Here is a 57,671-nt window from a genome sequence, read left to right on the forward strand (position 1 = left end):
CCTCCACTAAAATCATAACTGATACTTACGATTTAGAGAGGTGTTTTTTATCGTCTCATTCTCAGGGTTCACTCCATAGGGAAGGATAACGTTTTTTATAATTCATCCAATAAGAGATATCGATTTATTAAAAAAGTAGCATCCTATAAAACTTGAGGGGTATGTTGCGAATTATCTTTTTGGACATTTCCCTTTATTTTTTTACGTTCTAAATTTTGAACAAAAAGTGCCTGAACAATACCTCCAACTATTAAGAAACAAGCACAAATATAAAATAGCATATTACCGTTTAGTTTACTTAATAATACTGCACCAATAACAGGACCGCACGTTCGAGATATATCCCAGTGTATACCATAAATCGAAAAATACAATCCACGTTTATCTGTAGGAGCGATCTCTGAAACGAATCGCAATAAATGGTTTAAAGCCATACTTTCTCCAATGACTAAGAAGAGTAATGTGAAAAATAGTGACGAGATTGTTGCTGAAAGCCCGTAGCCAATTGCGGCTATCGTATAGCAGGCGTAAGAAATAAGGATGATTTTCGTCATGGAAAATCGTTTAGACCATTTTACAAGGAAAATTTGTAGAATGATTTCCAAAATGGCTTTGCAAGTTGAAATAAATGCGAGTATGAATACGAAATTTGGAAATACATGTTCTGCGAAAATACGATAATTTGTTTCCGTTTGTGCATAGAAAAAGCTAATAGGAAGTGTAGAAGCCATAAGTCCAAATACAGCGTAATGTTTGTGTACAAATTGTTTTGGAGATGATGCTACTTCAAGTGTTTGTTTTGGCGTTGTAATTGCTGGAGCAGTTTCTGGGAGCTGCGTCCAAACAACTATTGCATATATCATAAGTGTAATACTTTGCATCATAAATAAATATTCAGGGTGAGTAGTATAAAAGATAGCACCAATTAAAGGACCGATTACGGATCCAATTGCTCCCATCGTTTGCAGGAGAGCAAAAATTTCTGCTTGCTGCTTTTGTTTTGTTAAATCGGCAATTTGCGCACGTTGAGCTGGAATGTATAAAGAACGACCAATACCATTAATGACGTATAACAGTGCAAATATAAAAATGGATTGAGCAAAAATAAAACTACCGATTGCAACACCTTGCAGCAATAGGCCGAGTAACATAATTTTTCTTCTCCCATATTTATCAGTAACGCCTCCAGCAATAAGTGTAAAGACAATGTCTGAAAGTGGTTGTAGTCCGAAAATAAGCATAGTCATCATTATATTGCCGTTTAACATCTTATTAACGTATATAATCATAATGAGGGCTAACATTGATTCCGTTGTTCGGGTTAATAATTCACCACACAGTCTAATGATAATCGGTTTATTGTAACGTAGTAAGAGATGGTTCAAAATGATTTCCTCCTTTCTATATTGAAATGATAAGATGAAAGGAGAAATGGAAAAAGGGTAGAAATAAAAGGGAGTATTTTTCACCTTTTAGGGGGATTATGATGTTTATATTAGATCAATACATTGAACTATGGATTGCCTATGGGAAAGGGAAACGAGAAGGAGAACAATTTGAAATAACAGTGCAAAATATATCTGAAACTTTATTTTGTACAGAGCGTAATAGTAAATTAATTATAAAAAAATTAGAAGAGTTATATTGGATCGCTTGGTTTCCAGGTCGCGGGAGAGGAAATCGTTCTAAGTTAATATTTAAAAAGCATCCGGCACCATTGATTTTAGATAGAGGAAAAGAAATAACGAAAAAAGGGGATGTGAAAAGCGGGATCTCATTTGTGGAACGCTATAGCGCACATTTTCCATCAGTAAAGGGAGAATATCAGTCTTGGGTTGATTCTATATTTGGTCATAAAATTGAAATGACATCTGAAGGGAGAAAAGATGTACTCCGTTTACAAGTACAAATGAATCTGGACATCGTTTTAGATCCAGTTTACGCTACAATGCGCTCGGAATGTCATATGGTTAAACATATTTTTGATACAATCGTATATATCAATGAAGAAAGAACTGCTATAGAGCCGAGACTTGCTTTTCACTGGGAATATAATGATGCAGAAAAAATATGGACATTTTATTTACGAAAAGGAGTTCACTTTCATAACGGAAAACAACTTACTGCAAATGATGTTATATATTCATTGAATCGATTTATGACAGCTGTAGACAACCCGCACGCATGGATGTTACAGCATGTGGAAAGTTTTCATGCAGTAGGTGAATATGTTTTAGAAATTAAATTACATACGGAAAATATGATGTTTTTACATATGCTAAGTTTAGAACAGTGTTCTATCGTAAGTGAAGATGAAGCAGGAAAATTAATGGGGACAGGACCTTTTCAGTTATACAAAAGTAATGAAGATCTGTTTATACTAGAAGCGCATCATTTATATTTTCGTGAGAGACCTTTTCTAGATCGCGTTGAGTTATGGAATGTAGAACAAAGTGTAGATACGTATGATGTTTTAGTAAAGGCGCAGTATAAAGATAAAGAGAAACATAATAAAGAACTGTCTCGACTTGAGTCGAACGTGACTTATATAACATGCAATCTTACGAAAGAAGGACCAATGCAAGATAAGTTATTTCGGAAAGCGTTATATAAAATCATTCATGGCGATATAATCGTTCAAGAACTCGGTGGAGAACGTGGAGAAGTGGCAAAGGAACTAATATCAGCAAAGGCCAGCATAGTAGAGATAGAGGAAGATATAGAAAGTTTAATGAAAAGAAGTATTTATCATAATGAAGTGCTACAAATGTATACATTTAAAGGACGAGATCACGTTGAAGATGCACAATGGATACAAAAAGAGTGTGCGAAATATGGAATTTGTGTAGAAATAAATTTTCTTGAAATAGAAGAACTATTGCAAATAAGTACGATACAAAAAGCTGATATCATGCATGATAGCGCAACAATTAGCGAACGAATAGAAGATAGTTTGCTATATATGTTTCTGACAAAAAACAGTTTTATTCATGGGCATAGCAGCATGAACTTTCACGAAATGTTGTCCCCTTATTTTAAACAAGAACAAGTAGAGAAAAGAGTTACACTGTTACGCGATCTCGAGGACACATTGTTACGTCAAATTCATATTATTCCTTTATATCGTAACAAACAAGAGGTAAGTACACATGAAAAAGTACAAAATATAATGATTAATTCGCAAGGTTGGATTGATTTTTATGAAATATGGTTTAAGTCTTGATATATATAGGTTCTTACGCATTTTTCAGAAGATGTGTCAGAGCCTTTTTTCTATGTAAAACAAGTTTGTTTTACACATTGTTATGCTACTTGTAGTCTAATTCCATTTACAGCGTAACAGTGTTATGTTACATTATTATTAGGAAGGAGTGTTACACAGTTGAGTACAGATTTAATTTCAAAAAAAGATTTATTAGAGCTTACAGGTATTTCATACGGACAGTTATATAGGTGGAAGAGAAAAAATTTAATTCCGGAAGATTGGTTTGTACGAAAGTCAACATTCACTGGTCAAGAGACATTTTTTCCGAAAGAAAAGATTTTAGAGCGTATTGATAAAATCCAAACGATGAAAGAAGATTTATCACTAGATGAATTAGCAAATATGTTTTCACCGAGTGTGACAGAAATCCTTTTAACGAAAGAAGATCTCATCCGTAAAGGGATTACATCAGAACCTGTTTTACAATTTTTTATTGAGCAAACGAACAAAACGGCAGACTTTCGATTTGTAGATATTCTTTATGTATATATGTTAGAAGAGTTACTACAATCAGGAGAAGTTAGTTTAGAAGAAGGTAAAATGGTTCTGCAAGTTTTACGAGAAAATTATGAAGCAATCAAACATAAAAATTGTGATTTAGTTATGATTCGAAAAATAGGAATTTCTACATGTTTCTTAGTATCAAATATTGAGGATTTAATTTTTGAAAAGGGAACGAAGATTGTTTTACGAGAAGCGATTATGAAGTATACCGAAGCATTAAAAACTAAACTGTTGTAGTGGAGGAGAAATAATGCGTACAGAAAATTTAATTATAAATGGTTACGGTTCATCCAATGGCGGTGAATTTCATAAAGTACAACTAAATGGAAAAGGCACTGTAAACGGAAATGTTGAATGTGATGAATTTCAATGTAATGGTTATGGTGCAGTAACTGGTGATTTGAACAGTAGCAATGCAAGAATTAGTGGATCAGGTAAAGTCGATGGTACAGTTAATGCAGAAACGATACGAATTGATGGGAAAGCAACAATTACACAAGATGTAAAGGCGAATAGTTTAAAAATTGCAGGAAAAGGTACGATAGGTGGAAATGTTAAGGGTGAAGAATTTAAAATCAACGGTCAAGCGACGATTGATGGGAATTGTGAAGTTGATATTTTTTCTTCAGAAGGACAATTTACAATCGGTGGTTTATTAAGCGCAGATGAGATTAATATAAATATTCACGGTACATGTAGAGCGAAAGAAATTGGCGGCCAAACGATTAAAGTAAGACATAGATTGAGTACATTTAGTAGACTGTTTAAATCAGTATTTGGCTTGCAGTTAGAAGCTGAATTGTTAGAAGGTGACAATATCGATATTGATTATGCTCACATAAAAACAGTAAGAGGAAACAATGTAACAGTAGGACCGAACTGTGAGATTGAACTGATCGAATATAGCGGTGTTATTACTGTTGATAAAAGCGCAAATGTAAAAGAAATTAAGCAAGTTTAACGGAGGGGAGTAATCAGTATGGAACATCAACATAGTCTCACAGTAAATGGTTCCGGTAATTCAGCGGGCGGAGATTATAACAAAGTGAAGATTCGCGGTGAAGGAACAATTACGAATGATATGAGTTGTAATGAGTTTAAAACATACGGTACAAGTGATGTGCGTGGCAATATGAAAGTTAAAAACTATGTCGTGTATGGAGATAGTGAAGTACAAGGAAATGTAGATGCAGCATACGTAAAAGTATATGGTAATACACAAATGCATGGTGATGCTCATATTGAAAAAACAAAAGTTAGAGGTATGATAGATGTTACAGGGAAGTTTTCAGGTGATTTCGTAGATGTGAAAGGTGCTTTAAATGTGAAGGGAGATATTGAAGTAGAAGAATTATCACTAACTGGTGGTCTTGAAAGTGATGGTTTGCTTAATGCTGAACATATTGAAATCTCACTTCGTTATGAAGGAAGTAAAGTAAGAGAAATCGGTGGCAAAAAGATTACAGTGCGTAAGAAATCAAGATTTATTCCTTTTACTAGTCATGCTGGAAACCTCCAAACTTCAATTGTAGAAGGGGATGATATTTATTTAGAACATACAATTGCTGAAGTAGTAAGAGGAAACAATGTTACAATTGGTCCTGGCTGTGAAATTAGTGTTGTGGAATATCATACTAGTTTTAACCAAAAAGGTAATGCAGTCGTAAAAGAACATAAACAAATATAAGTAATGCGAGGGAGAGCAAGAGATATGGTTGAGAAGAATAATAAGCTTGGCTTTATTGTGGCGGGCTTATTGCTAGGTATTTTAATGGCATCAATGGATAATACCATTGTCGTAACAGCGATGGGAACGATCGTTGGTGACTTAGGAGGTCTTGAAAACTTTGTATGGGTCGTTTCTGCCTATATGGTCGCAGAAATGGCAGGTATGCCGATTTTCGGTAAACTATCAGATATGTATGGAAGAAAGAGATTCTTTATTTTCGGTTTAATCGTCTTTATGATTGGTTCGGCACTTTGTGGGACTGCTGAAAATATTACACAATTAGGCATTTATCGTGCCATTCAAGGTATTGGCGGCGGGGCATTAGTGCCGATCGCGTTTACTATCGTGTTTGATATTTTTCCACCTGAAAAGCGCGGGAAAATGGGTGGATTATTCGGAGCAGTATTTGGATTATCAAGTATTTTCGGGCCATTACTTGGCGCATATATTACAGATTATATTAGTTGGCACTGGGTATTTTATATTAACTTACCGCTTGGCATTTTAGCACTTATTTTTATTACATTCTTTTATAAAGAATCACGAGTTCATAGAAAACAAAAAATTGATTGGTTCGGCGCAATTACTTTAGTTGGTGCAGTAGTTTCTTTAATGTTTGCACTTGAACTTGGCGGACAAAAATATGATTGGGATTCTAGCTTTATTTTAAGTTTATTTGCTGGATTCGCTATTTTAATAATCGCATTTATTTATATCGAACGAAAAGTAGAAGAGCCAATCATTTCATTTGAGATGTTTAAACAACGTCTGTTTGGAATGAGTACAATTATTGCATTATGTTACGGAGCTGCATTTATGTCAGCAACTGTGTACATTCCGTTATTTATTCAAGGTGTATATGGTGGGACTGCAACAAACTCAGGATTGTTACTTTTACCGATGATGTTAGGGTCAGTCGTAACAGCACAGTTAGGCGGATTTTTAACGACAAAGCTTAGCTACCGAAACATTATGATTATTTCTGCTGTTATTATGCTAATCGGATTATTCTTATTAAGCACGTTAACGCCAGAAACAAGTCGGGCATTATTAACTGTTTACATGATTATTATCGGATTCGGAGTTGGTTTCTCATTCTCTGTACTAAGCATGGCTTCAATTCACAACTTCGGTATGGAACAGCGCGGATCTGCGACCTCAACGAGTAACTTTATTCGTTCATTAGGTATGACACTTGGTATTACCATCTTCGGAATGATTCAAAGAACAGGTTTCCAAGATCAATTAGAAGAAGCATTTAAAGGTATGAGCGGGGGAATGAATTCAAATGCTGTAGGAGATTCAAGAGCCATTTTATCAGAATCGGCTAGATCTCAAATTCCGCCACAAATATTAGATAAAATTATTGACGCTCTTTCTAGTTCAATTGTTCAAACATTCATGTGGGCATTGGTACCAGCTGGTTTAGCATTCGTATTCATTTTCTTTATGGGAAATGAACGCATGGTATTTCAGAAAGAACAAAAGAATATAAAGAGTAAAGCATCAAAATCTTAATGAAAAAGCTCCTTTCAAATTTGAAAGGAGCTTTTGTCGTATGTACGGTGTTAAATTAGCCTTCGATGATTTCGTATTCTTCGTCTGCTAATAATAAAATTTGTGTTTTTTTACCTTTGTTTTGAACTTCGATTACATCATATGTACCTAAGTCTCTTAGTTTGCTTTGAGAAGCATTAACCATAACTTCCATAGAATCAATTAAGATATCTTCTTCAATGTATGATTCAGGCAATGCCATATCTTCAGTTTCTAATACACATGCGTATAGATTTTGTAAGTTTTCAGCAGTTGGGTTTTGTTCCTCAACATCAATGATGTTTTTTACTGCGTCCATATTTTCTTCTTTTGCTTGATATACTTTAATTTTAGCCATTGTTTTAATCTCCTTTATAACGTAATCGTAGAGGCTACACCTTATTATAACGTTTTTTTCATGAAAGATGAAATTGTTATATGTATTTATAGTAAAAAATATGTGTTATTACTTATTATTGGTGTAATTCCCTTATTAATCTAATGAGTAGTTAACTATCTCCTTATGTTAATATTATATTGTCCAAGCTTTTGTTATCTTCCGCTCATATTATATGTATTAGATAAAAACATATAGGGAAGGGATTGAATGTAAGTGGATTGCGAGCCGAAACGAAATTGTGGGTGTTGCCAAAATAGTATATGTGAATTTTTACAAAGTCTAGAACCTTTTACTCAAGTTGAAAGTATCGTAATAGCTGGAAACGAAATCGATGTATCTTATTTTCTTTCATTTAACAAGAGGAAGGGCATTGTATCATTTGTACAACAAGACAATGAGGTAATATTTGTAGACTGTTCAAAGATTGATGCAATTCGAATAGGAAAAGTGTGTAGTTGTAAATCGAAAGTTAAATATATTGAAGAGGACTTTAGCTTGCTAGGAAATGTTTGCCCGCAATGTTTAACGGAGGGTAGTACAATCTTTTTTGATTTTAACAATCCTGAATTAAATGTGTCTTTCCAAGCAACCACAATTAATCCACCTAGATGTACTGAATTTACAGATGAACTCGGGAATGTAGTAAAGCAAATTACTATAGTAGGTGAGGCAATTGTTTCTAAAGATTTCGTTCAAGTGCCTGAACTGGTAGGTTTTCGACTGCTTTTATCGCATCCAGCTGGAGATCCTTTAAACTACGGATTGTTATTTATTAATTTTCCTGATGCGATTTTTATTTTTATATTGGCATCAAGCGGATACCTTTCCATTTCGAATTGCTTAAAAATAGAGAGTGGAACTGGTAATGCTGAAATAGAAGAGCTGAAAAAAATGATAAAGGATGACGATAACACGTACAAATCAGTTGTTAAATTGACTAAAGTATATAAAAATGGTGAGACGGAATCCTTTATTTCTAAGAAGGAGTTATAACGTATCTATTGATTAACCCTCTTAAAATACAGGAGGGTTTTTACATATAATAGGAGTATTATAATGGCGGGAAAATCACTTTTGTCGTATGTACGGTGTTAGAAGTAAATAGAGTGGTTAGTTGCACTATGATTTGTTATGGATAATCTCCTATAATGCGGTCTTTTGCAGCAAAATATGAAAGAAGCCATTACAGAAAAGCTAGGGGAATAGTATGTAATTGATTTAAATAAAGTGACGGAAGAGCATACAATATTGATAAAGCAATTAAGAAAAGGGCTATTGAAGCAGCCCTTTTCTTAATTATGTACATAGCTGTTGCTATTTTTATTGTGTTTACATAGTTATCCAAACTTGATAGCATGTTTAATCAAAAGTTGAGTAGTTTATTTACTAAATTCCTTTTGAGCTCCCATATAGCTTCCTATGATATTTTGATAACTTGGAAGGTGTTTAGCAAGTAAAGCTCCAAAGCCTTCAACATCATTTCGCCAGTCACGCTGTAATTCTGCTGCAACGCTAAACCAGTTCATTAGTTGAACCCCGCCATGAGCCATACGCATAAGAGCGGCATCAGCAACTTGTTTACTAAAAGTTCCAGATGCATCAGTTACAACAAACACCTCATACCCTGCATTGATAGCAGATAGAGCTGGGAACGCAACACAAACATCAGTAACCACGCCTGCAATTATTAACTGCTTTTTACCTGTTGCCTCAATCGCTTTTACGAATTCTTCATTGTCCCACGCATTAATTTGTCCAGGACGCGCTATTTTAGGAGCATTTGGAAATAGTTCAATTAATTCCTGCATGAGTGGACCGTTAGGACCGTCTTCAAAGCTAGTTGTTAAAATAACCGGTAAATCAAAAAAATTAGCGGTATTAGCAAGAGCTAAAACATTGTTTTTGAATTCATCAACACCATAATCACGCACTAGGCTGGAAATCAGACCAGTTTGATGATCCACTAGAAGAACAGCGGCATCACTTTTTGAAAGACGAGAATAGAAATCAGTCGTTTTATAATCCCCCTTAAAAAGCTTATTTATAAATCAATCTTACAGTGATTCGACTGGATTGGGTATATGTTAAAATTTTATCAAAAAATATGTTTTATTTGGATAATAAGATATATATTTTAAAATTGAAAAAGTGAATTTTTATTTTTTGATTTGATGTTATAATGATTTTGTATTTGTGAATAATTTATAATTATATGAAAGTTAAGTCTAAGGGGTGTTTGCTTATATGCCGAATAAATGGATGTGTAAAAAGGGTATAAGTTACCTCATGAAAATGTAGAGTTATATTGATTTGTAGAAAGCAGGAATGTAAATGATATATGAAGCGAATATACATACTAGAAGAAAATTAGTTTCCATGTTCGAAGATTTTAATAATGTTATATTACTTTCTTATTTACAAGGACATATGGGAAGAGCCTGGGTAAACGATCTTGAAAATCCAACAGTAGCACAAGTTACAGTAGGGATTTTCACATTTTATACTGGAGATCCAAATGTGAAAGAAACAGAAGAGTTATTACGTAATATTCCTGAAAAAATGTTAGTAATCGTAAATAGTGAAGAATGGAAAAAGCGTTTAGAAACATTTTATGAAAGAAAAATAGATAAGTTTTTACGCTATAAATTCAAACGTAATTCGGAAGTTTTTGACCGTTCAAAATTACAATCTTTTATATCAACACTTCCAAAAGGATACGAGTTAAGAAGAATAGATGAGCATATTGCAAATAATTCTACACTACATAAGCTTTCTGAAGACTTTACAAGTCAATTTCAATCGGTAGAAGATTATTTAAATCGAGGTATAGGTTATAGTATTTTGTATAATGGAGAAGTTATATGCGGTGCATCCTCGTATAGTATTTACGATAAGGGGATAGAAATTGAAGTTGCGACGGATCTGAACCATAGAAGAAAAGGTTTGGCGACCGTAGTGAGTGCAGCGTTAATATTGGATTGTTTAGAAAAGGGAAAATACCCAAACTGGGATGCAGCGAATACGACATCTGCCAAACTAGCAGAAAAGCTAGGATATGTTTTTGATAAGGCGTATGATACTTATTTTGTGGATAATAGATGAATGAGCAGAGATTGTAAGAGTTGTACAAAATAAAGAATTTAAAAAGGGAAAGATAAATGACTGGAATGTTTCGATAGCATTGTTAAAAACTCCTATGGAAATATTAGGGGATAAAATGATTATTTCAATAATAAGGAGATTTTATAATCTATTGAGTACAAAAACCGGCTTTTTTAGCCGGTTTTTATTTTTTATAAAGGGGACAATAGTCGTGATGTTCTGTTTTGTGGATAGTATTAAGTTGGCAGATGGTTCTTATTAAATGTATTCTTTGTTAGATAGAATAAAAGACTCTTGAAAAATTAATTTTGGAACACCTATTAGCTCTATCATAAAAAAGTCGAGAAATTCTATTTTATATAGGTAGATATCAGTATAGGCTCCATATATTAATTTATGTATTTTTAACTATCAAGAGGAATTGAAGCTTTTACTATGCAATTGATAAAAGTGACTATGATACAAACCCACGCATTAATAGAAAAAGTACATATACAGTAAAGAGAGTTAAAAAACTCTAAATTTTATTATAAAGGAGATTATAAAATATGAGTGAACAATGTCCAATTAATGTACCATGTCAGGTAGTAGGACAAACCCAAACACCATTAAGTGATGCACCTGCAACGCCAATTACTACTCCGGGAGCGCCAATTGTAAAAATACCGGTTGTATTAGCAGAAAGAACAATTCAAATTGTTGTAGAATCTGATATTTCATTAGATCCTCCAGCGGTTGAAATTAAACGTATCTTAAAAAATGCATTTTTAACACAATGTAAGTTAGTTCCTGTAGCATTTGAACCAGTACCAGGTACACCTTACCGTCGAGTTACAAGAGCAAAGTTATTTGTACAAGGATATATTCGTAAAAATATTGAATATGCAAATGACGAGTGTAATGGAGTGCTATATGACCGCATTGCTAATGTTCCATTTTCTGGTTTTGCTGATTTAACAGCTGGTGATTTTCTATCACTAGCTATAGTGGCTGCTTCCTCAGATACTACTTCTCACTTTATTAATCCTAAAAATGGTGATCTACCACGTTTAGACAAATACTTCTTCGAAAATACAGTTTTTTATAATGAACAACCGTATTGCGAATTAGTCAGCGCTCAATTTTTTGAATTAGACTTTTCACCTTGTCCAACAGACCTAAACGAACCATTTGATACTCTTCGTGAAAAAATTGTACTAGATCTTACTTTAAAAGTTTTACAAGTACAACAAGTACAAGTATAAAACTAAAAAAGCATTGTCTTTGATAAAAAGACAATGTCTTTTTTATTATTATAAAACATATATAATGATGAAATGGTCGCGTACAAAAAACATATTTTTATGAATTTCATTAGACGGGGGGATGGTGATGAAAAATCCATGGGTTGGTCAGGAAATATGGAACAAAGTTTATAAAGGGAAAAAGCTGAATGTTCAAGATGATGCACGCGAAATAAGAAAAAAGGAAAAAATTGAAGAAACAGAATCAGAGAAAGAAGATAAAGCAATTGAATTAAAGAAAGAAAGTAAAAAAACAGAATCAAAAAAGGGAGATAAAGCGATTGAATTAGAGAAAGAAAATAAAGAAACAGAATCAAAAAAGGGAGATAAAGCGATTGAATTAGAGAAAAAAAGTAAAGAAACTGAGTCTAAAAAAGAAGAAGAAACAATTGAATTAGAGAAAGAAAGTAAAGAAACTGAGTCGGAAAAAGAAGAAGAAACAATTGAATCCGAGAAAGAAAGTAAAAAAACAAAGTCAAAAAAAGAAGAAGCAGTTAAATCCGAGAAAAAGAGTAAAGAAACAGAGTCACAGAAAAAACGTCAAGATTCAGAATCAAAAATAGAGACCTTAGTACGTTCAAAAATAGTAAAAACCCCATTTTCTATTATTTCAGATGTGACTAGTTTTATAAAATTCCCTAATATGAATGTGAAAAATCAAGAAGTATTTGTATTTCGGAATCAAAAAGATGAAAGGGGTCGTGAATTGGATACTAAGTTATTAACTACAGTGCAACATTATCAAGGAGAAGTTAATTGTAATTTAGTTTCTTCAAACCTTTATGAAAAGAGAGTGCTTTTAGAACTTTCTAATCAAAAAATAAAAAGTAATATGGAAGAGAATTGGGTAGGAACATCTTCGTGGATTCCTATACACGGAATAATTTTAGATAAGGAAGATGAAGGAGGAGTAAATAATTATATACCTGCGAAATTACCAATAGAAATAGGGAAGTATAAAGGTGAAATTAATTTACGAGAAAAAGTGGTATTTAAAGAAAAAGTTATAGAAATAAAAGAGGTGTCACAGGAAATTATTTTAACAAAAAAAGAGTTTTTATTACCAAAAATAATAAGGGAAGGAAATAATCCATCTAAAATTGAAAAAGGGAGCTTACTCGTAGAAGGTTATATTTTTCAATGTATTGAATTTATATCGGAACGAAGTACACCGCATGATAACGCGTATCAGTTAATACAAAACCTTGTATTGGAATTAACAGTGCAATTGTTACAAGAACAGGAAGTTTGGGTGCGGATTAGATAATTAATCATCTCTACATCAATTAGTTAAAAATTTCTTCAGGAAAATGTATTAGAGAAACTTAAAAATAATGCTAGCAAGTTTGTAAATGAGCTTGCTAATAAGCGTTTGGGAAAGATATGAAATACAATTGATGGATCGCTTTAAAAAACTAATTCTTTTAATAGATGAAATGGATAAATCTTTGTTAAAACATGAGGTGTAACACAAAGTGTATCCACCCCCATTATAGAAAACTTACAATTTAAACAGTAATACATGTTTATCATAATGTTTTAAACACCAATTATATTTTTTTAGAATAATTGGATGGACAACTTCTTTCGTAGTATCGACCTCAGTATAGCCATATTTCTTATAAAAGTTTTCTAGTTCCTCAAAAGGAAGACAATACACATTTTGTACTTGTAATTTTTTCGCAGTTTCTACTAAAAATGAAACAAGTTCCCCAGCTAATTGTAGACCTCTAAATTTTGGGAGAATAAAAATCCCACCCATTTCTATAGTATTATCATCTATTTTGACTAGTCGTCCAACACCTGCATACTCATTATTGTATGTAATGATTGCAACTTTATCTCGCTTTAAATCGCTCCGTACAAATCCTATTGATTCGTATTGATTATTAATCCATTCTAGATCATTATATGTAGCCAGTTGAATACTCATATGCATCCTCCTTCAGAAAACTTTTACTATTTCCATTATACATAATATATTTTCAGGAAAAAGTGGTTAAAATGGCATGATTTTTATTAACAGTTCAAGTTTTGGAGAATAGTGCATACAATATAAAGTGTTTTCCTTTCTTCATTTAAGTTTTACGTATATAATTTAAAAGTACTATTTTTATTTTATTATTTTATATTTATAACAGAATAGAGGTTTAAAAATGGGTGTTAAAATCATTACGGATAGTGCGGCGGATTTACCGGTAGAATTGCTGCAAGCATATGATATTGATTTAATTCCACTCCGTGTATATGATGAAGCAGAAACAGAGTATTTAGATGGAGTTACATTAGAGTCAGTTACATTATTGCAAAAAATGAGAGAAGGCGCTGTTTATAGAACATCATTGCCTTCACTTGAAACTTTCCAAGAAAAATTTGTTTCTTATGCAAAAGAAGGTAACCCTTGTATATATTTAGCTTTTTCATCTGAACTGTCTGGTACATATCAATCTTCAATTGTCATTAAAGAGGAAGTAAAAGAAACATATGCAGATTTAGATTTGGAGATTATTGATACGAAATGTGCTTCGCTTGGTCAAGGGCTTGTCGTTTTAGAAGCTGCTAAAATGGCGAAAGACGGCGCATCAAAAGAAGATATTTTAAAACGTGTCGCTTTTTTAATGAACCATATGGAACATATCTTCACTGTGGCTGACTTACAGTACCTTGTTAGAGGTGGACGTTTAAGTAAAGTAGCAGGTTTTATCGGCGGTTTATTAAACATTAAGCCGATCTTAAATGTGGAAGAAGGAAAACTTGTCCCCCTTGAAAAGGTAAGAGGGAAAAAGAAAGTACTTGGCCGAATTGTAGATATTATGGAAGAGCGCGGGAAAGAACTTAAAGGTCAAACAATCGCAATGACTCATGGCGACGACTTAGAAACAGCTGAAGCGTTAAAAGCATTAATTACGGAAAGATTCGGCTGTGAAGTATTTATCGTAAATACAATTGGAGCAGCAATCGGTGCACATACAGGACCTGGCGTTATAACATTATTTTTCTTAAATGAAGTAGAGTAAAGGACTGATCTTTTGATCAATCCTTTTTTATTTTTAATCTGTGATAATTGGTCGATATGGTATTGGTGAAGTGATACTTATATCAGTAATCGTGTACAGAGATAATAAAGTTGTTTAATTTACAATAAAGTCGTTTAAAACACAATAAAGTTGTTTAAAAACGCCAGTCATGTTATTCAACAATCGAACTATATAACGAAACGATTTCTTGTCAAAATTAAAAATATTTGAAATAATTGTTATTAAGTTAAAGGAGGGCGATTACAGAAAAGGTGATACGACTTTCTCTTACTTAAGAATTGTGGAATAGTTAAAGAATCCGATTAATTATATTCCGAAAGGGTGTGTGTAATATATTATCAACTAATGTTTTTACTTATAAATCTAAGGATGGACAAACAGTAATAATTAGAGAAGCTAAAGAACAGGACGCAGAAAGAATGCTAAATGCTGCTTCAAAAGCTTTAATAAATGCTCCATACATGCTAAGTACGGTTGAGGGTGTAAAAAAGATGAGTGTTGATGCTATTCAAAAAACGTTAAAAGCTTATCATGAAAATCCAAATTATGTACAGTTTATTGCTGAAGTTGATGGTAAGTTAGTCGGTGCAATCGATTTTAAGAACGGAAACAAAGAAAAAATTAGTCATCAAGGGGCTTTTGCGATGACCATGCTACCTGAATATCGAAATTATGGTATTGGAAGAGCTCTTCTAGAAACGTTAATCAATTGGGCTAAAAATAACAGTAAGATTGAAAAAGTTTGTCTTGAGGTAATGGAAGATAATCTAGGTGCAATCCAGTTATATAAGAATCTAGGATTTTTTGAAGAGGGTAGAAAAGCAAAGGGTGTAAAATTGGATGACGGCTATCAAAATTTAATATTAATGGCTTTATTCGTTTAAAATTGAACATTATTCAACAATAGGCGCTATTGTTGAATAAAAATTAGATTTTCAAACGACTTTATTGTTATATTTTTAAGTACAGTGAAGTATCTTATATCGAAAATTATACATCTATATTTTAACCCCGTCCTAAATTTAGAACGGGGTTATGCTTATTTTAGGTTTAAAAGTAAATAACTTTATTGTCTTTTTTACACATCGTATCATTCATGTGTTTATGCTATTTGTGATTGAGTGGTGAAAGAAACGAATATAAATCTAGTCCTGCTCATCAAAAAACGAAATATTTAAAGATATTAAAAAATTGTAGTTTCATATATAATTGGGTAGGGAGAAATATCTGTAACTATTTGTAAAAATAGGAGGCGGCTATAAAAATGCATGAAATTGCTAGGTGGGATTTAGATCGATTATATTCGTGTGAAGATATTACATTTCCGATATTAGAGTTGAAAGAACAATATATAGTGACAAAGGATGTGGAAATCCTTTCAAAACTTATACAGGCTATTGAAAAGGCAGAATACTATTTGTATTGCCGATCGGCTGAAGAAAGTGTTTCATCTGACAATACTATATTGACTGTGAAAGTAAAGGAACTAAAAAGTGAAGTACAGCAAGTAATACAACAAAGTGAGGTGGCAATTTCTGATAATATTAATACTAGGTTCATAAAAGATGAACTAAATGCGTGGGAAAATATGTACATACAATTAAGAAATAAGATAGAAATAGAGCACAATAATAAACAATTATCATTTGGTCAAGCAAATCATATTGCAATGAATAGTGATAATGAAAAGGAAAGGTTAGAAGTATTCGAGTTACTTACAAGTGCTTTGCATAAGGAAAAAGAAATCTTTGCTACTGTATTAAATCAAATAGGGCGATTACGTAATACAAAAAGTAACGAAATAGGGGATAGAGAGATTTTAACACAATCTCTCCAAGCGAATGAAATCTCTGAAACTGTATTATTACAAATGTGGGATGCGACAGAAGAAAATCTAGATAAATTAGCCAGCGTTTTAAAAGTGTATAAGAACGGAAAAGCTTTCATTACATGGCATGAACTTATGACAGTAAAGGAAAATAATGAGGCTATTATTCCTTTTTCAGAAGCAGTACAAAACATATATGATGCATTAAAAGATATTAATGAAGAATTAGCAGAATTTGCACGTAATGCGATAGAAAGTGGATGGGTAGATGCTGAACCGAGAGAGAATAAACCACCAGGTGGTTTTTGTGCTCCATTTTTCATTGAGAAAGAATCACGAATCTCCATGCGTTATGATGGGAGTATAGATAGTGTAAGAGTACTTGCTCATGAGCTAGGACATGCTTGGCATTTTTATAATATGAGTTTTGAACACTCTACTTCTTTTTTAGATGATTATTTGCCAATGAGTACAGCTGAATCAGCGTCTATTTTCTTTGAAACAGTACTCATAAACTATTTAATCGAAACAACAAAGTATATAGGTATGAAAAGGTCATTACTTAGCTGGAAAATAAGAAATACTTTTAATTATGTTATGGCCATTCGAGCATCATTTCAATTTGAGAAGAATTTTTATGAAAAATGTAAAGAAGGTCCCATAAGTGCTGACGAAATTGAGAAGTTATCTATATTGGCACAAGAAGAAGCATATGGACATGCTTTAAGTGAATATCAGCCGTTCGTGTGGATTAAATATATTCAATTTTATATTGCGGATGTTCCTTTTTACAATTATCCGTACACATTTGGATATTTAGCAAGTTTTAGTTTATTAGAAATAGCGAAGCAAAACTCAAGTACATTCCATTTAAAGTATAAAGAATTTCTACGAGAAACAGGGAAAGCTCCAGTAGAAGAGCTCATGAAAAAACATTTTCAAATAGATATAACAAGCTATGAATTTTGGGATAAAGCTTTTATACAAATTTCTAAAGATATTGATGAATATTTGCAGCTTATGTAAGGAGAGGATGACATGTTTCAAGCACTAATTTTCGATATGGACGGAACGTTATTTCAAACAGATAAAATTTTAGAAGTATCGCTAGATGATACTTTTAATCATTTGCGGTCACTACAATTATGGGATGCAGTAACGCCAATTGATAAGTATCGTGAAATTATGGGTGTGCCGTTACCGAAAGTTTGGGAGACGTTATTACCAGACCATTCTATTGAAGTGAGAGAACAAACAGACGCATATTTTTTGGAAAGATTAATTGAAAACATAAAGAGCGGAAAAGGTGCTTTATATCCGAATGTAAAAGAAGTATTTATGCACATAAAAGAAAATAATTGTTCAATATACATTGCTAGTAACGGTTTAAAAGAATACTTACAAGCAATCGTATCTTATTATGCTTTGGATCAGTGGGTTACTGAAACATGTAGTATTGAACAAATACAATCGCTAAATAAAAGTGACTTAGTCAAAAACATTTTGAACAAATATGATATAAAAGAGGCAGCGGTAGTTGGAGACCGACTATCTGATATAAATGCAGCAAAAGATAACGGTTTAATTGCGATTGGATGCAATTTTGATTTTGCACAAGAAGATGAACTGGCTCGTGCGGATATAGTAATTGATGATTTAATGGAGTTGAAGGGGATATTGTCTGAAGTGCAGAATACGCATGCTACGAATTGAATAAGGTAACAACCATAAAAATGCTCAGAATAAATGATTCTTGAGCATTTTTATATATTTTTATATTAAGGGAGGGAATTTACTTGAAAGATATACATATTCAACAAATAGAAAATTTAATGAAATATGAAATTAGTCATCTCGTTCAGGACAGTAAGGAAGGAGGTTTTAACTTCCTAATAAAATTAATAAATGAATATGAAAACAAAATAAATGTATTTAATAAAACTGGAGAATATTTATATGGTATTTTTCAAGGGGAAAAGTTAATTGGAATTGGAGGGCTAAATGAGGATCCATATACAAAAAATAATAAGATTGGTAGGGTAAGGAGATTTTATATTGCAAAAGAATACCGAAGGAAAGGATTAGGGAGGTTACTGTTAGTGCGAATTTTAAGTGATGCTAAAAAATATTTTAATATCGTTGTCTTAAATACAGATACGGAATAGGGTGACAAATTTTATACTTCGGGTGGATTTGTGAAGGGGAAAAAATATGTAGGAGCGAGCCATTATTTGAACTTAAATAAAAGGATGTAGTGAATTATTATTTATCTACCCTGACAGAACTTTTGTTCTGTTTTTATGTGGGTTGATGATATAATTTATTTGAATCTATTATTAGAATGGGGAATTGGATGATGGGAGAAAATAAAATTATTCATGATTTCAATGAATATTCAATTTGGTTAAATACATTGAAAGGTATGAAAGAAGAATTGTGGGTGGCACCAATATCAGAGGGGAAATGGACTATTGGTGAGATTGTATCTCATATTATGAATTGGGATGAATGTCTTTTAAGTAAGGTCTTACCATCAGTGAGAGAAGGACAGGGAGTGGAGTTCCCTGACTTTAATACATATAATAAAATAGCCTCTAGTTATGCCAAATCGGGTATATCTAAGATGAAACTTCTTGAAGAAGCAAAAACAAAAAGAGAGTTACTCGTAAAAGAACTTAGTTTATTGCCTGCTGGAAATCTAAAGAAACCTGTAACTGCCAATGGAGTATCACATTGTCCTCATACTGGAACGCCGTATTCTCTTATATATATTATTAAAGAATTTGTAGATCATGATAAACATCATAAAAGACAGGTTATGCATTTTTTTAATGAAAATCAAGTTGTTAACCGATAAAGAAAGATCCTGCAAATGATATTTGTGGGATCTTTCTTAAATTATAATGTAACATTCATTTGTTTCAATAATCTATTTGGATTACCTTTTACATAATAAAAATGCGGATTATTCTCATCATCATATAGCATAATATAAGGTTTTTCATTTTGTGGGAGCAGTATAAGTACTTCGTCTATTGTAGTATGTAACCATTGATTCGTAATAGAAATAGGTTTAGATAAAGGGATTTTTATCATATGTCCATCTTTCGGAACGACGTTTAAGTTTTTAAATGGTCCAGTTATTGCTTTAGCGTATTGAACTGCTTCTTTTTGGATTGCTGGATCTAAAGATTGTTTTTGAATGACCATTTCTTTTTTGCAATCAAACACTTCAATTTGTTGATTTGTATTTGCGAGCACATTTGTTGATAATAGGAAGAAAAGAAGAGAAATGACCCCGATTTTTTTTTTCATAATACAACACCTCATCTTTACTATACCCTCAAAAGGTTTAAATATTTTTCTGTCACATACATGTAACAAAGAAGTTGTATGATACAATTGGTTTTTGTTTAAAAGCAATGGAGGATAAATTATGAAAGTATTGATTGCAGATGATGAACAAGATATGTTGAAAATTTTAAAAGCTTATTTTGAAAAAGAAGGCTTCGAAGTTTTATTAGCAAAAGATGGAGAGGAAGCACTTCAAATTTTTTATGATGAGAAAATAGATTTAGCTATTTTAGATTGGATGATGCCGAAACATAGTGGTATTACAGTCTGTCAGGAAATAAAAAAGAATTCAAGTGTAAGAGTGTTAATGCTTACGGCGAAAAGTGAAAGTGAAGATGAATTAGCAGCGCTTCAAAGCGGGGCAGATGAATATGTGAAAAAACCATTTCATCCAGGAGTACTAATTACCCGAGCGAAAAAGCTTGTACAACAGGATGATGTAATTCAAGTGCAAGATGTAAAGATAAATTTCGCCAAAAATAAAGTATATAAAAATGATATAGAATTAGATATTACAAAAACAGAACTAGAATTAATAAAGTGCTTTTTAAATCATAAAGGAATGATTTTAACGCGTAAAAAATTGTTAGATATCGTATGGGGATTTGACTATTTTGGAGAAGAGAGAACGGTTGATACACATGTGAGGAGATTGCGTAAAAAAATCGGAGAGAATATTATAAAGACGCATCGTGGTTTAGGTTATAGTCTGGAGGAACAAAGTGAATAAACTTGGAAAAAAACTATTTTTCAGCATTTCTTTAACGGTTATTCTTATTTTTATGATCTCTTTATTATTAATTAATTATCTTTTACCGAAATATAATATTTATAAAACACGTGAAAACTTAAATAAATTTACAATGCAAATACAAAATACATCAGTAAAAGATTTAGAAGATGTTATCCATACAATTGAAAATGAAAGTAATGTTTCAATTGTGTATACGCCAATCAACCAGTCAATAGTTGATATGAACGAAGCACTACACACAAAACTTATGAGAAAGAAGGTAACATTAAATAAACTGTGGATTACGAAAGACGAAGTCATAAAAGTGAAAACGGAAGGGCAATCGAATAAACTATATGATCAAGGAAAGGTAAAAGCAAGCTTTTTTGCTAAATATATTGCGAAAGATGATACGATAATTTTAATTGGGACTTCTATTGCAAATTCAAATGAAATTATTAATACGTTAAATACATTCTACTTATACATTTTGTGTTTCTCACTCCTTCTCATTATTTTACTTGTGTGGATACTTTCAAAAACAATCACGACACCATTGAAAGAATTAAGTGATGTCGCAGAAGAAATTTCACGTTTGAAGTTTAAAAGAACGAAAGTGAAAACGAACGATGAAATAGGAGACTTAGCCAATAGTATCAATATTATGAGTGATAAATTGCATGAAGCACATCAAGATTTAACAGATCGTAATGAACATTTAAAACAATTTATGGGTGATATGACTCATGAATTAAAAACACCTATCGCATTAGTAAAAGCATATTCTATGGGAATAAAAGATGGTTTAGATGATGGTACGTACGTAGATACAATTATTAAACAAACTGATCAAATTTCAAATCTAATTGAAGAGTTATTACGATTTTCTAAACTAGAAAGAGATATATTACAAAAAGAAGTATTCCCTATTGAGCCACTAGTCCAAAGTATAATAGATAAACATAAGATTGAACTGGAATCGAAAGAAATCAATTTGCAAGTGAACAATACTGTTGGTGATACAATCATTTATGCAGATTTAAATAAAATGGGAATGGTGTTTCAAAATTTAATTTCTAATGCGATTAAATATACAACGAATCAAAATGTGGAAATTTATTTACAAAATAGAAACGATGGTATATATTTTCAAATTCAAAATGGTATTCATGCTGAACAAATTAAAGATATCGATAAAATTTGGGAACCATTTTATGTATTAGAATCTTCTCGTAGTAAAGAAAAATCAGGTACAGGATTAGGATTAGCGATAGTGAAAAGTATTTTAGAAAGACATGGTTTTGAATATGGAGTCTCTACTATAGATGGAGAGATACAGTTTGATATTTATATGAAGAAGGGCTAATTAAAAACTAAAAAACATCGTCTATTTTCAATAGGAGACGATGCTTTTTTATGATTATAAGACAGTATTAAGTGGAACTATATAATTTTGAAAGCTCGTAGGGAGAATGTTCTACAAATTTCTCAAGTTATTGTATAAAATATAAACTGAATTTTCAGTAATTTTGTTGTATAGTAAGAAGAGAAGTATTGGGGAGGGAAGGGCATGGAGAAAAAGAAAATTGCAATTACACTATCAGCTATTTTATCTTTATCAATTACATCAGGAGTTTCTACTATGACTGCGTATGCAGAAAATAAGGAAACAAACAACAGGAATGAAAATGGCGTTAAGTTAAATGGAAAAGTTTCAGAAGCATTACATTCGAACACAAAAATTGAATTAGAAAATGGGATGACAAAACCTATTTACTCACTTGATGAAGCGATTATTGAAAATTTGTTTGTAGAAACAGAAGTTGATAGTGATCGCGATGGTAAAAATGATCGTGTATCAGTAAAGGTTATGCGTCCAAAAACTGATCCGAATGTGAAAGTTCCTGTTATTTATGAAATGAGTCCATATCGAGCTGGATTAAAAGATGTTCCTGTATATAATGTAGATGAAGAATTGTATGCGTATGAAGGAAAACCGTATGGAGCGGTTAATCTTGGTTCGTACGGAAACTATTACGTGCCAAGAGGTTATGCAGTTATTTTAGGAGAAAGTATCGGTACTGGAAAATCAGATGGCTGTCCTACGACTGGAGACGAACAGGAAATATTGGGGACGAAGTCTGTCATTGATTGGGTAAATGGGCGTGCGAAAGCATATACAGAAGATGGAAAAGAAGTAAATGCAAATTGGTCTACTGGAAATGTAGGTATGACAGGGGTTTCTTATAATGGTACGTTACCAAATGCTGTTGCGACGACTGGAGTTGAAGGGTTAAAAACAATTATTCCAATCGCAGCGATTAGTAGTTGGTATGATTATTATCGTGCAAATGGCGCAGTCATTGCGCCAGGTGGGTATCAAGGGGAAGATACAGATAATATGGCAGAAGCAGTACTAACAAGGGAAAACCCTGAAGTTTGCGGACAAGTTATAAAAGAGCTCACTGATGGACAAGACCGGAAAACTGGTAATTATAATGATTTTTGGGATAAACGTAACTATGTGAAAGATGCTAAAAATGTAAAAGCGAGCGTATTTGTCGTTCACGGTTTAAACGATTGGAACGTAAAAACGAAGCAGTTCGCGCAATGGTGGGATGCGCTTGGAGAAAATGATGTACCTCGTAAAATGTGGTTACATCAAGGTGGACACGGCGGAACATCAAGTAATAACTGGCAGCAAACACAAAATAAATGGTTAGATTATTGGTTGTACGGAATTGAAAATGGAATTATGGATGAACCAATGGTTGATGTACAACGAGAAAATAAAACATGGGAAAAGTTAAAAAATTGGCCAGATCCAGCGGCTGTGTCGTCAAAAATCCGAATGTATTTAAGTAATAAAGCAGTCAATTTGCCATTAAGTATGGGATCTGCTAATAAGGCTTTCTCATTCGTAGATGATGCAAAAATGAAATCAAACCAATTAGTAGCAAACCCGGAATTAGAAGTAGCAAATCGATTAGTGTATACAATGCCAGTATTGCAAAAAGATACACGAATAAGCGGTACAGCACAAGTTTCATTCAAAGGAAATATTGACCGTTCTGTAGCGAATTTAACAGCTTTACTTGTTGATTACGGTGGAGCAAAGCCTGAAATCGTCACGAGAGGCTGGATGGACCCGCAAAACTTAAATAGTATAAAAAATTCAACAGCACTTCAACCTGGAAAAGATTATACATTTACATGGGACATGCAGCCAGATGATTATGTATTTAAAGCAGGACATCAAATTGGGATCGTTTTAATTGCTAGTGACTATGATTATACAATTAGACCGAAAGCGGGTACGAAGCTTACAGTAAAATTAAGCGAAGTAATATTACCGATTGTGAAATAAATGATTTTTAATGAAGAGCTTACTATATAGTAAGCTCTTTAAATTTTGGGGTGTAATTGTTTATCAATACGAGGAGGCGATTATGAATTTCTATTAAAAATACTTACAACAAATAAAACAATTGCATTTAGGATTAAAATTCCACTAAAGGTAAGCCCAGCAGCACCTCCAGCGAAACCATCTCCAACTTTTTCACCAATTACATGCATAGTCGCGAAGAAAATGATGGGGGAAGAAAGGATGAAAATGCCACTGGCAATTTTCCATATTCGCCTATACTTCTTTGCAATAAAGAAAATTAGAGCATTAAAAGTGATAAGAAGAAAAAGAAATCCAATTAATGAATTCATCATATCATCCTTTCGGAATAAGTCTGAATTTTCGATTTCTATATATTCATTTTGAAGGAAATATTATACAATGTGATTATATTCTATGGAAAGCGAGTGATATAGTATGACAGTCAGCTCTTTCGAATTTTCATTAAAAGTAAAGGTACAGGAAGATTAATTGAATTGAAATCTTCCGTACGTATAAAACGGAGGAGAAAATAAATGTTTAGTTTTTATAGTACACTTTGCACAGAACTTTATGATTACACAAAGCCTGTCGGTTATTCTTTACATGGTGATATTGAGTATTACAAAGAACGTTTGAAAAATTGTAAAGGAAGAATTCTTGAAGCAGCTGTAGGATCAGGACGTGTCATTATTCCATTTCTTGAAGCTGGTTTTAATATTGATGGGATAGATTATTCACCTGAAATGCTAGATTCTTGCCGTAAGCGGTGTAAAGAGAGAGGCTTACATCCTAATTTATATGAAGGAAGCTTACAACAATTTTCACTACCACATAAGTATGAGGCGATTATCATTCCTACTGGATCCTTTTGCTTAATTGAAAATCGTGAGGATTCTATAAATGCTTTGAAATGTTTGTATGAACATATTAATACAGGTGGGCGCTTAATTGTAGATCTTATACTTCCGTATGACTGGAAGACAGGTGAAATTCACACATCGACTTTTTCTCTGCCAAACGGAGACGGAATTACGTTAGAAAAGAAATCAATTGAAATGGATTGGCTGAACCAAATTGCTGTATCATATTTAAAATATGAAAAGTGGAGTAAAGGACAGTTAGCGCAAACAGAACTACAACGTTTTGCAATGCGGTGGTATGGTATAGAAGAGTTTAAACTCCTTTTAGAAAGTATTGGTTTCTCTAACATTACTTGCTCTGCTGGCTATGTATATGAAAAAGAGCCGTCAAATGCAAATCAAATGATTACGTTTGAAGCTGTACGAAAAAAATAGTACAGAAACTATTAATAAAAATAAGGCAATCGATACGAAATCGACTGCCTTATTTTCTATTTTGTGTAATTGTTTATAGAGAAAGATAGGAGGGAAATAAATGAAATTCATATTAATATTTGGCCCACAAGCAGTTGGGAAAATGACAGTGGGGCAAGAATTAGCAACATTAACCGGTTTAAAACTTTTTCATAACCATATGACAATTGATTTAGTAAGTCCAATTTTTGATTACAGTACGAAACAAGCAAAAAGACTAGTAAGTTTATTTCGTAATGAAATATTTGAAGAAGTATCTAAAAGTGATTTATCTGGAATGATTTTTACTTATGTATGGGCATTTGACCTCCAATCCGATTGGGATTATATACATCATGTAGTAAGTATTTTTGAATCAAAAGGTGGGACGGTATATTTTGTAGAGCTGGAAGCGGAATTAGATGAAAGATTAGAACGGAATAAAAGCCCGCATAGATTAGAACATAAACCGAAAAAAAGAGATATTGAATGGTCTGAAAATAATTTAAAAGAAACGATGAAAAAGCATAGATTAAACTCTCTTCATGGTGAAATTGAAAAAGAAGAGTATATAAAAATTAATAATACTTACTTGAGTGCAAAAGAAGTAGCGGAAATGATTAAAGAGAAGTTTGGATTGTAAAATTTTTAAATGCTGATACGTTTTCATTGTCCAAGCATTCTCCTACTACCTACATATACTATTTATGTTAAAATCGGTCACTATTTTAAACATGACTGCTATTTTAATATATACAACTATTCAAGGAAGAGGGGAGAATAAATTTGGAAAACGAAGAACAAGGAAGAATTGAAAATCAAGTGTATTCTAATCGGGTAGTTAGATCAGAATTTGATGAGAATTGGGAAACGTGTATTTCAAAAAGCGGTTATGTAATCTATGTAGCTACAAGTGATCATGCGGAAGTAATAGTACTTCTTGCAGATGGTTCAAGTAAATTATTAATCTTTGGAAAAGGCGGTAAAGTAGTAGTTGGTGGCGGCGGAACAAGTCATTACAGCAAACCACATATTGCAAGAAATATATAAGGTAGAACGTGTTAATTAAAAAGACACTTGAAAACGGTTAGCCACTCATGTTTAAAACATGATAGACGAACCGTTTTTATTTGTTTAAGTGATTTTAGAAAAACTTAATTTATTATTAACTTATGCATCATTCATATCATTTCGTCAAATGAATGTCACATAAAGGTTTTATAGTGTGAGTAGGAAGTGAAACATACACAAAGCAGGAGATGAAATGATGAAAAAAGCGTTACAATATATATTCATATTACTTACGTTAGTAACAGTAACGAATGCCCTTTATTCAAAATATGAGAAGTATAAAGAGATTGACAATAATAAACAAATAATTGGTGAAGTTGCTAAGAGGTATGGTATTCCAGATTGGATTCCACTATCTATCGCAGACCACGAAACAAAATTGAATCGAAAAGCGATAGGGGATAATGGCACATCATTTGGATTATTCCAATTGCATCGGGGCGGATTAGCACCAGCCTCGTTATCTGAAGAAAGTTTAATGGATTCACAAATCAATGCAAAAATAGCAATCATTAATATGGTCAAATCATATGAGCGCGGTGTGAAAAAAGGATTAAAAGATTGGGAGTTATTAAAATATGTCGCTAATACATCAGGATGGCCAGGTAATTTAGGAGAAGACTGGACGGATAAAAACACGAAATATAATATAGGTTTGGAACAATCATATAAGCAATATAAGAAAGTGAATTAAGAAAAGCATTTCCTATTTTGGGAAATGCTTTTTCTATGTTATAGTATAATAGTGTTTTAAAATGATGTTATTTTAGTATACTTCAAATTTTGTTATGTATTATTTTTATATTAAATAATCATTTAAAGTATTTTTTTATATAAGGAGCAATAATTAGAGAAATGAAAAATATAGACTTTATACTAGAAAGTGATGAGACATTAAAACCGTCAGAACGATTAGTACTATTATTATTAGAGAAGCATAGAATGTTATATACAAACGATCTATTGGCATTGTCTAATTTATCATATAAAACATTAACGGATTCATTAACTGCCCTTGTTTTAAAATCATATGTGTTAAAGGAAACAGGTAAGGGGAGAAGGCAAAATTGTTATAGATTAGTATGATAAGTCTGCTCATTTTAGAGGGTTTATACGTATTTTTTTCAAATGAAAGGTTAAAATACATTTTAACTTTCAAATGATAAATGTTTATTAGGCAGCTATTTTTTGATATGCATAATGTGCTCGGTTTTTTAATATATATTTTTATTTCATTATTATAAATCAAATTCAGTTAAGGTAAAAACGATTAAATTATTTAAAGAATTATAAAAATGAAACATAAAAACAATCCATTTGTTAGATGGATTGTTTTTTTATTGGGATAATAAATTATAAAAATAATAGTATTATGTAAACAATTTTAAATGGAGAAGTAATGCGCCGTTAGTAATAGAGTTTATCACGCTATTTGCCGGGAAGTAAAACTCCCACCTCAAAACTCGGCTGGGGCAAAGAAGTTAGGTGGGAATGGGGCTGGACCGATTGGTGAGGGCTGATAATCAGTGGGGGTGAACATAACCCACATTGATTAAAGTTTTACTTTATAAAAATAAAAATGTTATATCTTAATAAAAAGATGTAATTGTAGAATGATTCATATTAATATTAGTTATAGGTTGGCATAAAATTCAACTTGTAGTCTGTAGTAAAATGGAACGATTGAATTAAATAATAATTTATTTTTAATAAAGGTGTGAGATTAATGGATGAAACGCAAGTAATGGTTTATTTCAATCTGTCCGGAGATGAATTTCCAGTAGAGGTTGTTTCTGAAAGATTGCAAGTAAGCCCAACTATAAGTTATAAAAAAGGGGACATAATTAGAAAAACAAACGAAACTGAAAACATAACAAGAAACTATACATCTTGGCAAATAAGTACAGGATATCAGGAATCATTAGATGTAGGAGATGTAATGGAGCAAGTAATTCTAAAACTAAAAGATAAGTCAGCCATTATTAATGAACTAAAAAGAGAATTTGGATTAGAATGTAGATTCACTATTGTAATTAAAATAAATGATGGCCATACACCAGCTGTTCATTTAGATAATCCAGTAATTGATTTTGCTAACAGTATTAAAGTTGATTTTGATATTGATTTATATGCGAATCCTTATGTTGAGGAGATAAAATAAAGTGCTAAGTAAAAAAACTCTTCTACAATAGTAGAAAAAGAATAACATAAACTACTATTTTATTGCAGCATACATAAAAAATCTCGATGTAAATATGGAAATGTCGTCGAATACTATCTTTAATTGGTTAATTTGAGAGATATTTTTGTGAAGGAACTTATTTTATAAGAATAGAATTTAGTTTAGTAAGAAAACGTGCCTATGGTAGTGAAAAATATGGGTTAGGGGGACTTGAAATGAGGAAACTCAAAAGAGTAAATGTTCCTAATATACCAGAGCAACTATCACAACCTAGTGACAATCGTACTATAAACAAAAAGAAGTTAAGACGACTTATTTTAATGGTTCTTTTTATTGCAGCGACTACTTTGTATGTTCAATATATTTTAACGAAACAGCAAGAGATAATAATGAATAAAAAAGATACGATTACAAATCAAAAGAAACAATTAGTTACATTAAAGAAGGATCAATCGTTTCTAAAGACTAACATTGAGAATTTAACGGATAATGAAGAGGAAATTTTGAAGTTTGCGAGAAAAGAGTACCAATTTTCTAAGTCAAATGAAACGATTTTCGTATTACCAAAGTAATGAAACAGTTAGCGTTGGCTAACTGTTTTTTATTTGTAAATGAAGTACGAAAACAGAAAAGCTAAATTTTTGCATGGTACAAGGAGTTCTAACATAATGTAAAATGTACAGTTGAAGCCATTACATCAATGGAATTCAATTATCCATAATTATGAAATATGTGTAAAGATAAATGTTGTTAAAATTCTGATAATTTTATATAATATTCGTAAGCGGATACATTTTTTAATGAATGTTGAGTTTATCGCTCGTACGACTATTAAGAAACCCGTTATCCTCGTATAAGAAAGGAAGATAGCTGTGTATGCTTCAAATACAATTTATGTCGTAGGGGATGCGAAAGCGCCTCAAAATAATCCCATTACGGAAAAGTTTAAAAGCTATTTTGTAGCTTTTGTACTTGTGAAGGAGACAGGGGAAATTGTAGATGCAGATTGCTCAGCGACAATTGCATTAACATCTCAATTCGTTAAATATTTATTTCTACATAAAAATATTAATGATCCAGCGCTAGTAACAGAAATAAAAGATCGTTATTTCGGTTCATCTCAAAAGGCATTATTAGTAGCGCTAAAAGATGCGAAAAAAAAATATAATCAGATTGCTGCTTTGTCTACTCAATCATAGACAAAATCCAGCCGTAAGGAAGTTCTTGCGGCTGGATTTTTTTATTGGACAACGAAAGGATGAGCGAAATGAAAATTACGGATATAAAGGTGAAGCGTCGTTGTGTAAAGCTTCATACTCCATTTAAAACCGCACTTCGTACCGTAACTGAAATTGAAAGTATTGATGTGTTTATTCATACAGATGAAGGAATTGTTGGAAAAGGAGCTGCGGCCGCAACACCGGTTATTACGGGAGATTTCGCTAGTGGGATTGAGGAAGCTATATTAGGGCCGCTGCGTTCATGCTTAATTGGTCAAGATATAATTCAATTTCAGCAGTTATTACAGCATATCCAAATGAGTTGTATAGGAAATACAAGTGCGAAAGCGGCGGTTGATATCGCTTTATATGATGTGTATTGCCAATATCAAAACGTCCCACTTTACGCATTATTAGGCGGTAAGAAAGAAATCTATACAGATATTACAGTAAGTGTAGATGATCCTATTATTATGGCAAAAGAGGCAAAGCAACATGTAGAAAAAGGATTTCAAACTTTAAAAATTAAAGTTGGTAAATCTGTGCATTTAGATTTAGAGCGTATTGAGGCGATTCGAAATAGCGTACCAAAAAATACAACGTTACGATTAGATGCAAACCAAGGATGGAATCCAAAAGAAGCGGTTTCTATTGTTAAAGAGATGGAAAATCGTAATTTAAATATAGAATTCATTGAACAACCAGTTCACGCGAAAGATTTGGATGGATTAAAGTACGTAAAAGAAAATGTACAAACGCCTATTATGGCTGATGAAAGTATATTTTCAGCAAGTGACGCATTAAAACTCGTGCAAGGAAGCTATGCGGACTTAATCAATATTAAATTAATGAAATGCGGTGGTATACGTGAAGCGTGGCGTATTGCAGATATTGCAGAAGCGGCAGGTGTGAAATGTATGGTTGGCAGCATGATGGAATCTTCACTTTCCGTTAGTGCTGTAGCACACTTAGCTGCTGCACATCCAAATATTTATTATTTCGATCTTGATGCACCGCTATGGTTAATGGAAGAACCGGAAGGAATGACTTACTCCGGCTCAAAGGTAAACCTTCATTCTAAAGTGAATATGTAATCTTAGAAGAAATGACTAGTAACTTACCTTTTAAGGAGGATATATATGAAAAAAGTAGGAACTGCATTATTAACAACTCTATTTATATTTTCATCGTTTACATCGGCAAATGCTGAAGAGAAGAAAGATAGCAAAGCGTTTATAGATGTATCTGCCGCAACGTTATGGACTGCACCTGATTCGTTACGGCCAATTGATGCACCGAGTGCAACAAATCCAGTTGATTTATGGAAATGGACGAAATCAATGACGCTCGATGAAAAACTATGGTTAACAAATGCAAATAAATTAGAAACGCAAGCACTACTCGGTCAAGAAGTAACGGTTGTTGATAAGAAAGGTGACTGGGTAAAAGTGTTAGTACACGGACAACCGACACCGCGAAATGAAGAAGGTTATCCGGGATGGATGCCGGAAAAACAATTAACGTATAATCAAGAGTTTGCAGATAAAACAAACGAACCGTTCGTATTAGTAACGAAACCGACCGCAATTTTATATATAAATCCTTCTGAAAAACAAAAAGCACTTGAAGTTAGCTATAATACGCGACTGCCGCTACTAAGTGAAGATAGCATTTCATACCGCGTATTGTTGCCAAATGGACAGAAAGCATGGCTACGAAAAAATGATGGAGCGGTTTACCGTTCTCAAGAGGATATTCCAACACCGACAGCCGATGATTTAATCAACACAGGGAAAATGTTTTTAGGTTTACCATATATATGGGCTGGTACAAGTGGGTTTGGATTTGATTGCTCTGGATTCACACATACGATTTATAAATCGCACGGTATTACAATACCGCGCGATTCTGGACCGCAATCAAGAGCGGGGGTTGCCGTTGATAAAGAAAACTTACAAAAAGGGGACTTAATCTTCTTTGCGCATGATCAAGGGAAAGGTAGTGTCCATCACGTTGGGATGTATATTGGTGATGGTAATATGATTCACTCACCAAGAGCTGAAAGATCAGTTGAAATAATCCCGTTAAATACACCAGGATATATAGAAGAATACGCTGGTGCTCGCCGTTACTTACCGTAAAAAATAGAGGGGGTTTGGAAATGAAAAAGGTAGTTCGCTACTCGTTAGTTAGTACTCTATTAGTTTCTTCATTTTTAGTTGGTTGCGCAAAAGAAAAAACAGCTACAAAGCCGAAAGATGAGAAGAAAGTATTGCAGCTACTAGAAACGGGTGAAATTCCATCATTAAATTCAGGGAAAGTAACAGATGCGGTATCATTTAACGTTTTGAATAACGTAATGGAAGGGCTATTCCGATTATCGAAAAATGATGAAGTAATTGAAGCCGGAGCGCAAAAATATGAGGTTAGTAAGGATGGAAAGACTTATACATTTCATTTACGTGATGCGAAATGGTCTAACGGAGATCCAGTAACGGCTCACGATTACGTATATGCTTGGAATCAGCTTATTAATCCAGATACAGCTTCTCAATATGCATATATTGCGTATGATGTGAAAAATGCGGAGAAAATAAATAAGAAACAACTAGGATTAGATGAATTAGGAGTAAAAGCAAAGGATGATAAAACATTTGTCGTAGAGCTGGAACATCCTGTACCGTATTTTACGAAACTACTCATTTTGCCATCTTTCTATCCGATTAATGAAAAATATGCGAAAGAGCAAGGTGATAAATACGGATTAGAAGCAAATAAAACGGTATATAATGGACCGTTTACATTATCAGAATGGAAACATGAAGCTAGCTTTACAATGAAGAAAAATGATAAGTATTGGGATAAACAAGAAGTGAAGTTAGATGAAGTAAACTATCAAATTGTTAAAGAAATTTCAACTGCGGTAAATTTATATGAAACAGATAAGGTTGATAGAGCGGTCATTTCTACAGAATTTGTAGATAAATATAAAACGAATAAGGAACTGAAACAATATACAGATCCAGTCATGTATTTCTTCCGTTTCAATGAAAATGTACCGATTCTTAAAAATAAAAATGCGCGTCTGGCACTAAGTACAGTGTTTGATAAGAAGGGCCTTGCGACTTCATTTTTAAATGATGGTTCTGTTGCTGCAAACTACTATGTACCAAAAGGTTTTTTAAAAGGTCCAGACAAGAAAGACTTTAGAAGTACAGCAGGCGAATTTAATAAGACAGACGTAAAACTGGCAAAAGAATATTGGGAAAAGGCAAAGCAAGAAACAGGAACGAATGAAGTAACGCTTGAGTTATTAAACTATGACTTAGAAAACTTTAAAAAAGTAGGCGAATATATTAAAGAACAGCTTGAGAAAAACTTACCTGGGCTTAAAGTAAATGTGAAATTACAACCACATACGCAAAAACTAGCGTTAGAGAAGAAAAAAGAATATGAAATGTCGTTATCACGCTGGTTACCTGATTATCCAGATCCAATGACTTATTTAGAAGTATTCCTTTCAGGAAGTACTGTAAATAATACAGGGTATGCAAATCCAGAATATGATGCGTTAATTAAGAAGATTAAAACTGAATTAGGTACCGATGAAAAAGCACGTTGGAAAGCACTGCAAGATACTGAAAAAATGCTTCTGGATGATGCAGTAATTGCACCGGTATTCCAGCGCGGTCTATCTTACTTACAAAAACCATATGTGAAAGATTTATATGTACATCAATTCGGTCCAGCTACAAGTTTAAAATGGGCAGATGTACAAAAATAAAGTGATGGAGAAACAGACTTCACGTATGTGGTGGTCTGTTTTTTTTCTTATGTAATACATAATCGGATGAATTATAGACATTTCATTTGTTTTTTCGACGTTTAAAAATAAAATTATTACTAAAATTCCAGTGTGAAATTTATGTAGAATCTTGTATAATTAACGTGTTTCTATGGAAACATTTGCTTGCGCTATTTGTATAGGACTTAATAGAACAAGGAAGGAAATACATACATGTATATAATAGATAAATAGAATGGAACATGTATAGAGAAAAAGGAGAGAAAAGATGACGTGTCAAAAACAAGGGTTACAATTTAATAGTAATGGAATGAGGAATATTTAATGAAGATGAAGCATGCTTTCGGACCAATTATTTTAGCCTGTGTACTTTTTTTCATTGTATTGCTTATTCCGTCTAAAAGTTTAGTATCGCTAATTAGTGATAAAAAGATAGAAGATGCGGCAACGTCCTTACAAAAAGAAAAACTACAAAGTGTTTTCTTACAACAGAAAATGTTAGAGAATTCGCAGTATTTACCGATGTACGGTTCATCTGAATTTTTACGAATGGATGCATACCATCCATCTAACTATTTCAAAGTAAATCCAGCAGGTTTTACACCATTTTTAATTGGAACTGGCGGTACGCAAAGTTTAGCTCATATTTTAAATATGACGTCTACAATGGATGATTTGGAAGGTAAAAAAGTCGTCTTTGTTCTTTCGCCACAATGGTTTACAAAAACGGGTGTATCACAAGGAGATTTTACTAATAATTTTTCCAAACAACAAGCATATCATTTTATTTTTAATGATGACATTAAACCTGAAATGAAGAAGCAAATCGCGAAACGACTATTAGATTATAAAGTTGTTCAAAAAGATGATATATTAAAAAATTCATTAGAAGGTATTGTTTATAATGATACGAAACATAACATAAAAGCAGGTCTAGCCAAACCACTTGCTTATATGTACCGAAACATTTTAGATCATAGAGATTTATTTAATTCTTTATTTAAGATTGAACCGATGAAAGAGAAAACAAATATGGGACTACGTTCAATTTCTTGGGAGAATGCACGTAAACATGCGGAACAAGAAGGGCAAGCGGAGTCTACTACAAATACATTTGGAATTGAAAACCCGTATTACTATAAACATAATTTAAAGAAAAAATTAAAAGGCCTAAAAAATTTTAGAGCAAATGAATCGTATGATGAATCACCAGAATATGATGACTTACAAATTGTTTTAGATCTTTTCAAAGAAAAAAATGTTAAGCCACTCTTTATCTCTGTACCTGTAAATGGACCTTGGTATGATTACGCTGGTTTCCCGAAAGAACGCCGTGAAGTGTATTATACAAAGGTTAGAGAGCAAGTTGAGAAAGCAGGGTATCCAGTAGTCGATTTCTCTAGCCATGAATATGATAAGTATTTCTTAAAAGATACGATTCATCTAGGCTGGAAAGGCTGGATCTATTTTGATGAAGCTGTGCAGAAGTTTTATTCTGAGAAATAACAACTAAGAAACAGGAACGGCTATGAGCTGTTCCTGTTTCTTAATAAAGAGGATTTTGATGTGGGCAATTCGGATATGCGTGTATATCTTGAATTTGTCTGAAATCATAATGTTTCATCGCGAACTGAGATTGGTAAAGGTATTCATACACATATAATTGGCCATCATGTGCTGAACATAATACCCCAGTAGTTCCTTGCCCATTCATGAAGGAAATGCCGATAGGGCGTCCAATTAAGTATGGTATTTTTTGTTGCCAGTGCATTGGGGGAGTCACTCCTTTTTGGGATAATATACGAAAGGAATGCCTAAATTGTTGCTTATCCATGTAAATATGGGGGCTTTTCATACAATTTCTAGAAGGTGTTATTAGGAGTGGGTTATAAATGGCAGAGTTGAAGCATAAAGAGGAAATAATACAATTTTTAATACATAATCAAGCCTATAATAAAAACCGCTATAATTCTGAATGAATTTTTAGCGGTTTTTTTATTATCTTAAGCAGGTTTTTTACGTTTTTTTGTCCACTTTTTTATTACGAAATATAAAAGAATAAGTACGACGCCACCGATAGCGAATGATTTCACATACGGTCCAGCAATATCATTAATATTCTCCCAGTTTTCACCTAGTTTTTCACCTAAATAAATAAAAATAATAGACCAAGGGATGATTGCAAGTGCCGTTAACGTAGTGAAACGTAGTAATGGCATTTTTGTAATACCAGCAGGGATTGAAATCGCATGACGCACTACCGGAATGAAGCGAGCTGTGAAAATTACGCCAGTTCCGTAACGATTAAACCAATCTTCGGCAGCATCGATTTGTTTTTTATGAATGAAAATATATTTTCCGTAACGTTCTAATATAGGGCGTCCACCGTATCGTCCAATCCAATAAATAAAGATTTGAGCAATAACGCCGCCAATAGTACCAAATACAACTGCACCTATAAATGAGATGCTACCATTGAATACTAAGTATCCTGCATAAGCGAGAACAATTTCGCTTGGAATAATCTCGATCATTAGTCCAAGCATAATGCCCCAATAACCTAATCCTTCAAAAAACGTTAATACTGAGTGAATAACACTACTTAACATTGTTGCACCTTCTAATGTATGGATTTTTGAATGTAGGCCCTTTTACTTAACAATATAAAAGGTTCACTATATGTAGATTATACCTTATTTATATAGGGGATTGCTATTTCAATTCTTTTATGTCTCGTATAAGTATTATAGTAAAGGATATAAGCCAAGCTTTCATGCAGAAATAATGAAAAGTTTATTAAAAATTTCTCATATGTTAATGATAATAGACTGAAAATTAAGTATAATAATATAGGTTTTAATTTACAAAATAGGAGGAGAATGTATGCATGTTGCAGATCCAATTTATGGCCCAATCTATATTCATGATAGAGATATCCTTCAATTAATAGATACAAAAGCATTTCAAAGGTTGGCCTATATTAAACAACAAGGACATACTTATTTTTTACATGAGAACGCAATACATACGAGGGAAGAACATTCGATAGGTGTATATGTACTAGTAAATAAAGTGATCGAACACCTTACTGAGATCGGTGATATACATTTATCGAAATATGAACGAAAGCTAGTATCTACTGTAGCTCTTCTACATGATGTTGGACATGGTCCGTATTCACATTGTTTTCAGCAAATATCAGGTGAAGATCATGGTGAGTGGACGATACGAATCATTCAAGAGGATGAAAAAATACGAGCGATTTTAAATCAGACTCATGGATTATTAGATGATGTAATGAAAGCTTTAACAGAAGATGGAGTTTTTCCAATTATAGATGAACTATTATTTAATTCATTAGGAATGGATCAATTAGATTTTTGGAATAGAGATTTATATTATTCCTCGCTTGAATTCGAGTGCTTGCGAATAGAAGGATTGATTGCTAATATGCGTTTTATTAACGGTAAACTGGTTATTGTAGAACAAGGAATCCCGTACATTGAACAACTAATGAAAATGAAAGAAGGGCTTTACAATAATGGCTTTGGCCATCCGTTTGTAGTAGGGAAAGACTTATTGTTGCAATCCATTTTTCAAAAGATAAAGGAGAAAAATCTTTCGTTCCATACTCCTGAGATACAAAATTTCTTTTATAAAAGAAAGCAGATAGAGATAGAGGACTTTCTTCCGTTACAAGATGAAATGATTATAAATGAAATAAAGTGCTTTGCAAAATCAGATGACATAGAAATAGCAGCATTAATCCATCTTTACTTCTCAGCAACTAAAAGTTTGTCATTTGAAAAAGGAATAGAAGGCGATTATAAAAAGGAAAATAGCACCGCAGTGGTAATAACTGAGAAAAAGGCTTACAGTTCATACGTAGGTGGTATTTATGTTTATAGTGAGGGGCAGCTAGATGACATTTTAGAAAAATCGAATTTCATTCAAGAGATAGTAAAATTGCCTAAAAAAGAATATGCGTATTCTTTTTAATTAGGTGTAGTAATTTGAAATGTAGATGAGGTGAAAATATGGATTGGCATGAACGTTTATTACAAATAGATGATTTATCAATTATATTAGAATGGTATAACAATGAGGAATTACAAAATATAGCAGATGTGAAATCATTTAAGCGATATACAATTGAAGAGCTTCGGCAGTATTGGACTGAAAAATTGTCGCGGTCTTATGCGAGCTATCATGTAATAGTAGTAGAAGATGAAGTAATAGGGAGAGTCGGATTAAAAAAGAAGAAATATGAAGATGCGTACATGATGGAATACTCTATCCTCATTGGTGTTTCGAATTTATATTCAAAAGGGCTTGGAACAGAGATTACAAAGTATTTTATTAGTAAATCATTTTTAGATCCTGATATAGAAGCTGTTGTATTACAAGTTAGGGAAGATAATAAGAGGGCCATTCGTTGTTATGAGAAAGCTGGATTTAAAAAAGAAAAATCGTATATAGAGAATCAAGTGAAAGTGTATGATATGCACAGAGTTAAGAAAGAAGAAACAATATAGAAAAATACACGCAGTTAATTCGGAATATAATGTTAATTTAGGGGGATGAAATACATGAAACATAAAATTGGTGTACTGGCAGATGTACATGGAAATGCAACTGCTTTAAAAGCAGTTATCGAAGATTCTTTGAAAGAAGGTGTGACTGATTATTGGTTTTTAGGAGATTTAATTATGCCTGGTCCTGGATCGAATGATTTATTTGAAATGTTAGATAGTGTTAACGTTGATACTTATGTACAAGGAAACTGGGAAGATAGCTTTCTTGACGTTCTTAATAAAAACATTGATATTGATAACGCAACCGATATTTATGTTTCTAGATTAGTTCAGTATCAATGTGAAAACTTGGATAAAAACTATATTAATCATATTAAAAATTTACCATTATATATAACAAAACAGGTTAATGATTTATCAATAAGTATTAGTCATAATCTACAAAATAAAAATTACGGAGGGGATTTATGGCCCACTAATAATCAAGAACAGTTTGATCGGTTATTTGATTGTGATTATGATATTGCGATTTACGCTCATACCCACCATCAATTGTTGCGCTATAGTAGCAATGATCAATTAATTATTAACCCAGGAACAGTTGGACAACCTTTTTACAAGTGGAATAAGCTAAACTCTGACTTACGTGCTCAGTATGCAATTCTTGAAATTGATGAGGCAGGGATTACTGACGTGAGGTTTAAAAAGGTTTTTTACGATGTAGAAAAGGAATATAAAAATGCCACTAATAAAAATCTTCCTTATATTGATTTATACCGTGAGCTGCTAGAGACAGGAAAAACTCATACGCATGATATTGAATTATTACAAGAAATTAATGATAAATATAATTATAAAAATGAAGTAATTAAGTTTATCGAGAAAATCTGATAGGAACTTAATAGAAAGAAATGAACATTGTTGAATGTTAGGTTAGTAATGATTTTTACATAATCAAGAGCTATTGTAGAACGAAACTTAAATGTAAAATGATTTGTGTAGTTTATATTGATTGAAAACAAGCATCCCCCTGTCATATACGTAGGACAGGGGGATGCTTGTTTTTTACGGTTTCACATCTAAGTTTTGTAAAAATAACGTTGCTGTTACGTAACGTTTCGCTAACATTTGTACATATGCGGTATGTACAGAAAGGGTCGCAATAATAATAGCGTTACGAATTGCTTCGCGTTGTTCGTTATTAATTTGATCGAACTTGCTTGCGATTTTATCAGCTTTTTCTTTTACGATGTTTTCAATTGTATGAACGGTATCTGTTGCATTTAATTGTAAGCAATTCCCTTGATTGAGTTCTTCAAATAGAGAAGAGTATGCTACATATAAATGAACAGGATTGATTAAATCATCACTTCGATCGGCTGGGTCATTTACAATAAGGCGTAATAGCTTACGAATGGATTCAAAATCAAGTGCTGTTTTTAAATCTTCGACAATAAATAGTAAGGCTGCTTGTTCAATTGAATATTTTTTCCCTTTTTGAGGAGAGCCAATCATTTCTTTTATATCTCGTTTCACCCAGTTTTGCATAGCAGTTACAGAGAAACTTGTGTTTTCAATCTGATTGCCAAGCGCAACTATTTCATTTAAAGAAAAACCGACATCAGTATCGTCAATTTTAATCAGCTTTTCAAAAATAGGTGAAAGTGCGGTAGTAATAAAAGCTGTAACGCTTTGTCCGCTTTCAATATCTTTTTTATGTGACTTTGCCCAAGCTTCTTGTAAAATACCGAGAGGCTTTTTCGTATTCCATCCTCTTAGTGATAGAAGAAGGGTAGCCATTTCGTTTCGTGTGAGATGAAATGTTTCCATCTTTTCACCTCCAAAATAATAAAAAGTTCTTATGAACTTATAATATGTTTTGTTTCATTTAAAGTCAATTCTGTTTTGCTTAATTTTTCCTTTGTGACCAAACTGTTGAAAGTAAATAATACTTGCATATTTCGACAAAAGTTCATATAATAAGTTCATAAGAACCTTTAAAATGTTCTTAAAAACAAATCTATCATTCTAAATTTACAAGAAAGATAGATTTCACATATATCTATATAAAAGGAGAATGGATATAATATGTTGAAAAAACTTGTAGCAGTAATGACAGCATTCATGGTTATCTTTGGAGCTAGTAGCTTCATGTTTGTAGATCACGCAGCAGCGAAGAGTTACAAATCTGGTAAAAAATCATTTACACCAAGTTCAGGTCAAAAGTCAAAAGTTGATTTAAACAAAAAAGACTCAAACGTGAATTCTCAAAAAACGAATCCAGATTCAAAAACAAAAGCAACAAACACAGCGCCAAAAAGTAATAAAGGAAGCTTTATGAAAGGTTTATTACTAGGTGGTCTTGGTGGTTTACTAATGGGTAGCTTATTTGCAAATATGGGAGCTCTTGGTTCTGTATTAGCGTTTATGGTAAATATGTTAGTAATGGCTGGTATCGTAATGTTAGCAGTTCGTGCATTTAAATACTTCAAAGATCAACGTAAGAAAAAGGCAGATGAAGTAGCATGGAAACAATAAAAATTTCTGAGCAAGAGCTTATAAATGCGCTTTGCGTATATATCGCTGAAAAAAGACAAGTGGGTCCAGAAGAAGTATTAGTTGAACTAATGTATGATGATGAGTATGGTTTCTCTGCTGAAGTAGAGGTAAATGGTCGTCAACAAATTTTAATTCAAGCGAACTTAATCGAGGCACTACGCTTATTACTTGACAGAGAATACAATGTCAATTCATTCGCAGCAAGATTACAACTTGAATTAGATGATGAAGAAGGCATTTATGCATTAGCGAAATTTAATAACTCGGATGAGTAGTGAAAAGAGCTGTTGAGAGTAATCTCAGCAGCTCTTTTTAGTATGTGCATATGTGGTGGAATAATCACGCCAAATTTCATTCATTTTTCGTCTACCAGCATCAATCATTGGATTAAACTGAATCGCAGCATGATGGCGTACGGTGTGAACATGTTGGATTGCTTGTTGTAAGTGTTGTTCAACTGAATTTGATTTTATATTAGCTTGTTTTACGATTGAATATCCAGCGACACTCCCTTGCGCCATCGCGATTTTCCCATTTTCAATCCCAGTAATATTTCCGGCTACAAATAAACCTGGAAGAGAGGTTTCCATTGTTTCGGAATGAAGAGGGACGTGTCCACCTAATTCTGGGATGTAATGGAAAGGGCATCCAGCTACAGCAGCAAGCTCAGCAAGCGGATATAAACCTCCAGCGATACAAACGAAATCTGCCTCATATATCTTCTCTGATCCATTCATAATGTTTCCTTTAGAATCAATAGTAGCAACACGAACACCTTCAACTTGATCTGTTCCAATAATTTCAAGTGCAGCTTTCCGAAGATGAAGTGGTGTCCCGTTTATTTTCATTCCGTTATTTGGATAGAAGGTTAATCCGGCTTTTCGAATCCAATCATATTTCATAAAACGGCTACCTATACGCAAAAAAGCAGAAGGAGCGAGATGAGCTGCATTTAAAAGGGAGTTCAAAACTTCTTCTGGTTCACCCGCTTTTTGGCTTAACTCACTTTTTTCAGGTAGTACGATATGATCCACTTTAATTCCAGCTAATTGCAATTCATTTAAAATGGCGAATGATAAAATGTTAGCACCAATAATGATTCCTTTTTTTCCGACTTGCACGCGATGAACATTTGTCATAACTTGAGCCGCTCCAATTGACATAACTCCTGGAAGTGTCCAGCCAGGAAGGGGGATAGAATACTCCGCAGCGCCAGTAGCAATTAATACGAACGGAGCTTCTAACGTACCGATATTTGTATGTACGAACCAAGAACTATCATCTTTATCTAAATTATAGACGGAAACACCGCACCGAATATCGACTGACAGTGATTCGGCTTCTTCGTAAAGACGTTTTGCTTCTTCAATTCCGTTCCACCATTCTCCAGTAGGCTCTTGATGTAACTGTCCTAACAATCTCCCGCCAGGTTTCATAAATTCATCAATAACAAGTACGTTAAGTCCAAAACGTGCACAAGAGATGGAAGCTGATAATCCTGCCGGCCCTGCACCAATAATAATTACATCGATCATCGCTTTTTCACCATCTCTCTCACGATATTTGGATGCTGTTTTCCGCTTTCAACAATCATATTGTTGTCTACAACTGTTAAGCATGCGCGTACATTCGTTTGATTATTTACTGTCACACGGCATTCTGAACAATGACCGATATTACAATAAATACCTCGCGGGTTCCCGCTATCTTCATGTACGCGTAGCGTTCGTATTCCATTTGCTAGCAGGGCAGCAGCAATTGTTTCATGCTCATATGCTTCATATTGTTGCCCGTTAAATTGAAAAGTGATGCGCTGACTATTATGTAAACTACCTAAAATAGGGTGATGTGTAATTCTACTCATTTATTATCACCTACCGTTCCAAAGGTAACAGCACGTATTGGTGGTTGATATTTTAACGGTATTTCATTAGGAGTTACGTCAGGATTTGCACTTTCAATCATTCGATCTAACATCATTCTACATGTGCGGCCACCGCAAAATCCCATACCGGCACGTGTTCTTAGTTTTAATTCTCTTGCCGAGCATTTATATTCAGCAATTGTCGATTGAAGTTGTCCGTATGTAACCTCTTCACAACGACAAACAATTAAGTTCTCTTTATTCGTCATATGTATTCCTCCTCTAGTTCGGTTTGCACAAATTATAATGCAAAAACTATGCCAATATAGAGGAGTTAAGAATTATCCGGCATTAACGGGCAGTAAGACCCCACCGCAAAATCCAGCGAAAGTAAAGAAGTTAGGAGGGGGATCACCTGCCCGTAAAAGCCTGATTGGTGAGGGCTGATAATCAAGTGGGGATGAACAAAACCCCCACTGATTAATGCTTCACTTTATTGTAACCCAAGTTTTTTTAAACGATTATATAAAGTGGCTCGCGTTACCCCAAGTTGTTTCGCACATTCTAATTTATTCCCCTTTAAAATGTGTAAAGCTCTTTCAATGACTTTTTTCTCATGTTCATCCATCTCTTCTTGTAAAGAAAGAATCGTATAATTATTGTTGAGTAATAGGGAATGAGACGTATGATTGTCTAAAGTATCATTTGTATGAAATGGTAAATATTCTTGTTTTATAATACCGTCTGTCGCAAATACGACGAGTCTCTCAACTACATTTCGAAGTTCACGAATATTACCAGGCCAATCGTAATGAAGTAGTTCATGCATAATGCTTGAAGGTAAGTCACGAATAGGTCTGTTATAGTTAATCGAAAAATCGTTTAAGAAAGAGTATGTTAATTCAATAATATCTTCTCGTCTTTCTCGCAGCGGTGGAATCTGTAAGCTAACTACATTTAAACGATAGTATAAATCTTCTCGGAAAGTTCCTTTTCGCATTTCTTCTTGTAAATCACGATTTGTAGCAGCGATAATACGGAAATCAATATTTATTTCTTTCTCTCCACCAACTCGGTAATACTTTCTTTCTTGCAATACACGTAAAAGTTTCACTTGCATATCGAGAGGCATTTCACCTATTTCATCAAGGAACAAAGTACCACCTTGAGCGAGCTCTATTTTACCTTTTTTTCCTTTACTATTCGCTCCAGAAAACGCCCCACGTTCATATCCGAATAATTCACTTTCAAATAACGCTTCTGGAATTGCGCCGCAGTTAATTGAAATGAAAGGCGCCTTTGCTGCCTCACTTGCTTCATGTATTGCTTTCGCAAATACTTCTTTTCCGACACCGCTTTCGCCGAGTATTAAAACGGTTGATTTCACTGAACAGACCTTTCTAGCTAATTGAATAGTCCTTTGTATAACAGGGCTTTTTCCATTCATCGCGAGGAAAGGATCGGATGTATCTTTATATTTTGCTACTTCTTGCTCTAATCGGTGCATTTCATGTGACATATTAAATAGTTTTTCATTCAATACAACTTGATTTGTCACATCTGTTTCTGAAACGACTGCTCCTATAATTTCATCGTTACAGAAAACGGGGTTTGAATTTATTAATACGAACAAATCAGGACGAGGCTGATGGAATTGAGCGATTATACTTTTTCCGTCATGCAATGATTGCAAGATTTCCAAGTCTTTATAATCAAAAAAACGAGTAATTGGTTGTCCAATAATTTCATTATGATTAACCGAAAAGATTTTTTCAGCACCATCTGTCCACGTACGGACACATTCTTTTTCATCAATGACTGTAACAGAAGAATCAGTCGTTTGAATTACAGTGTTATAAAAAGATTGTAGCTCAGTGTAAGACTTATAAAGAAACGGAATCATTTGCTGAGCCGTTATACAACATATTGGCTCTTCGTTTTTGTTAATGATGACAACGGCTAATGCATGTGAAAGTGCATCAATTAAAGTTGTGAATGAGTCGTCCTCATATATATAGCCGCAACTATATTCTTCTGTAGTAGAAGGGAGGTAATAAAATGTCCCATCTACTTTGTTAATGTGTTTCATGCTACTTGTATAATCGATAGACAAAATGTTCATAAACTCTTTGATTGTTGGAAATGAAAATGTCATAGCGTCCTCCTGATATGTATAAAAATTTAGACAGTGATAAAAAAATAATACACCTATTTACGATAAATTTAAAATATTTTTACAAATAAAAATATTATTTATAAAAAGTGTATATATGTAGAGTTGGCACGTCAATTGCATAAAAGAAAATGAGAGATGTAAGTGAAAGGAGGGGTGTTTTGTGAGGCACTGTGACGTTTTAATAATAGGTGGTGGAATTATAGGATGTTCTATTGCATATTACACTTCAAAATACGGAAGAGACGTAACAATCATTGAAAAAGGTGAGTTTGTCAGTGGGACGTCTTCACGGTGTGACGGAAACATTTTGGCGATTGATAAAGACCCAGGGTTTGATAGTCAAATGTCATTAGTAAGTCAAAAATTAGTAACAGATTTAAGTGAGGAGTTGGAGCACTCATTTGAATATAGGGCGCCAGGAAGTATTCTAGTCTGTGAATCAGACGAAGAGATGGAGGCAGCGCAGCAATGGGTGAATCGTCAAAAAGATGCTGGGTTACCGTTTCGAATGCTTGATAGGCAAGATATAAGAGAGGAATCACCATTTTTTGCGGATGATTTATTGGGTGGTTTAGAATGCGCAACTGATTCTACTGTAAATCCATATCTCCTTGCATTTTCACTTCTAGCAGAGTCGAAAAAAATGGGTGTGAAAGCGATTAATCATACAGAAGTAAAAGAAATGAAAAGAGATATAGACGGCTCCTTTATTGTAGAAACGACAAATGGGACGTTTACTGCGAAGCAAGTTGTGAACGCAGCCGGTGTGTGGGCTCCTAAAATCGGGCAGATGTTAGATGTAAATATTCCAATCGAACCGAGAAAAGGGCATATTATTGTAGCCTCAAGGCAACAACATGTAGGTTGCCGTAAAGTAATGGAATTTGGTTATTTAATTTCTAAATTTGGCGGAAAACGAAAAGTGGATGCTTTAACGGAAAAATACGGGGTAGCTCTTGTATTTGAACCGACAGAAAGCCAAAATTTTTTAATTGGTAGTAGTCGAGAGTTTGTAGGATTTCATACGAGAATTAACAACGAGGTTATTAAATGCATTGCGAACAGAGCAATTCGTTTTTATCCGAAAATGGCAGATATGATGGTGATTCGTTCATATGCCGGCTTACGTCCGTGGACAGAAGATCATTTGCCAATTATTTCACGAGTGGATCATATTCCGAATTATTATATTGCAGCTGGACATGAAGGTGATGGAATTAGTCTTGCGGCAGTTACTGGGAAAGTGATTGAAGAGTTATTAAATGAAAAAGAAACAATTATTCCTATTGAACCACTTCGTTTGAGTCGTTTTACAGAAAGGGTGTTAAACGGATGAGGTCACAAAGAGTCTTTACGACGATTGATACACATACGGGCGGGAATCCAACGAGGACATTAATTAGCGGACTTCCTAAGTTAATTGGAGAGACGATGGCAGAGAAGATGTTACATATGAAAAAGGAATATGACTGGATTCGCAAATTGTTAATGAATGAGCCGCGTGGTCATGATGTAATGTCTGGAGCATTGTTAACAGATCCGTGTCATCCTGAAGCTGATATAGGCGTTATATACATAGAGACAGGTGGATATTTACCGATGTGTGGTCACGATACAATTGGTGTGTGTACAGCTTTAATTGAATCAGGTTTAATTCCAATAGTTGAACCGATTACTTCTTTAAAGCTTGATACACCAGCCGGCTTAGTTGAAGTGGATATTACTGTTCAAAATGGAAAGGCGAAAGAAGTTTCATTCTGTAACATACCAGCTTTTTTACTGAAAAATATTACTGTACAAGTCGAAGGAATTGGAACTGTAGAGGCTGATATTGCGTATGGAGGGAATTTTTATGCCATTATCGATGCGAAGTCAGTAGGTTTAGAGTTAGTACCAGAAAATGCATCCATAATTATTGATAAGGCGATTCATATTCGAAACACAATAAATGAGAAGTTTGAAATTATTCATCCAGAGTATTCGTTTATAAAAGGATTAACACATGTTGAATTTTATACAGATCCTACTCATAAAAGTGCGCATGTGAAAAATACAGTTGTTGTTCCGCCAGGAGGAATTGATCGATCTCCATGTGGTACAGGAACATCAGCGAAGTTAGCTGTATTATACGCTCATAAAAAAATCGACATCGATGAAGAATTTGTTCATGAGAGTATTGTAGGTTCACTATTTAAAGGGTGTGTCATCAATACAACATATGTAGAAAATATTGAAGCGGTAGTAACAAAGATTACCGGCTCAGCTTGGCTTATGGGGATGCATAGATTTTTCTACAATGAAAAGGATCCACTGAAAGAAGGCTTTTTGCTAATTCCGCCGATGGAACATGAAACGGAGGATGTAAAATGAACATTCAAAAAATGTATACAGCAGTAGATGTGCACGTAGCTGGCGAAGCGTTTCGTGTAATAAAGGACGTACCATGCAAATACTACTACAGTTTAGAACATTTAAATGAACAATTTTCAGGCGAATTAGCAGAAGAAATGCAGCTTTTATTAAATGAACCACGTGGTTTTATTGGGTTAAATGGAGGTATTGTCGTTCCTTCTATTCATAAGGAAGTGGATGCAGCTGTGTTATTTTTTAATCATGAAGGAACCATTCCTCTTCATTATGGAGGTATTGTCGCAGTAATAACGATGTTACTAGAAAGTGGATATTTAAAAAAGAGAGAGTCTAATCAATACAAAATTGAAACACTATCTGGAATATTTTCAGTCCATGCCTATGTAGTGGATGATGAAGTGATATCGGTGTCGTTTGAAAGTAAACTATGTTATATGGTTGAGAAAGATTTGAAGATTGGTAATATACGTTACTCTCTTATACAGGCTGATAAAGTATATGCAGTTGTAGAAAAGGATGCATATTCACCAGAAATTGGTATTAAAAATATCTCTGAATTAAAGAAATGGGGAGAAGCTACACTTCAAGCGATACAAAAACAGTCGCTTATAAAAAGACTTATTTTAGTAGATTCTTCGCAAACAGAAGAGAAACATATAAAGTCGATTACATTTCATGAAGATAACTTTATTGTCCGTTCTCCCGGTTTTGTTTCTACTATTGTGTCCTATGTACATGCGTTATTTAATAATGAGTATATAACGGATAAACCTTTTAAAAATGAAAGTATATTTAATAGCTTTATAACAGTAGAAAAAGTGAAGAAAGAAGAATTAGGATATATTTTCCGTTTTGAGAGTAGAGGATTTATTACAGGGATGCAGACGTTTCTATTAGACCCTACTGATCCATTTCCAACAGGTTTTTTATTAAAATAAAATGTTAAAGGGAGAGATAAATATGCAAAAAATTAAAGGGGCATTTCCAGTATTAATAACACCAATGGATGAATTTCAAGAGATTGATTGGAAAGGTGTAAAACAAAACGTAAACTACTTTATTGAGCAAAAGGTAGCTGGAATTATTATTAATGGAAGTACGGGGGAGTTTGTTAGTTTATCAAAAGAAGAACGATTTAACATGGTAGAAACAGTATTAAAAGAAGTCGATGGCCGTATTCCAGTCATTGTTGGAACTGCAGCAGAAACGACGAAAGAAACGATTGAATATACGAAACATGCAGAAGCACACGGAGCGGATTGCGCATTAATTATAAACTCTTACTATTGTAAACCGAAGGAAGAGGAAATTTATTTTCATTTTAAAGAAATCTCACACGCTGTAAATATACCAATTATGTTATACAATAATCCATTTACTTCTGGTGTTGATATGAGTACAGAGCTAATGCTTCGAATTGGAAAAGAGTGTGAAAATGTTACACATATTAAAGAGTCTAGTGGAGATATTCGTAAAGCAAGAGATTTAGTAAGACAAGGCGAAGGTGCTTTTCAAGTTTTCTGCGGATCTGAAGATTTAGTAATGGAGTCTTATTTAGTTGGTGCCTCGGGATGGGTTTCAGTTGCAGGAAATATCGTACCAGGACTCGTTACGAAAATGTATGAGCATTTTCAAAATGGTGAATTAGAAAAAGCATGGGAGATAAACGATGCGATTTTACCGCTTTGTGAATTTCTTGAAGGATCAGGGAAATATGTACAAATTGTTAAACGGTCAATGGAATTACACGGGCAAGTTGGAGGACCTTCTCGTTATCCGAGATTAGGATTAACTGAAGTAGAAGATCAAAAGCTTCAAACGATATTATCCGAAATCGCAGCTCATGCAGCTGTTTAAATAGGGAGGCGTGTATATATGTTAACGACAAACATTGAGCTAAAACCAAAAGTGAAAGCGTTTTTAAATGAAGAGATTAAAATGTTTATTAATGGTGAATTTGTTCCTTCTATTAGCGGGAAGACGTTTGAAACATATAATCCAGCAACAGAGGATGTTTTAGCTGTCGTATGTGAAGCACAAGAAGAAGATATTGATGTCGCAGTAAAAGCCGCGAGATTGGCCTTTGAATCAGGCCCTTGGACAGAAATGACTACTGCTGAAAGAGCACATCTTATATATAAACTAGCGGATTTAATTGAAGAACATAAAGAAGAATTAGCACAGCTAGAAGCATTAGATAATGGAAAACCATATCAAGTAGCACTTGAAGATGATATTGCAGCGACGGTTGAAAACTACCGTTATTATGCAGGTTGGGCTACAAAAATTATCGGACAAACAATTCCGATTTCAAAAGATTACTTAAATTACACACGCCATGAACCGGTTGGTGTTGTAGGTCAAATTATTCCGTGGAATTTTCCGCTCGTTATGTCTTCTTGGAAAATGGGAGCTGCACTTGCAACTGGTTGTACGATTGTATTAAAACCTGCAGAACAAACACCTTTATCGTTGCTATATACAGCAAAACTTTTTAAAGAAGCTGGTTTTCCAAACGGTGTTGTAAACTTTGTACCAGGTTTCGGCCCTGAAGCAGGAGCTGCGATAGTAAATCATCATGATATTGATAAAGTTGCTTTTACAGGATCTACTGTTACAGGAAAATATATTATGCGTCAATCTGCAGAAACAATTAAACATGTAACGTTAGAGCTTGGTGGTAAGTCACCAAATATCATTTTAGAAGATGCTGATTTAGAAGAAGCGATTAATGGTGCATTCCAAGGGATTATGTATAATCATGGCCAAAATTGTAGTGCGGGATCCCGCGTATTCGTTCATCGGAAGCATTATGAAACGGTAGTAGAAGAGTTAGTAAAAAGGGCAAATAATATTAAACTTGGAGCTGGGATGGAAACAGATACAGAAATGGGGCCACTCGTATCTAAAAAACAACAAGAGCGTGTGCTGCATTATATTGAACAAGGAAAGAAGGAAGGTGCTACTGTTGCAGCTGGTGGTGAACGTGCATTTGAAAAAGGCTATTTTGTTCAGCCAACTGTATTCACAAATGTTACTGATGATATGACAATTGTTAAGGAAGAAATCTTTGGACCGGTTGTCGTTGTACTTCCATTCGATTCAACAGAAGAGGTAATCGAAAGGGCAAATCACTCTTCATATGGACTTGCAGCAGGCGTATGGACACAAAATATTAAAACAGGACATCAAGTTGCCAATAAATTAAAGGCAGGAACAGTATGGATTAATGATTATAACTTAGAAAATGCAGCTGCACCATTTGGTGGATATAAGCAATCTGGTATTGGGCGCGAACTAGGTTCCTATGCGCTTGATAATTATACAGAAGTGAAGAGTGTTTGGGTTAATATTAAGTGAAAAACTAGTTTGTGAGAGTCTTGCAGACGATGAATAGTGAGATAAAAGAATGATGAAATAGTATGAGAAGCGGACAACTGGAATGTGGGATAAAGGTTGTCCGTTTTCTTATATATAAAATTACTTTTTCAAAAGAATGATAAGGGGGATTTGGATGGAAAAGTTAGTAGAGTGGTTAGTGGGGCAAGTATGGAGTATAGGTTTAGTTGTTTTCGCATTAGGAGCAGGAGTGTATTTTACCATTGCGACTCGTTTTTTACAGATTCGTTATTTTAAAGAGATGATTAAGCTACTTTTTGAAGGGAAAAGTTCAGAGACTGGAATATCATCCTTCCAAGCATTTTGTTTGGCTCTATCAGGAAGGGTTGGAATAGGTAATATCGCAGGGGTAGCAACAGCGATAGCTTTTGGAGGACCGGGCGCTGTATTTTGGATGTGGGTGATGGCACTTTTAGGAGCCGCTAGCGCATTTGTTGAATCAACATTATCTCAAGTATACAAAAGTAAAGTAGGAAATGAATATCGTGGTGGTACACCATATTTCATTGAGAAAGGTTTAAAAATGAAATGGTTTGCAGTCATTGTAGCGGTAGTTGTAACACTTTCATACGGCGTTTTATTACCAGGTATTCAATCGAGTAGTATCGCTGTTGGATTTGAAAACTCTAACGGTATTAGTAAATATGTAACAGGTATATTTTTAGTTGTGTTACTAGCAGCGATTATTTTTGGGGGAGTAAAAAGAATTGCTGGTGTGTCACAAATGTTAGTACCTTTTATGGCAATTGGCTATGTAATTGTTACATGCATCATTTTAATTGCAAATGTAACAGAAATTCCAAGTATGTTTGCTTTAATTTTCTCAAGTGCATTTGGTGTAAATGAAATGTTTGGCGGAATCGTTGGTGCAGCAATTGCATGGGGTGTAAAGCGAGCGGTGTTTTCAAACGTTGCAGGTGTTGGAGAGGCAACATATAGTTCGGCTGCTGCAGAAGTATCGCATCCTGCAAAACAAGGGTTAGTTCAAGCGTTTTCTGTATATATCGATACAATTGTAGTTTGTACAGCGACAGCGCTTATGATATTAATAACAGGTATGTACAATGTTATACCTGAAGGGAAAAGTGCAATTGTACAAAATATAGGCAATGTAGAAGCAGGTCCTATTTATACACAACAAGCAGTTGAAACTGTTATGACTGGATTTGGTCCAATATTTATTTCAATCGCAATCTTCTTCTTCGCATTTACAACTTTGCTTGCTTATTACTATATCGCAGAAACGACTCTCACTTATTTAGATCGTAAATTGAAATATGGATGGTTAAAACCAGTTTTAAAAATTGGATTTTTAATTATGGTATACATCGGTAGCGTAGAATCAGCTTCACTTTTATGGAATCTTGGAGATTTAGGAATCGGTAGTATGGCATGGTTAAACCTTATTGCGATCCTATTATTAAGCAAAACCGCATTAAAAGTGTTAAAAGATTATGAGGCGCAGAAAAAAGAAGGGAAAGATCCAATATTTGATCCTAAAAAAGTAGGAATGGAAGGTTTAACGATTTGGGAAGAGCGAAGTAAAGAGGGAGAAAGGAAAAGTTCTAAAGAAAAAATGTCGGTGGATGATGGGCTGAAACTGTAAACGTGTAAATTTAAAAGTTTAATAAACTGAAAATTCCTTCTATTTTTAAAGTGAATATTTGTATATATCATTCATTTTATCTCATACTAAAGTAAGTGTAAAAAAATGAATGGAGGATATACGATGGAAAATCAACAATTTGGCTCTATAAATGATGTATTACTTCATTACAAAGAAGGTATTGGGAATTTCACACAACAAATTCCTGAAATTGCAGAAACCTATAACGCTTTTACACAAGCGTGTTTTCAGGAGGGTGCATTAACTAAAAGAGAAAAACAGCTTATTGCATTAGGGATTAGTTTAGCAACACAAGACGAATATTGTACGATTTATCATACAAAGGGATGTATTGACCAAGGATGTTCTGATAAAGAAATTTTAGAAGCTTGTGGTGTTTCGACCGCGTTTGCTGGCGGAGCTGCAATGAGTCAAGCAGTAACTTTAGTACAAGAGTGTATGGTGGAATTAAAAAATCAAAGTCATTAAACTAGAAAACCCTCCTTAAAATATTATTTTAAGGAGGGTTTTCTAGTTTATCCTAATTTTTTTGAAAAAGTTTCAATTGCTTCATATAGTCGATAGCTTTTGTTTTATTTCTTTGCATAGAAACATATTGTGCCTCGTTTAAATGCCTATAATAATTTTTAAATATTTCTTCAGAAAGAATTCCATCAGACATGGCTTTTTTAACCGCGCATTGTGGTTCATTTGTATGTGAACAGTTAGAAAATTTACATTTCCTAGAGATATCAACTATATCTTCATATCCAATATTTAAGTTACCTTCATGATTTATTAAGTCAAATCCTATTTTACTAATAAGTAATCCCTCCACTTTTAAATGAGTTTTTTAGAAGCATACTTACAAATTGTATCGTTTTTAAGTTATGATTGTTTTAATATTCTGTATTCTTGTAAATTGATTTCTCTACATCAGGGAGAAGGGTGTATATGCTCTTCCCAATTAAAGATTCTAATTCATTCTTAATTGTATAGAATCCTTTCCAATGTGAAGAAGTATGAGAGGTTGTGCCATGACGTAAACCAACAGAAACCAATCTTCTTTCAAGCGTAGTAAAACCATCTGCATCAGCAAGAGCGTCGCAAAGAGTAATTACTTTATTGTATAAGTCATAGTCACTATGTTCATTCAATATTTCAATTAACCGGCTTTTCATATAATCGGGAACAAGGCTCCACTCTGCTGCGATATCTATATGCTCATTTTTGCAAGGAAATGAATGCGTCACACATATAACGGCGTTTCCTGTATACCCTAAATCATTCATATACATGTAACCATCATAGGAATGAATAACAGATTTAGTAAAACCTTTATATCTTCCTATATCATGCAGGAGAGCGGCATTATATGCTATATCAACATCTAAGTCATACCCATTTTTTATAAGTTCTACAATTATTTTTTCAGTTGCATTGGCAACATGAATTGAATGTTCGAACCAAGGACCTGGGTTTTGTTCATATGCCCAATCCAGTAATTTTCTTGCGTATTTCCTGTCTAATATATATTTCATATAGTGATCCTTTCTCTAAAAAATCGTATCTTAATTAATTTCATCTTAATATTTAATTATTCCTGCTATAAAAATTGTTAAAATGAAAACAAAAGGGGGAAAAGTAATGCGAAATTTAGTAATTGAAGAAATGAAGCAACTAGAAAATGAGATTGAAGATCTTTCTAAACTTTTGACAACGGTTGTAGATGATGGGGCATCAATTGGTTTTTTACCTCCACTGGAACAAAAAGAAGCAACAAATTATTGGCAAACGGTATTAGCACCAGAAGTAATATTGTATGTTGCTAAAATAAACAATGAAGTGGCAGGAAGTGTTCAATTACATTTGGTTACAAGGCCTAACGGGACCCATAGAGCTGAGATTTGCAAGTTAATGACTCATTCGAATTTTAGACGTAACGGTATTGGACGCTCACTTATGCAAAAAGCAGAGGAAAGAGCGAAACTAGAAAACAGATCTCTTTTAGTATTAGATACTAGAGAAGGAGATCCTTCCAATAGATTGTACAAGTCATTAGGCTTTCAAGAATCCGGTAAAATACCGGGGTATGCAATTTCTCCGGATGGTGAGTTAGATGCAACGGTTATTTATTATAAAATGATTTAGTTTTTTTCTTTTCATTCTTTAACTTCAAATTGAACGTTCAATTTGAAGTCCAGTTTATATAAGAGTTTAACAGGTTTTTAAGAGGTAGTATTAAAATAGGGATTTTGAAGCCATTTGGTGAATAGTAAATGTTAATCTAAAAGATGGAGGTTGCTGTGATGTTGAAACTGTTTCAATATAACTGGCAAGTTCGTGATGATTGGTTTACATGGTGCGAAGACATGTCGGCTGAAGAACTGGTAAAGAAACGGGTCGGTGGGTTCGGCAGTATACTACATACCCTATTTCATATTGTAGATGTGGAATATATGTGGATCTTAGGGTTGCGCGGCGAATCAGTCCCTGAGGAACCAGTGTTTGAAGAGTATGCCAGCTTACAAAAAGTGAAAAATCTTTCAGCTCAATACCGCGAGAAAGTGAAGCCGTTTGTGACTTCTTGGACAAATGAAATGGATTCTCGGAAACTTTCAAAAGCTGACTTCAAGGAAGAGCCGATTAGCTCAAGAGACGCACCAATTAGGCGCCGAGTCATTGAATGTACAAACGGAGAGTTAATACGTCATGTCATTGTCCACGAAATCCATCATATCGGCCAGTTATCTATATGGGCACGTGAGATAGGAAAGGAGCCAGTTTCCGCAAATCTGAGAGGGAGAGGGCTATTTGATAACTAGACTACCTTTGCCAAATTCGTAATTGCACGCTTTAATGGCACAAGGATCAAGTAATAATCAATCTTTTTCAAAACCCACTTTTTCTATTTATTATTTTATCTAGGTTTATAGAGTTAATGTAATCAAACTTTTTTCAACGCTACACTGTGATATATAATTGTAAGTAGTTAACAATAAAACGACAAAATAAATAATAGATGTGATAACTGGTAATTAATATACGTGAAGAATTGATATTTTTGTAGCTAAACGTATTTGAGAAAGTTTTTAGAGGGTTCTTTTAGTAATGCTCTTCCACTTATAATGGATGTAGAGAAGATGACTAGGCAACTATAGTTATTTTCGTTTCATTTTTGGGAAGGGGATGAAAGAATGAAAAAGACAAGTTTACAAAAGATGAAAAAAGTTATGTTAAGTGGTGGGATATTACTTACGGGATTATTAACATTTGGATTTTCAGAAAAGGCTTCAGCTCATGGGTATGTAGAATCACCAGCGAGCCGATCTTATTTATGTAAGCAAGGGGTAAATGTAAATTGCGGTCCAGTTCAATATGAACCACAAAGTGTAGAAGGAATAGGCGGCTTTCCGCAATTAGGACCTTCTGATGGACAAATTGCAGGTGCTGGTCATTTTCCTGCTTTAGACGCTCAATCAGTGGATAGGTGGAAGAAAGTTACGTTAAACGGCGGGACGAATACATTCAAGTGGAAACTAACGGCTCCTCATAGTACGAAAGAATGGAAATACTACATTACAAAGAAGGATTGGAATCCAAATATGCCTTTAACAAGGTCTAGTTTAGATGTAGTGCCGTTCTATGTGAAAAATGATGGCGGAGTTAGACCGGGGACAACAGTAACGCATGAAGCAAATGTACCAACTGATCGTAGTGGCTACCATCTTATTTTAGCTGTTTGGGAGATTGCGGACACTGGAAATGCATTTTATCAAGTTATTGATGTGAACCTTGTGAATAATGGTTTAAATTCCAATTTTGCGTTTAACAATGCAGTGCAAGTTCCTACACTATTTTAAATTAAATATACATTTTGATCATCTAATTCATTTTAGATGATCTTTTTTATGAAAAATATAGAAGAAAGTACAATTATTTATAAAAAATTCGGCTTTAAATATTGTCATATTTGCTTCTTTAAGATATCCTTTTCATGAAGAGGTGGAAAACATGGAAAAAGTACTAGTTTTCGGGCATAAAAACCCAGATACAGATGCAATTTGTTCTGCAATTGCTTATGCAGAATTGAAAAAAGAATTAGGAATGAATGCTGAGCCTGTACGTTTAGGCGAAATCAGCGGTGAAACTCAATTTGCGTTAGACTATTTTAAAGTAGAAGGACCGCGTTTTGTTGAGACAGTTGCAAGCGAAGTGGACAACGTTATTTTAGTTGACCATAACGAGCGTCAACAAAGTGCTAACGATATCGAATCTGTTCGTGTGTTAGAAGTAATCGATCATCACCGTATTGCTAACTTTGAAACAAGCGATCCTATTTACTACCGTTGTGAGCCAGTTGGATGTACAGCTACAATCTTAAACAAAATGTACAAAGAAAATGGCGTTACAATTCGTAAAGAAGTTGCAGGTTTAATGTTATCTGCAATCATTTCAGATTCTTTATTATTCAAATCTCCAACTTGCACAGAACAAGACGTAGCAGCAGCTCGTGAATTAGCGGAAATCGCTGGTGTAGATGCAGATAGCTATGGCTTAGAAATGTTAAAAGCTGGTGCTGACTTAAGCGGAAAAACAATGGAGCAATTAATCTCTCTTGATGCTAAAGAATTCCAAATGGCTAACGCGAAAGTTGAAATTGCACAAGTAAACGCTGTCGATACTAACGACGTTCTTGTACACCAAGCGGAACTTGAAAAAGTTATCTCTGCAGTAGTAGAAGAAAAAGGGTTAGACCTATTCTTATTCGTTGTAACTGATATCTTAACTAACGATTCTGTCGGTCTTGCGATCGGTAAAGCAGCAAACGTTGTTGAGAAAGCATACAACGTAACATTACAAAACAACACAGCTACTTTAAAAGGTGTTGTATCTCGTAAAAAACAAATCGTACCAGTATTAACTGAAGCGTTCCAAGCTTAATACTATTCAGTACTGATTAACAAAAAAAGACAAGTAGTCGGATGGCTACTTGTCTTTTTTATTTGTTACATAGGATACTGGTATGAAAATAAGGATAGCATTAGCTTAGCTATTTTTATAACTGTTTATCCCGTATTAACGGACAGTTAGCCCCCTACCTCAAAGTTCATAGAAAATAAAGAAGTTAAGTGGGGATCAATTGTCCGTAAATGCCCGATTGGTGAAGGCTAATAATCAGTGAAGGATGAAGAAAACCCCCACTGGTTAAAGTTTCACTTTATTCGTAAGACTTTTTCCTGTTTATATAAAATGTAATAACAGCAGTAATGAGGAAAATGGGTATTGCGTATACTTGCCCAACAAACAACTTCCAACTAATAGAATTATAGCCTTCAGATGCTGGAACAATCATAACAATAACACAAACGATAAAATAGACGAATAGTGCAGGGATAATATTTTTCATT

General features: G+C 33.7%; 61 protein-coding genes and 1 pseudogene. 46 read left to right on the forward strand and 16 right to left on the reverse strand.

Translation table 11 applies throughout. From position 1 onward, the window contains the following. Positions 1-143: 143 nt before the first annotated feature. Positions 144-1,385 carry an MDR family MFS transporter gene (locus JDS95_RS15775; protein WP_001016143.1) on the reverse strand — a complete coding sequence of 414 codons (1,242 nt, stop codon included), beginning with the start codon at positions 1,383-1,385 and terminating at the stop codon, positions 144-146. Between the two features lie 101 nt (positions 1,386-1,486). Here JDS95_RS15775 and JDS95_RS15780 point away from each other — a divergent pair, with 101 nt between their 5' ends. From JDS95_RS15780 to JDS95_RS15800, 5 genes are all read left to right on the forward strand, one after another. Further along, positions 1,487-3,223 (forward strand): ABC transporter substrate-binding protein, encoded by a 1,737-nt coding sequence (locus tag JDS95_RS15780; protein WP_000470214.1) that lies wholly within the window; start codon positions 1,487-1,489, stop codon positions 3,221-3,223. A gap of 159 nt (positions 3,224-3,382) precedes the next feature. After that, the gene (locus tag JDS95_RS15785; RefSeq protein ID WP_000102264.1) at positions 3,383-4,006 is read left to right on the forward strand and encodes a YhbD family protein; all 624 of its coding nucleotides are present in this window, start codon (positions 3,383-3,385) and stop codon (positions 4,004-4,006) included. Positions 4,007-4,019: 13 nt separating this feature from the next. Continuing rightward, positions 4,020-4,730 (forward strand): bactofilin family protein, encoded by a 711-nt coding sequence (locus JDS95_RS15790; RefSeq protein ID WP_001258572.1) that lies wholly within the window; start codon positions 4,020-4,022, stop codon positions 4,728-4,730. Positions 4,731-4,748: 18 nt separating this feature from the next. Then, positions 4,749-5,456, forward strand: a complete 708-nt coding sequence (locus JDS95_RS15795) for a polymer-forming cytoskeletal protein (RefSeq protein ID WP_000401018.1) — start codon at positions 4,749-4,751, stop codon at positions 5,454-5,456. A gap of 24 nt (positions 5,457-5,480) precedes the next feature. Continuing rightward, positions 5,481-7,016 (forward strand): MDR family MFS transporter, encoded by a 1,536-nt coding sequence (locus JDS95_RS15800; RefSeq protein WP_000229600.1) that lies wholly within the window; start codon positions 5,481-5,483, stop codon positions 7,014-7,016. A gap of 55 nt (positions 7,017-7,071) precedes the next feature. Here JDS95_RS15800 and JDS95_RS15805 read toward each other — a convergent pair whose 3' ends face one another. Further along, a complete protein-coding gene (locus JDS95_RS15805) occupies positions 7,072-7,392 on the reverse strand; it encodes a hypothetical protein (protein WP_001062729.1) in 321 nt (106 codons plus the stop codon). 255 nt (positions 7,393-7,647) lie between these two features. Here JDS95_RS15805 and JDS95_RS15810 point away from each other — a divergent pair, with 255 nt between their 5' ends. Then, positions 7,648-8,427 carry a BC_2878 family exosporium-associated protein gene (locus tag JDS95_RS15810; protein WP_000340389.1) on the forward strand — a complete coding sequence of 260 codons (780 nt, stop codon included), beginning with the start codon at positions 7,648-7,650 and terminating at the stop codon, positions 8,425-8,427. Positions 8,428-8,813: 386 nt separating this feature from the next. Here JDS95_RS15810 and ycaC read toward each other — a convergent pair whose 3' ends face one another. Beyond that, entirely contained in the window at positions 8,814-9,479 is a 666-nt protein-coding gene (gene ycaC / locus JDS95_RS15815; protein ID WP_050426849.1) for an isochorismate family cysteine hydrolase YcaC, read from the reverse strand. A gap of 286 nt (positions 9,480-9,765) precedes the next feature. Between ycaC and JDS95_RS15820 the strand changes: the two genes are divergently transcribed. The 3 genes from JDS95_RS15820 (at position 9,766) to JDS95_RS15830 (ending at position 13,086) form a co-directional block, all read left to right on the forward strand. Then, the gene (locus JDS95_RS15820; protein ID WP_000638742.1) at positions 9,766-10,536 is read left to right on the forward strand and encodes a GNAT family N-acetyltransferase; all 771 of its coding nucleotides are present in this window, start codon (positions 9,766-9,768) and stop codon (positions 10,534-10,536) included. Positions 10,537-11,084: 548 nt separating this feature from the next. Continuing rightward, the gene (locus JDS95_RS15825) at positions 11,085-11,780 is read left to right on the forward strand and encodes a CsxC family protein (RefSeq protein ID WP_001294998.1); all 696 of its coding nucleotides are present in this window, start codon (positions 11,085-11,087) and stop codon (positions 11,778-11,780) included. A 127-nt stretch (positions 11,781-11,907) separates the two neighbouring features. Beyond that, positions 11,908-13,086 carry a BC_2427 family protein gene (locus tag JDS95_RS15830; RefSeq protein WP_000795517.1) on the forward strand — a complete coding sequence of 393 codons (1,179 nt, stop codon included), beginning with the start codon at positions 11,908-11,910 and terminating at the stop codon, positions 13,084-13,086. Between the two features lie 234 nt (positions 13,087-13,320). On the opposite strand, the gene JDS95_RS15835 is transcribed toward JDS95_RS15830, so the two are convergent. Next, on the reverse strand, positions 13,321-13,752 hold the full coding sequence (locus JDS95_RS15835; protein WP_000027173.1) for a GNAT family N-acetyltransferase: 432 nt from the start codon (positions 13,750-13,752) through the stop codon (positions 13,321-13,323). Between the two features lie 223 nt (positions 13,753-13,975). Here JDS95_RS15835 and JDS95_RS15840 point away from each other — a divergent pair, with 223 nt between their 5' ends. From JDS95_RS15840 to JDS95_RS15865, 6 genes and pseudogenes are all read left to right on the forward strand, one after another. Continuing rightward, positions 13,976-14,836: a DegV family protein gene (locus JDS95_RS15840; RefSeq protein WP_000538270.1), complete on the forward strand. Its 861-nt coding sequence runs from the start codon at positions 13,976-13,978 to the stop codon at positions 14,834-14,836. A gap of 344 nt (positions 14,837-15,180) precedes the next feature. Continuing rightward, positions 15,181-15,741, forward strand: a complete 561-nt coding sequence (locus tag JDS95_RS15845; RefSeq protein ID WP_199690660.1) for a GNAT family N-acetyltransferase — start codon at positions 15,181-15,183, stop codon at positions 15,739-15,741. Positions 15,742-16,121: 380 nt separating this feature from the next. Then, a complete protein-coding gene (locus tag JDS95_RS15850) occupies positions 16,122-17,711 on the forward strand; it encodes a M3 family metallopeptidase (RefSeq protein ID WP_199690662.1) in 1,590 nt (529 codons plus the stop codon). A gap of 12 nt (positions 17,712-17,723) precedes the next feature. After that, positions 17,724-18,398 (forward strand): HAD family hydrolase, encoded by a 675-nt coding sequence (locus tag JDS95_RS15855; RefSeq protein ID WP_085450279.1) that lies wholly within the window; start codon positions 17,724-17,726, stop codon positions 18,396-18,398. Between the two features lie 83 nt (positions 18,399-18,481). Further along, a pseudogene (locus tag JDS95_RS15860) lies at positions 18,482-18,940 on the forward strand (GNAT family N-acetyltransferase). Between the two features lie 101 nt (positions 18,941-19,041). Continuing rightward, positions 19,042-19,542, forward strand: a complete 501-nt coding sequence (locus tag JDS95_RS15865; RefSeq protein WP_000504404.1) for a DinB family protein — start codon at positions 19,042-19,044, stop codon at positions 19,540-19,542. A 41-nt stretch (positions 19,543-19,583) separates the two neighbouring features. Here the strand turns inward: JDS95_RS15865 and JDS95_RS15870 are convergent, their stop codons facing one another. After that, positions 19,584-20,000, reverse strand: a complete 417-nt coding sequence (locus tag JDS95_RS15870) for a hypothetical protein (RefSeq protein ID WP_085450277.1) — start codon at positions 19,998-20,000, stop codon at positions 19,584-19,586. 121 nt (positions 20,001-20,121) lie between these two features. Between JDS95_RS15870 and JDS95_RS15875 the strand changes: the two genes are divergently transcribed. The 3 genes from JDS95_RS15875 to JDS95_RS15885 all read left to right on the forward strand — a co-directional run bounded on the left by JDS95_RS15875 (position 20,122) and on the right by JDS95_RS15885 (position 24,139). Next, entirely contained in the window at positions 20,122-20,769 is a 648-nt protein-coding gene (locus JDS95_RS15875; protein WP_000865955.1) for a response regulator transcription factor, read from the forward strand. Further along, positions 20,762-22,138 carry a HAMP domain-containing sensor histidine kinase gene (locus tag JDS95_RS15880; RefSeq protein ID WP_001037231.1) on the forward strand — a complete coding sequence of 459 codons (1,377 nt, stop codon included), beginning with the start codon at positions 20,762-20,764 and terminating at the stop codon, positions 22,136-22,138. The genes JDS95_RS15875 and JDS95_RS15880 overlap by 8 nt, the downstream gene beginning before the upstream one ends. 204 nt (positions 22,139-22,342) lie before the next feature. Beyond that, complete coding sequence (locus JDS95_RS15885) at positions 22,343-24,139, forward strand: Xaa-Pro dipeptidyl-peptidase (RefSeq protein WP_199690664.1); 1,797 nt, start codon at positions 22,343-22,345, stop codon at positions 24,137-24,139. Between the two features lie 80 nt (positions 24,140-24,219). Here JDS95_RS15885 and JDS95_RS15890 read toward each other — a convergent pair whose 3' ends face one another. Next, a complete protein-coding gene (locus JDS95_RS15890; protein WP_001086638.1) occupies positions 24,220-24,489 on the reverse strand; it encodes a hypothetical protein in 270 nt (89 codons plus the stop codon). A gap of 204 nt (positions 24,490-24,693) precedes the next feature. Here JDS95_RS15890 and JDS95_RS15895 point away from each other — a divergent pair, with 204 nt between their 5' ends. From JDS95_RS15895 to dltD, 12 genes are all read left to right on the forward strand, one after another. Then, entirely contained in the window at positions 24,694-25,455 is a 762-nt protein-coding gene (locus JDS95_RS15895; RefSeq protein ID WP_195754672.1) for a class I SAM-dependent methyltransferase, read from the forward strand. Between the two features lie 100 nt (positions 25,456-25,555). Beyond that, positions 25,556-26,116: an AAA family ATPase gene (locus tag JDS95_RS15900; protein ID WP_085450274.1), complete on the forward strand. Its 561-nt coding sequence runs from the start codon at positions 25,556-25,558 to the stop codon at positions 26,114-26,116. Between the two features lie 143 nt (positions 26,117-26,259). After that, positions 26,260-26,523, forward strand: coding sequence for a hypothetical protein (locus tag JDS95_RS15905; RefSeq protein WP_000426647.1), 264 nt, complete (start codon positions 26,260-26,262; stop codon positions 26,521-26,523). Positions 26,524-26,737: 214 nt separating this feature from the next. Further along, positions 26,738-27,238 carry an invasion protein gene (locus tag JDS95_RS15910; protein ID WP_144467103.1) on the forward strand — a complete coding sequence of 167 codons (501 nt, stop codon included), beginning with the start codon at positions 26,738-26,740 and terminating at the stop codon, positions 27,236-27,238. A 161-nt stretch (positions 27,239-27,399) separates the two neighbouring features. Next, positions 27,400-27,630, forward strand: coding sequence for a hypothetical protein (locus JDS95_RS15915; protein ID WP_000789036.1), 231 nt, complete (start codon positions 27,400-27,402; stop codon positions 27,628-27,630). 640 nt (positions 27,631-28,270) lie between these two features. Next, positions 28,271-28,705: a DUF4279 domain-containing protein gene (locus JDS95_RS15920; RefSeq protein ID WP_085450272.1), complete on the forward strand. Its 435-nt coding sequence runs from the start codon at positions 28,271-28,273 to the stop codon at positions 28,703-28,705. A gap of 236 nt (positions 28,706-28,941) precedes the next feature. Continuing rightward, positions 28,942-29,298, forward strand: a complete 357-nt coding sequence (locus JDS95_RS15925; RefSeq protein ID WP_001228732.1) for an FtsB family cell division protein — start codon at positions 28,942-28,944, stop codon at positions 29,296-29,298. 300 nt (positions 29,299-29,598) lie between these two features. Next, positions 29,599-29,925 carry a DUF3870 domain-containing protein gene (locus JDS95_RS15930; protein ID WP_000271325.1) on the forward strand — a complete coding sequence of 109 codons (327 nt, stop codon included), beginning with the start codon at positions 29,599-29,601 and terminating at the stop codon, positions 29,923-29,925. 68 nt (positions 29,926-29,993) lie between these two features. Then, positions 29,994-31,040 carry a dipeptide epimerase gene (locus JDS95_RS15935; RefSeq protein ID WP_000704543.1) on the forward strand — a complete coding sequence of 349 codons (1,047 nt, stop codon included), beginning with the start codon at positions 29,994-29,996 and terminating at the stop codon, positions 31,038-31,040. Positions 31,041-31,085: 45 nt separating this feature from the next. After that, positions 31,086-32,087, forward strand: a complete 1,002-nt coding sequence (locus JDS95_RS15940; protein WP_000755463.1) for a C40 family peptidase — start codon at positions 31,086-31,088, stop codon at positions 32,085-32,087. A gap of 20 nt (positions 32,088-32,107) precedes the next feature. Further along, complete coding sequence (locus JDS95_RS15945) at positions 32,108-33,730, forward strand: peptide ABC transporter substrate-binding protein (protein WP_199690666.1); 1,623 nt, start codon at positions 32,108-32,110, stop codon at positions 33,728-33,730. A gap of 345 nt (positions 33,731-34,075) precedes the next feature. Then, the gene (dltD, locus tag JDS95_RS15950; protein ID WP_000782332.1) at positions 34,076-35,257 is read left to right on the forward strand and encodes a D-alanyl-lipoteichoic acid biosynthesis protein DltD; all 1,182 of its coding nucleotides are present in this window, start codon (positions 34,076-34,078) and stop codon (positions 35,255-35,257) included. 40 nt (positions 35,258-35,297) lie between these two features. On the opposite strand, the gene JDS95_RS15955 is transcribed toward dltD, so the two are convergent. Both JDS95_RS15955 and uptA read right to left on the reverse strand, forming a co-directional pair. Next, on the reverse strand, positions 35,298-35,522 hold the full coding sequence (locus JDS95_RS15955) for a hypothetical protein (protein WP_085450270.1): 225 nt from the start codon (positions 35,520-35,522) through the stop codon (positions 35,298-35,300). Between the two features lie 232 nt (positions 35,523-35,754). Then, entirely contained in the window at positions 35,755-36,360 is a 606-nt protein-coding gene (gene uptA / locus JDS95_RS15960; RefSeq protein WP_000953235.1) for an undecaprenyl phosphate transporter UptA, read from the reverse strand. A gap of 274 nt (positions 36,361-36,634) precedes the next feature. Between uptA and JDS95_RS15965 the strand changes: the two genes are divergently transcribed. The 3 genes from JDS95_RS15965 to JDS95_RS15975 are packed head-to-tail and all read left to right on the forward strand — an operon-like array spanning position 36,635 to position 39,177. Further along, positions 36,635-37,750 (forward strand): HD domain-containing protein, encoded by a 1,116-nt coding sequence (locus JDS95_RS15965; RefSeq protein WP_000557840.1) that lies wholly within the window; start codon positions 36,635-36,637, stop codon positions 37,748-37,750. Positions 37,751-37,788: 38 nt separating this feature from the next. Further along, positions 37,789-38,286, forward strand: a complete 498-nt coding sequence (locus JDS95_RS15970) for a GNAT family N-acetyltransferase (protein WP_000383783.1) — start codon at positions 37,789-37,791, stop codon at positions 38,284-38,286. A gap of 54 nt (positions 38,287-38,340) precedes the next feature. Beyond that, positions 38,341-39,177: a metallophosphoesterase family protein gene (locus JDS95_RS15975; protein WP_000680883.1), complete on the forward strand. Its 837-nt coding sequence runs from the start codon at positions 38,341-38,343 to the stop codon at positions 39,175-39,177. A 174-nt stretch (positions 39,178-39,351) separates the two neighbouring features. Here the strand turns inward: JDS95_RS15975 and JDS95_RS15980 are convergent, their stop codons facing one another. Continuing rightward, positions 39,352-40,116, reverse strand: coding sequence for a DUF1836 domain-containing protein (locus JDS95_RS15980; RefSeq protein WP_000447231.1), 765 nt, complete (start codon positions 40,114-40,116; stop codon positions 39,352-39,354). Between the two features lie 258 nt (positions 40,117-40,374). Between JDS95_RS15980 and JDS95_RS15985 the strand changes: the two genes are divergently transcribed. Further along, entirely contained in the window at positions 40,375-40,824 is a 450-nt protein-coding gene (locus tag JDS95_RS15985) for a hypothetical protein (protein WP_000914476.1), read from the forward strand. Further along, a complete protein-coding gene (locus JDS95_RS15990) occupies positions 40,812-41,120 on the forward strand; it encodes a YxcD family protein (RefSeq protein ID WP_000447764.1) in 309 nt (102 codons plus the stop codon). The genes JDS95_RS15985 and JDS95_RS15990 overlap by 13 nt, the downstream gene beginning before the upstream one ends. 24 nt (positions 41,121-41,144) lie before the next feature. Here JDS95_RS15990 and JDS95_RS15995 read toward each other — a convergent pair whose 3' ends face one another. The 4 genes from JDS95_RS15995 to JDS95_RS16010 form a co-directional block, all read right to left on the reverse strand. Continuing rightward, on the reverse strand, positions 41,145-42,380 hold the full coding sequence (locus JDS95_RS15995) for an NAD(P)/FAD-dependent oxidoreductase (protein WP_000567615.1): 1,236 nt from the start codon (positions 42,378-42,380) through the stop codon (positions 41,145-41,147). Then, entirely contained in the window at positions 42,377-42,709 is a 333-nt protein-coding gene (locus JDS95_RS16000) for a (2Fe-2S)-binding protein (protein ID WP_000087052.1), read from the reverse strand. The genes JDS95_RS15995 and JDS95_RS16000 overlap by 4 nt, the downstream gene beginning before the upstream one ends. Continuing rightward, positions 42,706-42,978, reverse strand: coding sequence for a (2Fe-2S)-binding protein (locus JDS95_RS16005; protein ID WP_000182287.1), 273 nt, complete (start codon positions 42,976-42,978; stop codon positions 42,706-42,708). Before JDS95_RS16005 ends, JDS95_RS16000 begins: the two co-directional genes overlap by 4 nt. 224 nt (positions 42,979-43,202) lie before the next feature. Then, entirely contained in the window at positions 43,203-44,864 is a 1,662-nt protein-coding gene (locus tag JDS95_RS16010) for a sigma-54 interaction domain-containing protein (protein WP_000144299.1), read from the reverse strand. A gap of 181 nt (positions 44,865-45,045) precedes the next feature. Between JDS95_RS16010 and JDS95_RS16015 the strand changes: the two genes are divergently transcribed. The 7 genes from JDS95_RS16015 (at position 45,046) to JDS95_RS16045 (ending at position 52,749) form a co-directional block, all read left to right on the forward strand. Next, the gene (locus JDS95_RS16015; protein WP_195754679.1) at positions 45,046-46,221 is read left to right on the forward strand and encodes an NAD(P)/FAD-dependent oxidoreductase; all 1,176 of its coding nucleotides are present in this window, start codon (positions 45,046-45,048) and stop codon (positions 46,219-46,221) included. After that, positions 46,218-47,255 carry a proline racemase family protein gene (locus JDS95_RS16020; RefSeq protein ID WP_001257526.1) on the forward strand — a complete coding sequence of 346 codons (1,038 nt, stop codon included), beginning with the start codon at positions 46,218-46,220 and terminating at the stop codon, positions 47,253-47,255. The genes JDS95_RS16015 and JDS95_RS16020 overlap by 4 nt, the downstream gene beginning before the upstream one ends. Then, the gene (locus JDS95_RS16025; RefSeq protein WP_085450264.1) at positions 47,252-48,193 is read left to right on the forward strand and encodes a proline racemase family protein; all 942 of its coding nucleotides are present in this window, start codon (positions 47,252-47,254) and stop codon (positions 48,191-48,193) included. Before JDS95_RS16020 ends, JDS95_RS16025 begins: the two co-directional genes overlap by 4 nt. A 22-nt stretch (positions 48,194-48,215) precedes the next feature. Further along, positions 48,216-49,112, forward strand: a complete 897-nt coding sequence (dapA, locus tag JDS95_RS16030) for a 4-hydroxy-tetrahydrodipicolinate synthase (RefSeq protein ID WP_001169442.1) — start codon at positions 48,216-48,218, stop codon at positions 49,110-49,112. 18 nt (positions 49,113-49,130) lie between these two features. Beyond that, positions 49,131-50,615 carry an aldehyde dehydrogenase family protein gene (locus JDS95_RS16035; protein ID WP_000958331.1) on the forward strand — a complete coding sequence of 495 codons (1,485 nt, stop codon included), beginning with the start codon at positions 49,131-49,133 and terminating at the stop codon, positions 50,613-50,615. A gap of 154 nt (positions 50,616-50,769) precedes the next feature. After that, complete coding sequence (locus JDS95_RS16040; protein WP_085450263.1) at positions 50,770-52,260, forward strand: alanine/glycine:cation symporter family protein; 1,491 nt, start codon at positions 50,770-50,772, stop codon at positions 52,258-52,260. A 123-nt stretch (positions 52,261-52,383) separates the two neighbouring features. After that, complete coding sequence (locus JDS95_RS16045; protein WP_000431413.1) at positions 52,384-52,749, forward strand: carboxymuconolactone decarboxylase family protein; 366 nt, start codon at positions 52,384-52,386, stop codon at positions 52,747-52,749. 52 nt (positions 52,750-52,801) lie between these two features. Here the strand turns inward: JDS95_RS16045 and JDS95_RS16050 are convergent, their stop codons facing one another. Together JDS95_RS16050 and JDS95_RS16055 are read right to left on the reverse strand one after the other, a co-directional pair. After that, positions 52,802-53,098, reverse strand: coding sequence for a ribosome small subunit-dependent GTPase A (locus tag JDS95_RS16050; RefSeq protein ID WP_176220228.1), 297 nt, complete (start codon positions 53,096-53,098; stop codon positions 52,802-52,804). A gap of 61 nt (positions 53,099-53,159) precedes the next feature. After that, positions 53,160-53,801 (reverse strand): HD domain-containing protein, encoded by a 642-nt coding sequence (locus tag JDS95_RS16055; protein ID WP_085450262.1) that lies wholly within the window; start codon positions 53,799-53,801, stop codon positions 53,160-53,162. A gap of 106 nt (positions 53,802-53,907) precedes the next feature. Here JDS95_RS16055 and JDS95_RS16060 point away from each other — a divergent pair, with 106 nt between their 5' ends. From JDS95_RS16060 to ppaC, 4 genes are all read left to right on the forward strand, one after another. Then, positions 53,908-54,411, forward strand: a complete 504-nt coding sequence (locus tag JDS95_RS16060; RefSeq protein ID WP_085450261.1) for a GNAT family N-acetyltransferase — start codon at positions 53,908-53,910, stop codon at positions 54,409-54,411. 158 nt (positions 54,412-54,569) lie between these two features. Then, positions 54,570-55,085 carry a DinB family protein gene (locus tag JDS95_RS16065; RefSeq protein ID WP_000915561.1) on the forward strand — a complete coding sequence of 172 codons (516 nt, stop codon included), beginning with the start codon at positions 54,570-54,572 and terminating at the stop codon, positions 55,083-55,085. A 372-nt stretch (positions 55,086-55,457) separates the two neighbouring features. Then, on the forward strand, positions 55,458-56,123 hold the full coding sequence (locus tag JDS95_RS16070) for a lytic polysaccharide monooxygenase (protein ID WP_000753785.1): 666 nt from the start codon (positions 55,458-55,460) through the stop codon (positions 56,121-56,123). Between the two features lie 151 nt (positions 56,124-56,274). After that, positions 56,275-57,204, forward strand: a complete 930-nt coding sequence (gene ppaC / locus JDS95_RS16075) for a manganese-dependent inorganic pyrophosphatase (protein ID WP_000416867.1) — start codon at positions 56,275-56,277, stop codon at positions 57,202-57,204. 277 nt (positions 57,205-57,481) lie between these two features. Here ppaC and JDS95_RS16080 read toward each other — a convergent pair whose 3' ends face one another. Continuing rightward, positions 57,482-57,670, reverse strand: coding sequence for a DUF4017 family protein (locus tag JDS95_RS16080; RefSeq protein WP_085450260.1), 189 nt, complete (start codon positions 57,668-57,670; stop codon positions 57,482-57,484). Position 57,671 lies beyond the last annotated feature (1 nt).

It is taken from the genome of Bacillus cereus group sp. N24 (assembly GCF_016483345.1).
GTDB classification, from domain to species: Bacteria; Bacillota; Bacilli; order Bacillales; family Bacillaceae_G; genus Bacillus_A; species Bacillus_A toyonensis.

Excerpts from the sequence above, each read along its gene's own strand:
- JDS95_RS15945 (WP_199690666.1), top strand. The coding sequence starts at position 32,108 with ATGAAAAAGGTAGTTCGCTACTCGTTAGTTAGTACTCTATTAGTTTCT.
- dltD (WP_000782332.1), top strand. The coding sequence starts at position 34,076 with ATGAAGATGAAGCATGCTTTCGGACCAATTATTTTAGCCTGTGTACTT.
- JDS95_RS15870 (WP_085450277.1), bottom strand. The coding sequence starts at position 20,000 with ATGAAAAAAAAAATCGGGGTCATTTCTCTTCTTTTCTTCCTATTATCA.
- JDS95_RS15865 (WP_000504404.1), top strand. The coding sequence starts at position 19,042 with ATGGGAGAAAATAAAATTATTCATGATTTCAATGAATATTCAATTTGG.
- ppaC (WP_000416867.1), top strand. The coding sequence starts at position 56,275 with ATGGAAAAAGTACTAGTTTTCGGGCATAAAAACCCAGATACAGATGCA.
- JDS95_RS15975 (WP_000680883.1), top strand. The coding sequence starts at position 38,341 with ATGAAACATAAAATTGGTGTACTGGCAGATGTACATGGAAATGCAACT.
- JDS95_RS16005 (WP_000182287.1), bottom strand. The coding sequence starts at position 42,978 with ATGACGAATAAAGAGAACTTAATTGTTTGTCGTTGTGAAGAGGTTACA.
- JDS95_RS15890 (WP_001086638.1), bottom strand. The coding sequence starts at position 24,489 with ATGAATTCATTAATTGGATTTCTTTTTCTTCTTATCACTTTTAATGCT.
- JDS95_RS15805 (WP_001062729.1), bottom strand. The coding sequence starts at position 7,392 with ATGGCTAAAATTAAAGTATATCAAGCAAAAGAAGAAAATATGGACGCA.
- JDS95_RS15825 (WP_001294998.1), top strand. The coding sequence starts at position 11,085 with ATGAGTGAACAATGTCCAATTAATGTACCATGTCAGGTAGTAGGACAA.
- JDS95_RS15915 (WP_000789036.1), top strand. The coding sequence starts at position 27,400 with ATGAAAAATATAGACTTTATACTAGAAAGTGATGAGACATTAAAACCG.
- JDS95_RS16080 (WP_085450260.1), bottom strand. The coding sequence starts at position 57,670 with ATGAAAAATATTATCCCTGCACTATTCGTCTATTTTATCGTTTGTGTT.
- uptA (WP_000953235.1), bottom strand. The coding sequence starts at position 36,360 with ATGTTAAGTAGTGTTATTCACTCAGTATTAACGTTTTTTGAAGGATTA.
- JDS95_RS15830 (WP_000795517.1), top strand. The coding sequence starts at position 11,908 with ATGAAAAATCCATGGGTTGGTCAGGAAATATGGAACAAAGTTTATAAA.
- JDS95_RS15940 (WP_000755463.1), top strand. The coding sequence starts at position 31,086 with ATGAAAAAAGTAGGAACTGCATTATTAACAACTCTATTTATATTTTCA.
- JDS95_RS16025 (WP_085450264.1), top strand. The coding sequence starts at position 47,252 with ATGAACATTCAAAAAATGTATACAGCAGTAGATGTGCACGTAGCTGGC.
- JDS95_RS16065 (WP_000915561.1), top strand. The coding sequence starts at position 54,570 with ATGTTGAAACTGTTTCAATATAACTGGCAAGTTCGTGATGATTGGTTT.
- JDS95_RS15850 (WP_199690662.1), top strand. The coding sequence starts at position 16,122 with ATGCATGAAATTGCTAGGTGGGATTTAGATCGATTATATTCGTGTGAA.
- JDS95_RS16060 (WP_085450261.1), top strand. The coding sequence starts at position 53,908 with ATGCGAAATTTAGTAATTGAAGAAATGAAGCAACTAGAAAATGAGATT.
- JDS95_RS15855 (WP_085450279.1), top strand. The coding sequence starts at position 17,724 with ATGTTTCAAGCACTAATTTTCGATATGGACGGAACGTTATTTCAAACA.
- JDS95_RS16035 (WP_000958331.1), top strand. The coding sequence starts at position 49,131 with ATGTTAACGACAAACATTGAGCTAAAACCAAAAGTGAAAGCGTTTTTA.
- JDS95_RS16070 (WP_000753785.1), top strand. The coding sequence starts at position 55,458 with ATGAAAAAGACAAGTTTACAAAAGATGAAAAAAGTTATGTTAAGTGGT.
- JDS95_RS15895 (WP_195754672.1), top strand. The coding sequence starts at position 24,694 with ATGTTTAGTTTTTATAGTACACTTTGCACAGAACTTTATGATTACACA.
- JDS95_RS15800 (WP_000229600.1), top strand. The coding sequence starts at position 5,481 with ATGGTTGAGAAGAATAATAAGCTTGGCTTTATTGTGGCGGGCTTATTG.
- JDS95_RS15935 (WP_000704543.1), top strand. The coding sequence starts at position 29,994 with ATGAAAATTACGGATATAAAGGTGAAGCGTCGTTGTGTAAAGCTTCAT.
- JDS95_RS15820 (WP_000638742.1), top strand. The coding sequence starts at position 9,766 with ATGATATATGAAGCGAATATACATACTAGAAGAAAATTAGTTTCCATG.
- JDS95_RS15995 (WP_000567615.1), bottom strand. The coding sequence starts at position 42,380 with ATGATCGATGTAATTATTATTGGTGCAGGGCCGGCAGGATTATCAGCT.
- dapA (WP_001169442.1), top strand. The coding sequence starts at position 48,216 with ATGCAAAAAATTAAAGGGGCATTTCCAGTATTAATAACACCAATGGAT.
- JDS95_RS16055 (WP_085450262.1), bottom strand. The coding sequence starts at position 53,801 with ATGAAATATATATTAGACAGGAAATACGCAAGAAAATTACTGGATTGG.
- JDS95_RS15900 (WP_085450274.1), top strand. The coding sequence starts at position 25,556 with ATGAAATTCATATTAATATTTGGCCCACAAGCAGTTGGGAAAATGACA.
- JDS95_RS15980 (WP_000447231.1), bottom strand. The coding sequence starts at position 40,116 with ATGGAAACATTTCATCTCACACGAAACGAAATGGCTACCCTTCTTCTA.
- JDS95_RS16020 (WP_001257526.1), top strand. The coding sequence starts at position 46,218 with ATGAGGTCACAAAGAGTCTTTACGACGATTGATACACATACGGGCGGG.
- JDS95_RS15840 (WP_000538270.1), top strand. The coding sequence starts at position 13,976 with ATGGGTGTTAAAATCATTACGGATAGTGCGGCGGATTTACCGGTAGAA.
- JDS95_RS16010 (WP_000144299.1), bottom strand. The coding sequence starts at position 44,864 with ATGACATTTTCATTTCCAACAATCAAAGAGTTTATGAACATTTTGTCT.
- JDS95_RS15910 (WP_144467103.1), top strand. The coding sequence starts at position 26,738 with ATGATGAAAAAAGCGTTACAATATATATTCATATTACTTACGTTAGTA.
- JDS95_RS15970 (WP_000383783.1), top strand. The coding sequence starts at position 37,789 with ATGGATTGGCATGAACGTTTATTACAAATAGATGATTTATCAATTATA.
- JDS95_RS15985 (WP_000914476.1), top strand. The coding sequence starts at position 40,375 with ATGTTGAAAAAACTTGTAGCAGTAATGACAGCATTCATGGTTATCTTT.
- JDS95_RS15790 (WP_001258572.1), top strand. The coding sequence starts at position 4,020 with ATGCGTACAGAAAATTTAATTATAAATGGTTACGGTTCATCCAATGGC.
- JDS95_RS16045 (WP_000431413.1), top strand. The coding sequence starts at position 52,384 with ATGGAAAATCAACAATTTGGCTCTATAAATGATGTATTACTTCATTAC.
- JDS95_RS16000 (WP_000087052.1), bottom strand. The coding sequence starts at position 42,709 with ATGAGTAGAATTACACATCACCCTATTTTAGGTAGTTTACATAATAGT.
- JDS95_RS15835 (WP_000027173.1), bottom strand. The coding sequence starts at position 13,752 with ATGAGTATTCAACTGGCTACATATAATGATCTAGAATGGATTAATAAT.
- JDS95_RS15965 (WP_000557840.1), top strand. The coding sequence starts at position 36,635 with ATGCATGTTGCAGATCCAATTTATGGCCCAATCTATATTCATGATAGA.
- JDS95_RS15885 (WP_199690664.1), top strand. The coding sequence starts at position 22,343 with ATGGAGAAAAAGAAAATTGCAATTACACTATCAGCTATTTTATCTTTA.
- JDS95_RS15875 (WP_000865955.1), top strand. The coding sequence starts at position 20,122 with ATGAAAGTATTGATTGCAGATGATGAACAAGATATGTTGAAAATTTTA.
- JDS95_RS16040 (WP_085450263.1), top strand. The coding sequence starts at position 50,770 with ATGGAAAAGTTAGTAGAGTGGTTAGTGGGGCAAGTATGGAGTATAGGT.
- JDS95_RS15920 (WP_085450272.1), top strand. The coding sequence starts at position 28,271 with ATGGATGAAACGCAAGTAATGGTTTATTTCAATCTGTCCGGAGATGAA.
- JDS95_RS15795 (WP_000401018.1), top strand. The coding sequence starts at position 4,749 with ATGGAACATCAACATAGTCTCACAGTAAATGGTTCCGGTAATTCAGCG.
- JDS95_RS15990 (WP_000447764.1), top strand. The coding sequence starts at position 40,812 with ATGGAAACAATAAAAATTTCTGAGCAAGAGCTTATAAATGCGCTTTGC.
- JDS95_RS15780 (WP_000470214.1), top strand. The coding sequence starts at position 1,487 with ATGTTTATATTAGATCAATACATTGAACTATGGATTGCCTATGGGAAA.
- JDS95_RS15925 (WP_001228732.1), top strand. The coding sequence starts at position 28,942 with ATGAGGAAACTCAAAAGAGTAAATGTTCCTAATATACCAGAGCAACTA.
- JDS95_RS15955 (WP_085450270.1), bottom strand. The coding sequence starts at position 35,522 with ATGCACTGGCAACAAAAAATACCATACTTAATTGGACGCCCTATCGGC.